Genomic DNA, 57,671 nt, shown 5'->3' with positions numbered 1-57,671 from the left:
GGGTAACTGGGAGGAAGGTGGGGACGACGTCAAATCATCATGCCTCTTACGAGTGGGGCAACACACGTGCTACAATGGATGGTACAAAGAGAAGCAATACGGCGACGTGGAGCAAATCTCAAAAAACCATTCTCAGTTCGGATTGTAGTCTGCAACTCGACTACATGAAGTCGGAATCGCTAGTAATCGTAGATCAGCTACGCTACGGTGAATACGTTCTCGGGTCTTGTACACACCGCCCGTCACACCATGGGAGCTGGTAATGCCCGAAGTCGGTTTTGTTAACTACGGAAACAACTGCCTAAGGCAGGACTGGTGACTGGGGTGAAGTCGTAACAAGGTATCCCTACGAGAACGTGGGGATGGATTACCTCCTTTCTACGGAGTACATACGACAACAACTTTGGTTGTCAACATTACCTATTTCAAGACTATTTTTAAATATTATTAGTCATGTACATTGTTAATAGTCCAATGGTTATATATCTAGTTTTGAGAGGATTTCTCTCATATGTTCTTTGAAAACTGAATAGTAAAGATATTAATATAACAACGACATCAAAAATAAATTAGTCAATTTGTTTTGAACCGAGTTAATTATCTAATTAGATAATAATTTATTAAAATGTCTTTGAATACATCAATAAACGATAGGTAAATATTGTTATTAAACTTTTAAATAAGTAAGAGTTTGTGGTGGATGCCTTGGGTCTGGAAGTCGATGAAGGACGTGATTACCTGCGATAAGCCTCGTGGAGCTGGATATAAGCTACGAAGCGGGGATTTCCGAATGGGGAAACCTAACTAGTGTAATGACTAGTTGCTATGGAATGAATACATAGTTCCATTTGCGAGACACGTTGTGAACTGAAACATCTTAGTAGCAACAGGAAGAGAAAATAAAAATGATTTCATCAGTAGCGGCGAGCGAACGTGAATGAGCCCAAACCAATATTTTATATTGGGGTTGTAGGACTGTTATAAATGAGTTAGAAATTTTTGCTATAGTAGAATAGCTTGGAAAAGCTAGGCATAGAGGGTGAAACCCCCGTATACGAAATGGCAAAAACTCAAACAGTATCCTGAGTAGGTCGGGGCACGTGAAACCCTGTCTGAATCTGCCGGGACCATCCGGTAAGGCTAAATACTAACCAGACACCGATAGTGAACTAGTACCGTGAGGGAAAGGTGAAAAGAACCCCGGGAGGGGAGTGAAATAGAATCTGAAACCACTTACTTACAAGTAGTCAGAGGCCGTTAATGGCTGATGGCGTACATCTTGCAGTATGGACCGGCGAGTTATGTTAACATGCAAGGTTAAGCAGAGAAAAAGCGGAGCCGAAGAGAAATCGAGTCTGAATAGGGCGCTTAGTATGTTGACATATACCCGAAACCATGTGATCTATTCATGAGCAGGCTGAAGCTTGGTTAACCCCAAGTGGAGGGCCGAACCGTAGTACGCTGAAAAGTGCCCGGATGACTTGTGAATAGCGGAGAAATTCCAATCGAACTTGGAGATAGCTGGTTCTCCTCGAAATAGCTTTAGGGCTAGCGTGTGATGTTAAGCTTTGATGGTAGAGCACTGAATATGGAATGGCCGCGCCTAGCGGTACTGACTATAATCAAACTCCGAATATCATTGTGTATTATCATGCAGTCGGAACCGGGGTGCTAACGTCCCGGCTCGCGAGGGCAACAACCCAGATCGTCGGCTAAGGTCCCAAAATTGTGTTAAGTCAGAAAGGTTGTGAGTTTTCATAAACAACTAGGAGGTTGGCTTAGAAGCAGCCATCCTTTAAAGAGTGCGTAATAGCTCACTAGTCAAGAGAACTTGCGCCAATAATGTAACGGGAGTCAAACACAATACCGAAGCCACGGGTACATTTAGTACGTTAGAGGAGCGTTCTTATCACATTGAAGTCAGACCGTGAGGACTGGTGGAGCGTTAAGAAGTGAGAATGCCGGTATGAGTAACGATTTGAGGTGAGAATCCTCAACGCCTATTGGGAAAGGTTTCCTGGGGAAGGTTCGTCCACCCAGGGTTAGTCAGGACCTAAGGAGAGGCTGAAAAGCGTATCCGATGGACAACAGGTTAATATTCCTGTACCACCTGAAATTAGTGATGGAGTAACGGAGAAGGATAGCACTACCTATTATTGGATTTAGGGGTAAGTAGCGACTGGTGAGTTTAGTTAAATGCGGACTCTATAACTGGAATCTACGATGCATAAGCATTTGCTGAATTGTGTGATTTCATGCTTCCTAGAAAAGCTTCTAAACGTTTTAACATTTCAGGTGCCTGTACCGAGAACGGACACACGTTCCCAAGATGAGTATTCTAAGGCGAGCGAGAAAACCAATGTTAAGGAACTCTGCAAATTAACCCCGTAAGTTCGCAAGAAGGGGTGCCAACTTAAGTTGGCCACAGTAAATTGTGAGGGGCAACTGTTTATCAAAAACACAGCTCTCTGCTAAATCGCAAGATGATGTATAGGGGGTGAAGCCTGCCCAGTGCCCGAAGGTTAAGCGGATGTGTTAGTTTTACACGAAGCATTGAAGTGAAGCCCGGGTGAACGGCGGCCGTAACTATAACGGTCCTAAGGTAGCGAAATTCCTTGTCGGCTAAATACTGACCTGCACGAAAGGCGCAATGATCTCTCAACTGTCTCAACATTGGACTCGGTGAAATTATGGTCCCAGTGAAAACGCTGGGTACCCGCATCAAGACGAAAAGACCCCATGGAGCTTTACTACAACTTCGTATTGGAACTTGGCCTAACATGTGTAGGATAGGTGGGAGACTGTGAGACTAAGGCGCTAGCCTTAGAGGAGTCGACCTTGAAATACCACCCTTGGTATGTTGAGTTTCTAACCTGCCACCGTTATCCGGTGGGGAGACAGTGCGTGGTGGGTAGTTTGACTGGGGCGGTCGCCTCCTAAAAAGTAACGGAGGCGTTCAAAGGTACACTCAATACGGTCAGAAACCGTATGTAGAGCGCAAAGGTAGAAGTGTGCTTGACTGCGAGACCTACAAGTCGAGCAGGTGCGAAAGCAGGACTTAGTGATCCGGCTGTACGTCATGGAACGGCAGTCGCTCAACGGATAAAAGTTACCCTGGGGATAACAGGCTTATCTTGCCCAAGAGATCACATCGACGGCAAGGTTTGGCACCTCGATGTCGGCTCATCGCATCCTGGAGCTGGAGTCGGTTCCAAGGGTTTGGCTGTTCGCCAATTAAAGCGGTACGCGAGCTGGGTTCAGAACGTCGTGAGACAGTTCGGTCCCTATCTGATGTGGGCGTTGGAATATTGATGAGAGCTGCTCTTAGTACGAGAGGACCGGAGTGGACGTACCGCTGGTGTTCCAGTTGTCTCGCCAGAGGCATAGCTGGGTAGCTAAGTACGGAAGGGATAACCGCTGAAAGCATCTAAGTGGGAAGCCTCCTCAAAGATAAGTATTCCCTTGAAATTCCTTGTAGACTACGAGGTTGATAGGATGGAAGTGTAAGTGTAGTAATACATTCAGCTGACCATTACTAATAAATTAATAGGTTTAAAGGTTTAAAATGTATTCAACGACATTTTAGTAGATTATTATTACTATTCAGTTTTCAGAGAATATAAAAATTTTCACCGCTAGGTGATTTTTTATTTCATTTTTCAGTTTTTGCTGTATTTTTTCATATTTGAAATTTAGCAAAAATAACATAATAAGGTTTTTTTATAAAATGAAATTATGTCATTGAACTACATAAAAAAGAAATGCAATAACAATACTGAATTAGTTTTTCATACACTGAGAGGTGAAGATCATGAAGTGTTGTTAAAATTGTATTTAAAATCAAATATAAGAAACAAAGAATTAAAATCTTTTATAAAAAACGCAAAATTCAGAAAACAAATAACTTTATGTATTAAGAATTTTAAAGATTTAGATGCTATGAAACATTATAAATTAAATGTTTTAACTAAATTTAAAGATAATTACTTAATCTTTTTACCATATCAAGATTTAAACTTGCTAGCACTTTGATACTGTCGTTATTTACCTTTAAAAACACAACAAAAAATACAAGATATATACTATGAATTAAAACCAATTAAAAAATTGATTCAAATTTTACTTAATAAATTTCAATTGATAACTAAAATCAATTTTCCTCAACTTTTTCAACTCCAAGATTGTTTTAAGAATAAATTACAACATTATTTTAACTGTAGTCAATACAATGATTATTTATGTTATACACATGATTTTGAACATTGCAATTTAGTTTGACAGCATATTTTAGATCAAAATGCGACTCATTTAAGTTCTAATTTAGAAAAAGTGAATAAAGAAAATATTTTGTCATCAAACACTTACTATATCTTGCCTTTGTTTTATAAAAGTTCAGATTTTAAAACAAATATAGAAAATTTTTACTTGGACTTTTCTAAAAATTCAACTAGTACAAAAATACATCTCCTATTATTTAATTCTAATCATCAGATTGTTAGTGTTTACGACTATGCTAACACTGAATGGATATGAGCTATAAATAATTATTTTACAACCAAGAAAATAAATAAACCCAAGCTTATAATTTATGCTAAAAATCCGATATTTTCAATGTTGTTTGATATTTTGAACAAACAAGATATGTATCAGATTGATTATTTTGATTTTAATTGAAATAATAATTTATATAAATACCCATCATTAAAAATCAACAATTATGTTAATTTTTATAGAAATATTAATTCACTAAATGGTCAAGACAATCACTGTGTTTGTTTATCAAAAATACTAAACACAAAACAATGTATTAAGTTTATTTATAGCCATAAACTTTGAACTAAAAAACACAAAGAAATGGAATATTTAACATCAATTTTTCCTATAATAAATTCAAAATATAATCAAAACAATAAAGAAAATATTTATAATTATGCGAACTTATACGACAACAGAATTTTTAACTGACTTAAGGAAACAACATTTATATTTAAAGCCAATTATCAAGCAACAGTAGTTGAACATGTATACCCTGAATTAGATGCATTATTGAATTTAGAAGAAAATATTGAATTAATAGAATCTCTAATCAACAGCACAAATATTTCAAAAAACTTTAACTTAAACCTAGTTTTTCAACCTCAAATAGATATAAATTTCTTTTTTAAATTTTTTCAAATGACTTTAAATTTATTGAATGAAAAACTAATTGAATTAGAAATTAATTATTCATTCAAAATGAGTGATTTATTCGATTTCTTCATGATTTATTTCAAATATGCTAATGTCAAAACTCTTCATTTATATCCAAATTTAATCAAAGAATTAAAGTTCTGTAAACAGTTGAATAACTATGACAAAATTAATCGTTTACTATTAATTATTTTCAATAAAATCTAATTTTTTAAGTTTCAAACATAGTGCCATAAGTCTTAACTTATGCTATTTTCTTATAGTAATTTACTGGAAATTTATATAATAAATTTATGCTAAAAATAGGTGTTGATATAACTGAAATTAAGCGTTTTTATAATAAAACTGATGTTTTTGTTAAACGCATTTTATCAAACGATGAACTAACGGCTTTTTATACCATTGATCCCAATGATATAGACACAAAAGCACGTTTTCTAGCACGTGCATGATGTATAAAAGAAGCTGTTTTTAAAGCTGACAACGCCTACATTGATTTTAGAAAAATCAATTTAATTAAAAAAGGCCCGCTGTGAAGTTTCAAGAACTTTGTTATCTCGATTAGTTATACTTCACAATTGATAGTGGCTTTTGTACAAGAGGATATTTATTATGAGTAAAAAATGTGCCATTAATACTACTTTGAAACAAATCTTAACATCACCAATTTGATTGTTAAGATCTCTATCAATCATTTTTAAAGCTAGACGTTACCGTAAACAAGCAGATACTTTACCGCTTGAAGTTAGATACAATTACGTTTTAAAGTTAGCTAAGAAACTTTTAAAACTATATAACATTGATGTTGAAGTGAGAAACTATGACAATTTACCACGTAGTGGTGCTACACTGCTAGTTCCAAATCATAAATCTAATTTTGACGCTTTAGCTTTAATGGTTGCTTTAGAACAAAAATCAGAAGAATACAATATTAAAGAATTCATGGCTACATTTTTAGCTAAAAAAGAATTACAATCAAAATTCCTAACTAAAAGAGTTTTAAACTTAATTGACACCTTTTATATCGATCGCACCTCACTGCGTGAAAGTTTAAAAACACTAGATGAATTTAGTGCGCACATCAAAGCACAAAAAACACTAGGTGTCATTTTTCCAGAAGGTACTAGAGTTAAAGAAAAAGCATTAGGTGAATTTAAATCTGGTGCATTCCGTGTTGCGCAAAAAGAATATATGACCATTGTTCCTGTTTCAATCTTTAATTCATTAAATGCAGATTCAAGAACTAAAAAAGGTAGACAAACAATTGTCATTAATTTCTTAAAGCCTCTTAAACCTTCAAACTTTATTTCGCAAGACTCAAAAGCTGTGGCAAGCAGAACAAAACAGTTAATTGAAGAGGATTTACAAACTTATGAAGATTAGAAGTAATCCGAATTACGCTGAATTCACTTTCCAATTTGATGAATTTGAAGGTCCGTTAGATTTACTTTTAAATTTAGTTCGTGAAAAGAAAATGAACATCGAATCAATTAACCTTGTTGAATTAGCAAATCAATATTTAGAAATCATTGATTCACTAAAACAAGATGATATTGATGTAGCTGGAGAATATTTAGTAATGGCAGCCACTTTAATTAAAATTAAAGCTAATGCAGCCATTCGTGAAGATGGTCAAGAACCAGATCCAGAAGTTCAAATCGAAGAGGATGAACTACGCCGTAGTTTATTGGCTTATGAACAATTTAAGCAAATTTCTAAAGCTCTTGAAACATTTCAAACAGAACGTCAAGACATCTACATCAAAGAACCTTCTGACATCGAAGAATTTATAGTAGATGTTAATGACAGTCGTTTGGATGGTCATAGTACCCCGGCTAAGTTGATTAATGTTTTAAAGAAAATGTTTGAAAGAGTTCATGCTCAAAAATTGAAAAGTGTTAAATTGCAACAAATTAATCTAGCACCAAAAGATCAATTCCCATTAATCAAAAGTCTTTTAAAACAGCACCCTGAAGTACCGTTTGAAATGATTTTCAATCAACCTTCAATGCAACACTTTGTTATTACATTGTTAGCTTTATTAATTTTAGCCAACCAACAGTTCTTAAAAATCATTCAAACAGAAGAATATGGTGAAATCAAAATAGTTCGAGGAGAGTTATACAATGAAGAATAAAATACTTGAAGTTTTACTATACTACCAAGGTGATGAAGGTTTAAACTTAGAACAAGTTAAAGAGATTTTTGGTTTAAACAATCAAGCTGAAGCTAAAAAAGTTATGGAAGACTTTTTAAGAGAATATAACAAACTTGAACAAGGTTTAAAGGTTGTTAACTTTAATGACATTTATAAACTAGCAACTCGTGAAACTTACAAAGAATGAATTACAAAAATGGTTACAGTTGCTAAAAAACAACGTTTATCTCAAGCGACTTTAGAAGTTGTAGGGATTGTCGCTTATAAACAACCAGTTACAAGAAGTCAAATTACTAAATATCGTGGAAACATTGTTTCTGATCACATTGTGTCAACTTTAATCACAAAAGGGATTATTGAAGAAGTGGGTGTTTCTCCAACACCTGGTAGCCCTATTTTATATGGAGTTACTGCTAAATTCTATGATCACTTTAAATTAACAAGTATGCAAGAGCTACCAAGTTTACGTGATTTTAGCCATTTAGATCAATCTGATGGAGACACTGAAGACTTTGACTTATATTCAAGCCAAAGACAGGAATAAAATTGTTTAGCAATTTTATTTTTTGTATTTATAAGGAAATTTATGATTCAAATTAAAGCAACACATAATGATGCTAATCGAAACATTTATAAAGTTTTACAAAATTACTTACCTAACTTACCTAAAAGTAAATTAGAACAATTATTTCGTAAAAACGAAATTAAAATCAACAACATACGTAAAATAGCAAAAACACATATTATTAATCAAAATGATGAAATTGTAGTTTATGGTATTGACAGTTTTGAACTTGTAACAAATCAACAAACTGAACTAAAAAAAGTATCACAACAATTCACTGTTATTTATGAGGATGATAACATTTTGCTTGTTAATAAACCAAATGGTGTTGAAGTTCACGGTGAAGAAAATAGCTTAGATAATCAAGTTTTATCATACTTAAAATTTAAATCACAAGACAGCTTTAAACCTTCACACGTTGGGCGTTTAGATAAAGAAACTAGTGGATTAATAGTTTATGGTAAAAATTATGCAACTTTAAACTATTTAAATCAAAACTGAGACAAAGTAATTAAACGCTATTTATTTCAAAATGATTTAGACCTAAGCGCTTATAGCGTTAAAAACCCTTTAGTTGTTAAAGGTTATATTTCAAAAGATGAAGCTAAAAAACGTATGAAATTTAGTCCCAAACAATCTGAAAATTCTAAATTAGCCATCACTCAATTTTATTCAGATAAAAACAAAAAAGTAGCGCAATTAGTTACTGGACGCAAACACCAAATAAGAGTTTCATTACGCTTTTTAAATAAACCAATTCATGGTGATAAAAAATATCAAGGCGCTAAAGCAAATCGTTTAATGCTACACTGCTATCAAATCAAATTTACCGAATTTACAGGAGGGTTAAAATACTTAAACAATTTAGAGTTTTATTCATTACCTAAATTTAAGTAATTCATTATGAAAACAATTGAAAAAGAAAAGTTAATTCAAATCGCTGATTCACTAATGTTAGAGCCTACTCCTGTAGTGTTAGAAAACATTTTAAATTCATGAATTTCAATTCAAAAACAACTACAAGCTTTAGATAAATTAGACTTAGAAAATGTCCAACCTATGGAAAGAATGGATGCTACGCCTGTTTTAGAACTGCTAAGAGAAGATGAACTAGATATGTCATATGCTATTTCAAAACAACAAATTTTAAATAACGCTTATAACAAAGATCAAGATTATGTGATTTTAACTAAGGTGGTTAAATAATGCAAAATTATAAACACAAAGGAAATTTCGAATTAGCCTTAAGAGAAATGCAAAATGATACAAATAATGCAGTATCGCACGTTTTTTCAGATGGTTTAATTTCACAAAATCCTTCAAATACAATTCTAAAAGATGTTGTTTTTACAATCAAAGATGTTTTTGCAACAAAAGACGCAAAAACACAAGCATCAAGCAAAATTCTACTTAACTTTCAGCCAGGTTATAATGCTACAGTAGTTTCTAAATTACTTGATGCATCTGCTAAAGCAGTATCAAAAGTTCATAACGATGAATTAGCCTTAGGTGGAACAGGAACTTACAGTGGATTTGGACTAATAACAAACCCACTAGATCCAAAACGCCTAGTCGGTGGATCATCATCAGGTTCAGCGGCAACTATGACTAAAAATGTAGGATTAGCATTAGGTTCAGATACGGGTGATAGCGTTAGACTTCCAGCATCATACAATGGATTAGTAGGCTTCAAGCCTTCTTATGGGGCTATTAGTCGTTATGGTATGTTTGCATATGCTTCTTCTTTAGATACAGTTGCTTATTTCACACATGATGTTTCTGACACAATTGAAGTTGCTAGAGCAACATATGGTTTAGATGATAAAGACATGACAACAAAAGAAGTAGAATTGCCAGTAAATCAATCTCTAAAACCTGCAAAAGTTTTAGCACTGGATTTATCAGAGTTTTGTCAAGATTTTGTCAACAGTGCCTACAGCAATGCTTTAAACAAATTAAAAGAAAATAATATAGCAGTCGAAGTTATTAAACCTAATTTAGATATTTTAAGAGCAATTAATATTGTGTATCGTGTAGTAAGCTTCTCAGAAGCTAGCTCAAACCTAGCTAATTTAAATGGTGTTGCATTCGGAAATCGTGTTGAAAAAGACACTTGACAAGATATTATGCACTCAACACGCTCAACACATTTTGGACAAATGGTACAAGAAAGACTAGCGTTAGGAAGTTATTTCTTATATACAGAAAATCAACAAGAAGTATTTATTAAAGCTCAAAAAGCTAGAACTGTTATTGCTAATTATTTAAACTCACTACATGAACAGGCTGATGTTGTTATTTATCCTGCCTTCGCTTCAATTGCTCCATTGCTTGATGAAGATACTTCACAATATGATGTAATGAATTACATTTTAACAGGTGCTAATTTAGCAGGTAATCCATCAATTACAATTCCATTAGGTACATACAACGATTTACCGTTTAACTTAGCTATAGATGCTAAAAGATACAATGATGCCAAATTATTAAGTTACGCTTTATATATTCAAGGTTTAATTAAGGAGTAAAATGCACAATTTTGAAACAATTATTGGTATAGAAATTCATATTGAATTAAAAACTAAAACAAAAATGTTTTCACCAGCTCCAATTGACTTTTTTGCTGAACCTAATACTCACGCGCATCAAATTGACTTGGCATACCCAGGTACTTTACCACAAGTCAATAAACAAGCTGTTAAATATGGAATTGCATTAGCCAAAGCCTTAAACATGCAAATTGATGATGAGTTACATTTTGATCGCAAAAATTACTTCTATCCAGATTTACCAAAAGGATATCAAATCACTCAATTTTATAGACCAATTGGACAAAATGGAACAATTCAGATTAAAACATCACAAGGTTTAAAAGAAATTAAAATCGAAAGAATTCATTTAGAAGAAGACACAGCAAGACAACACCATGAACAAGATGGTACAAAGCTAGATTATAATCGTGCCGGAATTCCCTTAATTGAAATAGTAACTTATCCTGTCATTCAAAACGCTGAACAAGCTGCCGCTTATGTGGATATGATTAAAAAAACCGTTTTAGCATTGAATATTTCAGAAGGTAAGTTAGAACAAGGTTCATTAAGAGCAGATATCAATATTTCTTTAAGACCTTACGGTGTTGATAAATTTGGAACAAAAGTTGAAATTAAGAACTTGAATTCAACTTCAAATATCAAAAAAGCAATTGAGTTTGAAATTCAGCAACAACGTAAAAAACTACTTTTAAATGAACCAATATTACAACAAACCAAAAGGTATGATGATACAACTAACTCTAACGTTGTAATGAGAACCAAAACAGGAGCAGTTGATTATAAATACTTTCCTGATCCAAATATTCCAGTAATTAAACTGTCAAAACAATTCATTGACTCAGTTACAATAAACGAATTACCATTACAACGTGAAAAACGTTATTTAGATGCAAATATTCAAAACATTTATGTTCAAAGCTTGATTGATGATGTTGAACTAGCTAACTATTTTGATTCAATTAAATATCCGGATTTAGATAAACTATCAAAAGTCTTTTTTGCTGAAATAGTCTCACTAGCTAATTCAAAAACTCTACACCCAACACAATTAAATATTAAGCCTTTATATATTCAAGAGGCTTTAAACTTATTAGATCAAGGTGTTTTATCAGGAAAATCACTTAAAAATTAATTCCGCTTTTAGTTGATTTTGATGGTAATATGGAAGATTTATTAACACAACATAATCTAAAACAGATTTCAGATCCAAAATTAATTACAGATATTATTAAACAAATTATTGATTCAAACCCTACAATAGTAGCAGAATATCCTAACCGTCCAGAAAGAGTTACTAAGTTTATCTTAGGTAATTTGATGGCACAAACAAATGGACAAGTTAATCCACAAGTGTCAAACCAAATTATGGAACAAACATTAAATGAACTTTTTAAATAAAAATAAACCAACTGATTATAAAAAACTAATATCTCTGAAAAATAAACGTAAAAAATTTAAAAATTTTCATTCAAATCTTATTTTTCCAGATCGTTTTTTAATAGTTGAAAAAATTTATCAATTCATAGTAAAAGATTTAATTATTAGTTTCTTTGCATTCATCTTACTTTATTTCAAAGAAGCTAAAAGCCCTAGAAAAAGACGTAAAAAAGTTATTGACACTGTTTATGCTAGGTTTGTAAGTAAGGAATACAACTTTATCTGACTATCAACCGCTTTTTATTTGCTAGTTTCATTTGTACCTGTTATTTATATCGTTTATCTAATTAACCTATTTTTAAGCAATATGGATTGGTATAACAATGCGATAGGTTCAGAGTATCAAAATTACTTTTTTAACTTAATATTAGGTCGTTTTTTAGCAGGGGCAAATAACTACTTAGGAGAAATATCAATCAGTTTATCCAAAACAGATGAATTAAGCTGACATACTTTACTTCCTTGACTGCTTTTATTCCTTTCAGCCCTATATATTTCTAGTTCTGGTTATGAGAAATTAGTTTCAGCTAACAATTATATTTATGATCATTACAAAATAGGAACATATTGAGGGAATAAATTTAAAGGGCTTTTATTAGTGCTTTTTGTTGCGTTTTGATTGTGATTTATATCAACATTAGACATTTTGATTGAAAAACAATTTGTAACAATAGTTGATAATAACATTCAAACTAGTTTTGCCAACAATTTGATTTATATTATTTTTACAATTATTTTCTTTTACACCTTAATGCTAGGCTTATTCAAATTTGCACCTTCATTTAAAAATAATTTTAGTTATCTAAATAAAGGAGCAATATTAGCTGCTGTACCAATAATTTTATTAGTTCTTTTATTTCAAACGATTAATAGTTATTTCAGTTATAGTAAATTTGGTAGTGTGGTAGGATTTTTCTTATCAATCGCTTTCTTTATTAACTGATTCGCTTACTTTATGTTTTTAGGTATAACGTTTAACGATGCTTATTACAAAAACTACATTAGTGCTAGAACTATTAATAAAAAGTCATTATTTTTATAATTCAATAAATCAAGGAGTATTTTATGCATTTAGTTAAAAACTTTTTACTTAAACCAGGCTTTTATGATGGTTGAGTAGATGTAGAAGTTAAGGGATGAATCAGTTCTAATAGAGGGAATAAAAAAATTCGTTTCATCGAATTAAACGATGGGTCGACTGTTAAAAATCTACAAGTTGTTTTCAAAGGAACTGAGTTTGATTTTGACTTATTAGATCAACTAAAACCAGGCTCAGCACTAGTAGTTAAAGGAAAATTAAACGCTACACCTAATTCACCACAGCCAATTGAATTAGTTGCAGAACAAATTTTGGAATACAAAAAATAGCAGAAGATTACCCAATTCAAGGGCAAGAAATTAACTTAGAAACTTTAAGAGAAATACCACATTTAAGACACCGTACTAACTTACTTCGTTCAGTTATGTTAATCCGTTCAACTTTAGCTCAAGAAGTTCATAAATACTTTATTGCTCGTGATTTTCATTGAATGGCTAGCCCTATTTTTACAAGCAACGATGGAGAAGGTGCTGGAGAAACATTTTTAGTTTCTGATAAAAATACTAATAATGCCTTTTTTGGTAAAAACAAAAAAGCCACATTAGGTGTAACAGGTCAATTACATGGTGAAAGTTATGCAATTGGGATGAATAAAATTTACACATTTGGACCAACATTTAGAGCTGAAAATTCAAATACTAAAAAACACCTTGCGGAGTTTTGAATGATTGAACCAGAAGTGGCATTTTACGATTTAAAACAAATTATTGAATTAGCTGATGATTTATTAAAAGTTGTTATTAGAAACACAATTGCAAAACACCCGTTTGAATTTAAATATTTAACAGAAAACTACAAACCAGATTTATTACAAAATCTCGAGATCTTTTTGGAGAATAAAGTCAAAACACTCGATTACTCAGAAGCAATTTCGAAACTAGCTGAAGTTAAAGAAATTTTTGAAAACAAAGATATTAAGTTTGGTCTAGATTTAGGTACAGAGCACGAAAGATATTTAACAGAAGTAATTTACAAATCACCAGTAGCAGTAATTAATTTCCCTAAAGACTTTAAAGCATTTTACATGTATCAAAATGATGATAACAAAACTGTAGCAGCTTTTGATTTACTAGTTCCTGGAATCGGTGAATTAATAGGTGGTTCACAACGTGAAAGTAATTATGATAAACTTCTAAAAAGAATTCATGAATTAAATATTGATGCTGATGATTTACAATGATATTTAGACCTGAGAAGATTTGGACACATGCAATCTTCAGGATTTGGTATTGGATTTGAAAGATTGGTAATGTACGTTACAGGAATTGATAACATTCGTGATGCAATTCCTTATCCACGTACTCCTGGAAACATCAAAATGTAACTTTTCAACTTTGCAAAAAAGTTAATCGAATAATAAAAAATAATTTAAAATTAAATAGTTAATATATTAAGTAAAAATATTTATTTTTACACTGCAGGAGAAAAATTTATTATGGCAAAATTTAAACGTGTTTTTATGATCGTTACAGACGGTTTAGGAATTGGACCAGATAAAGATCAAAAAAGATTCGGTGATGATGGTGCTAACACTATTAGATCAGCTTCAATGGTTGAAGAATTCAAAATTGATACTTGAAAAAAATTAGGTATTGGTAACATTACAGACTTAAACGGAAACTATAAAGTTGCTCAACCGATGGCTTATATGGCTAAAGTTCAAGAAGTTTCAAATGCTAAAGATACTTTAGCTGGACACTGAGAAATGATGGGTATTAAAACTATGGTGCCATTTCCGACATTTGCTGAAAACGGTTTCCCACAAGAATTAATCGATGAATTATCTAAAGCGTTTGATGGGAGACCAATTGTTGGTAATAAAGCTGCTTCAGGTACAGAAATCATTAATGAATTAGCACACAGAGAAAAAGCTGAAGGTGCTATTATTGTTTATACATCAAACGATTCAGTGCTTCAAATTTGTGGACATGAAGAATGAACAGGATTAGACAACTTATACAAATATGCTAAAGCTGCAAGACAAATTTGTTCATCACGTCCTGAATGAAACGTAGGTAGAATTATTGCACGTCCATACATTGGTGAAGAAGGAAACTACACAAGAACATTCAACCGTCACGACTATGCTAATAAACCACATGAAATGACATTAAACAGATTACAAGAAAAAGGTGTTGAAGTTATTTCAGTAGGTAAAATTAACGATATTTTTGTAGGTCAAGGAATTACAAGACACTTACCAAGTGGATCAGATGCCGCTGGATTAGACATTACAATCGATTTAGCTAAAACATTAGAAGGTGAAAATAAATTTGTTTTCACAAACTTAGTTCAATTTGACTCACACTTTGGACACAGAAGAAATGTACACGGATTTGGTCAAAACATTGCTGATTTAGATGCCAAATTAGGGGTGTTAGTAAACGCATTACGTGAAGATGATTTATTAATTATGACATCAGACCACGGAAATGACCCATTATTCCCAGGATTTAACCACACAAGAGAATACTTACCAGCAACAATTTACTCAAAATCATTCAAATCACCTAAAGTTTTACCAGTTATTAATGGTTTAGGAACATTAGGAAACATTATCGCTAAAAACTTCGGTGCTGAAATGTCATTTGAAGCAGGTGAAGATATTTTTGAAAAATTACAATAATTCAATCATTAAATTTGCATAATAAAATCACGTCATTGACGTGATTTTTATTTTCTATTTTACAAAATAAACATTAACATGCTGGTTCAATACAACTTGCTTTTCTGAAGGGTTTTCAGAAGTAGAGTTAGCAATATTAAATGTAATTGTGTAATGCAATTTAGCATTTAATTTATTTTTTGTTGTATTAGCTCACTCAAAACTATCCATTTGCTTAAATTCAATATTCATATAATTTAAATATAAACCAGAAGCAACTCCGGTTGTAGTGTTGTAAATTTGTTGAATAGTTTGAAATTCATTACCAATATTTATTCTGAAACGATTATTGTTATTTGCTTGATATGACTTAATTCCTGTGTTGTCTTGACTTTCTCTTAGTACTAGAAAGTTTTTATTTCCAACTATTTGCATATATTGTGCATCAGTTAATGCAAAATTCTGCGAATTAGCTTTAAAACTATCAATTAATGAAGGTTGAGATGTTTTGAAATCTCCTGAAATAGTAACTGTAAACAATTGTTCTAAAGCTTGCTGATCTAGCGCTTTAAATCCAGTGATTTCTTTAGTTACAAATTCACTAGTAATTGTTTGTCCGTCGATTTGAACTTCTAAATATAAACTTAAATATAAAGTACCAGTTAAATCATTTGCAGCCATATTAGATTTAACTGATATAGCCTCATTTTGATACATTCTGTAATTTTCATTTAAACCAAAAAACTCAGTAGTTAAATCTACTTCATTGCTTCTAGCGAAATATGAAGAAGCATAAGATGAAGCTAGATTATCCACTTCTTTTTTAACTAATTGGTTATTTACCAAGTAATTTAAATATTCAACATCTGTGTATGAAGCTTCAACATTTACTTTACCAGTATAAACAATTACAGATTCATTATTTTGCTGATTGTTTTCAAACACTTTAGCAGTTTCTTTTAAAGTTAAATCAACCTTATATTGATTATTTTCTTTTACTAATTGTATTCTAGAAACTTCTACATCACTGTTTTGGAAATCTGTAATAGTTTTCACTATTTCATCTTGCCCATTTAGTAATTTAATTGAAGTTATATAACCTAAGATTGTTTCACTGTTTTGGTTTAACAAGTTTTCTAAGTTTGTTTTATTTTGTTTTAGTTTATCTAAATTAAATTCGATTTGAACTTTGTGATATGAAACTATTTTAGAAAGACCTGAAATAGTAACGTTTTCAGATAAATTAACTGAACCATAATTACCATTAATTCTAAAAGTCATATCACCAGTTTTGTCACTGTATGAAATAACTTCTATTCCTGATACATTGTATTTTTCTGTATTTTTAGTAAATGTTTTTAACAATTCAGCTACTTGTGAAGGCAACATTGATTTGTTAATATTTAAGTTATCTAACAAAAAACCATATTTAGTAATAGTTAATCCATTTAATTCTTTACCTTCAAGAGTTTGTTCATCATTATTTTGCCTTGGTTGATCTGGTTGAATTGGAGTTTCAGGGTTGGTGTCTGGTTGTTTAGGATCTACATCAGGTGTAGGATTTGGTTTGGGTTGATCTGGCTCAACTGGTTCAACGCTTGGCTGAGGTTTTTTATCAGTATTGTTATCGTCTTTTTGCTTATTATCCTTATCTTTGTTTTTTTCTTCAGGTTCAACAACTGGTTGTTTACATGAAGCAGAAATTAGTGAAATTGATAATAAACTAGCAGGGAAAATAACAGAAAATAGTTTTTTTAATTTCATTTTATCCTTAATATCAATAATAAAAGTGTTTATTTGGCAAATCCAGAAATAGTTACGATTTCTTCTAATCTACCGAAGCTTGGATTTTTATAGTACCCTGTTGGTGCAAAAGAAATTGAGTTTGTTTCTGTATCAACATTAAGTTTTGTTTTTGTTGATATATCATAATTAATTTCTGAGCCAGCTGGATTACTTCAAAGTTTTTTAGAAAAGATTTTTTCTTCAGCTTGTTGTAATGTCATTTGGCTATTTAAACCAAAAATATCAATTAAATATTTATATCTATTAATTTGTAAGCCATTTACTTCTCCACCGCTTTTTTCTGGAGCAACTTCATTTATAATTGGCTCTGAACTATATTTTGGAGCTTCAGGTTGTGGTGTTACTGTTCCAGGTTCTTCGGTAACTGCTGGATTTTGATCATCATTTTCATTATTTCTTTTCTTCTGTTTTTTGGTCTGTTTTGTTTCCACATGAAGCAGAAAAAGCAATAACAGATAAACTAGTTGGCACTAAAGCTAAATTGAATAAATTTTTAAATTTCATAATCATCCTTTTTGTTTATATTTTGAATTTGTTGTTGATTTAATTTAATGTATTGTCCATAATCTAAATTAAAGTTTTTTAAATCTAAATTCCCAAATTTAAAACGATGTAGTTGCATAACTTTCATACCAAAATTTCTAAACATGTTCTTAACTTGGTGGTATTTACCTTCAACAATAGTTAAATTAGCTTCATCAAGGCTTATAAGTTCTAATTTAGCAGGTTTATAACTAATACCATTGCTGTCAGTAAAACCGTTTTTAAATATTTCAATTAATTCACTTTTTATCTCTTTATCTAATTTTACAAAATAAGTTTTATTAATGTGCTTTTTAGGTGCTAAAAAATTATGTGTTAGTTCGCCATTGTTAGTTAAAAGTAACAACCCAGTAGTGTCTTTATCCAAACGGCCAATTGTGTGAAAAGTTTTTGGATTTATTTCTTTTACTAAATCAAAAACAGTCTGATTAACACTATCATAATTAGCACATACATAACCTTGTGGTTTATTCAACAAATAAACTTCAGGTTGATTAAAAAATTCTAACCTTTGATTATTGTAATAAACAATATCATTGATTGTTATTAAAACAGGACTTTTAATAATGTTTTCATTAACCCTAATTTGTTTTTTAGCAATTAATTTTTTAACTTCTGACCTAGATATACAAAGCTTTTCGGCTAAAAATTTCTCAATTCTAATTTTTTTCATTATTTAGTTAGCGATGTATAAAAGTTTCTTTTATATACATCAACCCCCGGTTGATTAAATGGGTCGTTTAGCAAATTATTAGCTAAATAAATAACTAAAAATTGTCAAAAGAAAATAATTTGTCCTAAAGTTTGTTCATCATATTGTTTAAAAATAATTTGATTACTGTCATATAAATCATAATTAATCAAATTGCTATTGTTGTTTTCTCAACTATTAGTTTTACTTTTTGAATTTAAAAAGTTTAAACTATCAAATTCATTTACACTAATCAAAGCATTTTGGTTAGAAACTAAAGATGAATTTAACAAAATTGTAGTTATATATTTATTGTTATATAAGTTGGCTAAATTTTGCTTATCAACTACTGATATTTCAGTTCATAAACCACTACCATTTTTGTTTAGCGCCTGGTTTGATAAGGTTTGACATCAACCAGTTAGATAATCAATTTCCGGGTCATTATAATAAATTTTTTCAATTAAGAAATCTTGGTTAAGTAGGCTCATTTTATAGTCTAAAATATCAAAAAAACCTTGAAATTGTGGGTCTTTTGATTGCAGAGCTTTATACATTTCAACTAAACCAATTTGCAATTGTTTACAATTAACCCCGGCAGCTAAAAGTGGGAATAAAATCATTTCATTAATTTGTAAGTATCTAGTTGGTAATTCACTTTTAATCATAAACATAGTGTAATCATTGCTTGAAGCTAGTTTGTGTAAAGTTCCATCTTTTTCAAAAGTGGTTATAAAGATAAGTTTTTTAATCAGAACATGATCTAACTTTTCTTTAGCTATTCTATCTTGTAATTGTTTTCTGATTTCACGAAAAGCTATTCCTCCAGGCACTGATAAACCTGATTTTGAAATGTAATTAATGGCAAAAATATTATCTGGTAAATCTTGAAGTGTATAAACAATATCTTCCGGAGTTAAATTATTAGATACAAATTCAAGTTTAATTTGATTTTGTCTATCAGAATAAGGATTAAAAACAAATTGATAAATCATTTTTATTAACATTATTGAATCATCATCAGCAATAACATAAAGAGTTTTAATGCCTTTATCAATTAGGTCTCTAATGTACATATTCATAGTTCCTGAAATATATGAATAGTCTAGTAAATAAGACTGAAAAAGCCTACTTTCTAGCGTTTTAGATTCAGAATTCAGCATTGATTGAATAATTTCACTTTTAATACTTTTATTATTCTTGAATTTGCTCAATAGTTTTTTAGCAACGTTTTCTTTTTTTAAATTTAAGTTAATTGAATTGATTTTGGTTTTGATTTTCAACATAAATACCTGCGCCTGAAAAAGCATGAGATTTTAATTCAGTACTTTTTGTAATTTTATCAAATTCATAGATATATAAGGATAGAAAAACAAGGAACTAAGTCCTTGTTGTACCATGTTTATTACTCTTCAACTACTTCAGCAACTTCTTCATCACTTTGTGGTTTAGCATTTGCATTTGCTTGAGCTGAAGCATTAGCAAAGTTTTTAATTACTTCTTCAACTTGATCTAATTTTGTTTTTAGTTCATCAATTTTCTTATCAGCAATTAATTGTTCTAATTCAGCAACTAATTTTTCTGATTCTTCTTTAGCTTTAGCATCTAATTTATCACCTTGTTCAGCATTTGATTTCTTAATTTGAGCAATTAAACTTTCAGCTCTAATAATTGTTTCAGCTTCTTCTTTACGTTTTTTATCAGCTTCTTTGTTTAATTCAGCTTCTTTAATCATTCTTTGAATTTCATCTTCTGATAATTTAGATGAATTTGTAATTGTAATAGATTGTTCTTTGTTTGTTTTGACATCTTTAGCAGTAACAGTTGTAATACCGTTAACATCAATTGAGAAACTAACTTCAATTTGAGGAACTCCTCTTGGAGCAGGTTCAATACCTGTTAAATTAAATCTTCCTAATTGTTTGTTGTCAGCAGCCATTTCTCTTTCACCTTGAACAACACTAATTGTAACTTCTGTTTGATTATCAGCAGCTGTTGAGAAAATTTGAGATTTTGTTACAGGAATTGTTGTATTTCTAGCAATTAAAGGTGTAGAAACTCCACCTAAAGTTTCAATTCCTAATGTTAAAGGTGTAACATCTAGTAATAAAATGTCATCAATATCACCTGCTAAAACAGCACCTTGAATAGCTGCTCCAATTGAAACAACTTCATCTGGGTTAATTGAACGGTTAGGTTCTTTTCCTAAAGTTCTTTTTACCATTTCTTGAACAGCTGGCATTCTTGTTGATCCACCAACTAATAAAACTTCATGTAAATCAGTTTTTGAAATTCCTGCTTGCTTTAAAGCATCTTCAATTGGTTTTCTGGTTCTATCTAATAAATCAGCTGTCATTGATTCAAATTCACTACGTTTTAATTCTAATTCAACGTTAACTGGTCCTTCAGCTGTTACGGCTAAGAAAGGTAAATTAATTGTTGTTGTTGATTGGTTTGATAAGTCAATTTTAGCCTTTTCAGCTGATTCTTTAAGTCTTGACATAGCCATCTTGTCATTTTTAACATCATAATTGTATTCTTTTTGAATTTTTTCAATTAATCAGTCCACAATAGCATGATCTCAGTCATCTCCACCTAAGTGATTATCTCCACTTGTTGCTAAAACTTCGAATGTTCCATTTTCTAATTCAAGTACTGAAACGTCAAATGTTCCACCACCTAAGTCATAAACTAAAACTTTCATTGCTTTATCAGTTTTTTCTAAACCAAAAGCTAATGCAGCAGCTGTTGGTTCGTTAATGATACGTAAAACGTCTAATCCAGCAATTTTTCCAGCAATTTTAGTAGCTTCACGTTCAGCATTATCAAAGTAAGCAGGCACTGTAATAACAGCTTTTGTTACTTTTTGTCCTAATTTTGCTTCAGCATAATCTTTCATGTATTGTAAAATCATTGCTGAAATTTCTTCAGGTTTATATTCTTTATTGTTTGCTTTAACAGTTTTATCTGTTCCCATTAATCTTTTAATAGAAACAACTGTGTTAGGATTTGTTTCAACTTGTCTTTTAGCAGCATCCCCTACAATAATTTCATCATTTTTAAAAGCAACTACAGATGGTGTAGTTCTTTTTCCATTTGGATTTTCAAGCACCACAGGTGATTTATTTTCCATAACTGTAACAACAGAGTTTGTTGTACCTAAGTCAATTCCTAATACTATTTCTTTTGCCATATTAACTCCTTTAATAGTTTTTTATCCTGATATATAATTAATTATAACACAATTTAGCAAATTAACAATAAATTTGCTAAATATTTTGTTTAATCGTTTTTTACTAAAATAACTGATGCAGGTTTGATTAATCTATTATCTACTTTTACACCTGATCTAACTACTTTTAGAATTGTATTATTTGAATAATTTGTATTTTGCTCAAATCCAATAACTTCTTGGAATTCAGGGTTGTATTCTGTGCCAACTTCAGGTTGGATTAATGTTGCTCCATTTTGTTCTAAAACATCTAAAAATTGCTTTTGAACTAATGAAAATCCTAAACAATAATTTTTAACTTTAACATCATCTGAATTTTGACCAGCATTTACTGCTAGTACAAAATTGTTATAAGGGTCAATAAAATCATGTAAAAAGTTTTGCAGTGCAAACTTTTTGATTTGTTCTTTTTCTTGTTTTAGTTTTAAATTATTTTCGTCAAGTGCTTTTTGAATTTCTAATTTAGCTTTTTCAGCTAAATCGAATGCTTTTTGTTTTAATTCAATTTCCATTAATTGAACTTTTGCTTCAGAAGCAGCTAATTTAAGTTTCAATTCTTGGATTTGTTTGTTTAAATCAACATCAACAGTATTTGATTCTTTAACTCTTTGCTGTTGTTCAGCTTGTGAATCGTTTTTATTTTGATTTAAGCAATTAATGTTATTTAAAGTGATTATTGCTTTTTTCCCTGCGAATTCAGGAATTAAATAATTCTTCGGAATTCACATATTTACAATAAAAGGATACTTAATTTTACGATTAATAATAAGTTTGTCAAATCCTGGTAAATATTGATCTTTTCCTAAACAAATTTCGAATTTTTTTGAGTATTCAGGAACTACAAGTTCATCAATAATTAATTCAAAATCAGCAGTAATAATTTCGTTTAATTTAATTTTTTCCATTATTCTCCTTTTATTTACTTGTTGTTTTTAGACAAAATGTGATCTAAAGCTTTTAAAGCCACGTGCATTGCTGAATAGTTAGAAGTTGGACTTCCAACAATTGAAATTTCTGTTACTTTATCATTGCTTTGAATTTTTTTAGACATATATGAAGCTGTTTCGTTAACTAAAATCTTGACATCATCACTATCTTCAACTTGTGGTTGAAGCATTTCTCAGATTGAATGATTTTCCATAATGTCTAATAAATTATTTAATTCAGCACGTTTTATTTCAGAACTTAAAATCAAGTTTGATTTTCCATAAATTTTATTGCGGTATTTTTGAATTGCATCAAAGTCTTCGAAAACGTTAACTAAAAATGACTTAATCAATTCTTGATAATTGTTAATTTTTTGTTCTAAAATAGGCTTTATTTCTTGAATTTTAGAAACAACATTAATTAATTTAACATCAATTAAATATTCTCTGAATATTTTAACTGCAACTTTAATATCATTCATGTCAAATAAATTTTGAGCAGGATGAATAATTTTTGAAAACACTTCACCATTTGACATAACTAAAATTACTGTTGCACTTGACTGATCTAAAACGACCAAATCGACACTTTTTAATAAAAGATGCGATGTTTGATAATTAGTTGTAACAATTGTCAGTCCTGTCATTTCACTAATTAATTGTGCAGCTGTATCAATTGTTTGTTGATCTTCTAAGTTGCGCTTGTTAAATACTTCATCAAGCTTTAAAGTGTATTCATTAGTTACATTATTTGCCAGAAATTTAGCAAAATAATTTAATCCTTTTTGAGTTGGTATTCTACCATTGGTCTTAACTTCGTTATCCTTGGTTAAATAATTCTCTTTTTCTAAATCATTCATCAAATATCTTAATTTAGCACTAGAATAATTTAAACCATCAGTTGAACCAAAGTTTTTTAATATATATGCACTGCTGACTGCTTTCTTATTATTTTTCATATAAGCTAAAACAGTAAACTTTAATGCATCTTCCATTTTAGGACTTAATAGATTGCTTTTGTCTAATTTCATATAACAATTTTAACAGATTTTAGCAAAACAGCAATAAGTTTGCTAAAAATAATTTAAATCTTTTATTTTTAATGTGATAAAAAAGATTTGAATGTGGAACAAAAATAATAAAACATATTTATTTTAAATATATTTTAAAATTTGTAGTAAATAGTTATAACATATAAATATATATAATGAAAACTACATTTAAAGATGTATGAAATGAGAAATTTAAAGGGAAGGATGATAAATATCACTTAAACTTGATTTAAGGATCTTTATTAATAATGAAAAAAATTAGTAAGTGATTAATTGCCCCTGTAGCCTTTGGGCAATTACTATGCCTTTAGTGTCAGCTGCATGTAAATCAGAAAAAAATGACAGTAAAGATACACCAGGAAATAACAATGGTGGAAATAATAATTCAACACCAGCTGTTCAACCTACACCTGTAGTGACAGACAAAATAAAAGCTGAAGAAAATAAATATTCAAAATTCACTAGTGCATCACAGCCGGTTTCAGCACTTATTGAAAAAATTAAACAACCAATGGCTAAAACTGAAGATGCACAGCTAGCATCATCAACACACACCAATATTTTAAATTCAGTTATAAAAGCTTCGCCAGTTTATAACGAAATAATTGGTTTAATTCAATTACCAAAAGCAGAAGTTGTTAAGTTATCTGATTCTGACTTAGATGCAAAAGTGCAAATGATTAAAGCAAAAGGTCAAGAATTAGAAAACCAACTTAAAGAAGCTTACAAAGCTCAAATTAAAGCGTTAAAAGACTCGTTAGACAAAAAATGAAAAGAAAATGCTGAAAATAAAAAATTAATTGAAATCGTTGAAGAATCTGGTTCTCTTAAAGCTTTAAGCATGTACAACAAATCTTTAAAACATGATGAACAAATTAAAGTTATTGACACACTAGCTCTAAATGCATTAAAAGAAATTGCTAACACAGTTGTATATTATGTTGACTTAGCTGATAAACTAGCAAGAGAATATGCAACAAGTCCAAGAAAAGCAATTGAAGCGCCATTAGTTGAAGCAATTAAAAACTATGAAAAACTACAAAAAGATCTAGAACTAAAACTTCCAGAATATGCTTCGCCAGCTGTTAAAGTTTCATATTCAGGAGTGGGTGCTGCTATGGAGCAAGTTGCTGAATACAAAGCGTTTAAAGCAAAACAAAGCGATATTAATAATGCTAAAGAAACTATTGATTCATTTTCACCAGATAAAGTTACTCAATTGACAAATGAACTTAAAGAATTAAAACAAAAAGCTGAAGAAAAAGTAGCGGCTAGATTAGTTGAATTATTTAAAGCTCAAAAAGAAGCATTGAATGCTCCTTTCTCAGACCAACTGCCAGCTACACTAAAAGTTATTGCAACATCACAAAACGCCGACAAAGCGCTATCATATCTTGACAAATTAGAAAAACTAACAAAAACAGATGAAGAACTATCTGCTTTAGATATTAAGGCTAAAAAAGAACTAGCATTAGAAGCAACAAGTTATTACCAAAAAGCTCAATTGGCTTTATCTAATAAACTTTTCAATCCGAAGGTTGAAAAAGAATTAAATGATGCCACAGAAGCTTTTAAAGCATTAATTAAAAAAGTAGAAGATTTAATTTCGATATTAGACGCACAAACAGAAAAACCAGCTTCATTAGAAATGGTAAAAGTAAAAGTTAAATCTGCAAAAGAACTTGAAACAAATGATGATAGAACAAAAGAATGAATGACAGCTGTATCCAACGACTTAGAAGAACTTGCGGCAAAATTATCAAAAGAAGCTTCACAATTAAGAATTCAACAGTTATTTGCTTCAGTTGATAAAGCTCTGGAAAAAATAGAAAGCGAGAAAGTATTACCTGAATCAAGAATTAATGAATTGAAAGCAAAAAGAACAGAATTAGAAAACGAGTCAACAACAGACATCCAAGCATTCTTATCTAAACCAGCTTCAGAAATTTTTGTAAAATCAATTGAAATTAGAAAAACATTTCTAAATTTAATTAAACCAGAATTAAATGCTTTGTTAGACTCATTTGTAAATAAGTCAGTTGAAATTGCTAAAAAATTAAAAGAAAAACAACCCGACAATCAGATAGCAAAACAAGTAATCGATTTATTTGGTGAAAACGGTTCACAAAAAGAAAACATCAAAAGAGCACAAAACTTCAATAATTTTATAATAGGTCAAGATTGAGAAAAATTTGTTTTAGTAGTAGATCAAATTAAAAAACAATTTACATACACATACATCATGACACAACAACTAGGCGAAGAAAAAGCAGCAGAATCAACAGCAAAATAACAATAAGAAAATTCACTCATATGAGTGAATTTTTATTTCGCTAAAAAACAACAACAAAAAAGCTACTTATTTAAAGTAGCTCAATTATTTTATTAAATTAATCCGTTTGCTTCTAATGCATCTTTGATAGCTTGAAAGGCTTTATCTTCGTCTTCACCAGAAACTTTAACAGTAAATTCTGAACCGTGTTTAATTCCTAAAGCCATAATGTTCATAATTGATTTTAGGTTTGCTTCACGCCCATTATAAATTAATTTAGAGTCTGATTTGAATTTTGTAGCTATAGACACGATTAAAGTAGCAGGACGAGCATGTAATCCAATTGGATCACTAATTTTTGATGAAAATTCTTTCATTTAGCCTCCTAATTTAGCGCTTATTAAAATTATACATTATTAGATTACAAAATATGCAATTTTATAATCTTATTATATCAATGGTTTGGTTAAATCGAATACAAATTTCTCTATAACATTAGGATCTTTGTCCATTTGTGCAATATTTTCCACAGGATCACACTGTTGATCGTAGTGAGCAAAAATTTTCTTTAAATTACTAATTGCTTTACCTGTAATTACATCAATTGTTTCATATTGTGAATACATGCTACGACTGTCCATGTTGCTAGTACCAATTCATCCTATCTTATTATCAATAATTCCTGCTTTGGTATGTAAAAAGTGATGTTTATAAATTTTGATTTTCAAACCATATTTTTTATATTGTCTCAGCTGGAATAAACCAATTTTATGCACTGTTTTTTTATCAGGTAAACCAGGAAAATAAATAGTAACATCTACCCCACTTTTTAAAGCAATTATAAGCTGTTTTTTCATAGCTTCAGTAACAGCAAAATAAGGTGTACAAATCTTAATGGATTGCTTAGCACTTCCAAAAAGTTTTATTCATAACGCTTCTGCGTCTGAGTATAAAAAAGAAGGTGATTCAGTAATTAAATAAGCTTGAGAATTATGTTTAATTTGAGTTGAGTCTTCATAATATAATGAAGACTCAATAATGATATCTTTGTTAGTTATTACTTTTCAGAATTTGATGAAATGCAATATGTATTCGTTAATATACGGACCGGTAATTTGATAGTTTAAATCAATTCAGTGTCCGTATTTTTTAGAAAGTGAAGCATATTCATCTGATATATTATTTCCACCTGAATAAACTTTATTATTATCAATAATAATGAATTTTTGGTGATTACGAGTAAAACTGGCACTATTGATAAATGGGTAATAAATCTTACCAATAACACTTATTTCAATGTTAGGATGTTTATTAAGTGATCTCAATTTTCACTTTTGAGATAGCATGGCACCAAAATCATCAACAAGTCATTTGATTTTAACACCTTGTTGCGCCTTTTGGTACAAAATTTCATAAAACTCATTTGATATTTCTGACTTTTTAATTATGTAGGTTACTATATAAATTGATTTTTCAGCTTCTCTTAGTGATTTTAACAGCTTGTCGTAAAATCTATACCCTTCATGAAAAAACTTAAAACTAGCAGGTAAGACAATAGCATCATTTATTTTCTCTAAACTTTTTATCGGACTTTGATTTAGCTTTTTATGATCTAGGTTTAGAGCGCTTAAGTATGTGGTTAAGTTATATTTAGGATCTTTCGATATCTTGATTTCGTTTTTATTAACAAAAACTCTTCCATAAATGAAAAATAAAATGTGACCAAAAAACGGTAATAATAAAATGAAATATGTTCAACTAAACTTGGAATCGTGCTGTCTTTTTTGTTTGTATACCAAAAGGACAAAGACACAATTTAATAAATAAAATGAAAAAACAAATAAATAAATATATTTGTCGCTAACATTCAGTATTAAAATCGCAATTCCAGCAATGATTGAACCAAAAATCAATAATTGTACAATAAATAAAAATATTGTTTTTAAATTAAAACGATTGCTATTCATAATTCATTAATTTTAAGAAAATAAGCATCAAAATAGATGCTTATTTTTTATTTGAAGCGTAGTTTTGTCCACCTCTTATTTTTCCATTCATTCCGTGGATAACGTATCTTCCTTCATTGTTTTTAGCAATTTCTTTAGCGTAATCAATTGCTTCTTTTTGTGTAGCAAAAGTTTTAATTGCTTTTACTCCACCTTGTCTAATAACTTTTCAACCATCATCGTGTTGTGAAACGTGTCAAACAGCATCAAGTTGTTTTACTTCTTTATCTAAAATTTTATCTGCCATAATTAATCCTCATCTAATTGATCAATTCTTTCTTGGTGTCTTCCACCTTCGAATTGAGTTTTAATATATTCATCTAACATTTCTTTAGCTTGTTCAAATGAAACTTGTCTTCCACCAAACACTAAAACATTAGCGTTGTTGTGTTGTTTGGCTAAATGTGCATCCTCAACAGATGTAACACGAGCTGCTCTAATGTGTTTGTGTCTGTTTAAAGCATATGAAATACCTAAACCAGTTCCACAAACAGCAATACCAAATGAAGGATGGTTTTGGTCTACATATTCAGCTAATTGTTTACCTTGTTCTGCATATGAAACTGAAACTGCATCTGTATTTGGTCCTAGGTCAACAATTTCATAACCTAAAGATTTAGCATATTGAGCTAGTTCGTCTTTTAATTTGTAACCAGCGTGATCGCTAGCTAAAGCAATAACTTTTTCCATAATTTCTCCTTTGTGGAAATGTTTAATTAATAAAATTATACAAACTTTTAAGCTATTTGTTCTTTTTTAGTGCATTTTTATTAAATGTTTATTTAATAAATGATATGGAAAAACAAATAGACTCACGCGACTGTTCTTTGCATGTTTTGAGTTATTTTTATAAATACTTAAAATTCAAGGAAATAGACTTAAATGATTTAAAATTATCAACTAAATACTATCAAGAAGGAATCAACATAAATGACTATCAAAAACTCTGCAATGATTTGGGTTTAGATATAGAAATTTACAATTGCGACATTATTACACTTCAAAAACTCGATAAAGATCAATTTCCAGTAGCTGGAATAATAAATAATGGACAAAATATGCACATGATTGTAATTGAAAAATACAGTTACAAAGGCATAAAAGTATATGATCCGACTTTAGGAACAAAATGATACAAACCAGAGGAATTTAATAACATTTTTAAAAATGTTGTTATTGAATTTAACAAATCTAACATTGTTTCAATTCCTGAAAATGTAAAAACAAATAAGATCAATTGAAGTTTTAGCAAATATTCATTATTTTATTTACTGATGCTTTTATTTGAAGCAACTTTATTGTTTTTAATTCCATACTTTAACAAAATTATGCTTGATAAAGTAATACCAAATAAACTTTATAACCATTTAATTTACTTATTTATCATTTTTATTGCCATTAATTTATTTAGTTTACTTATTAAGTTATTGTTCAAAAAAGTTCTTGAAAAAATAATAATGTATAAAACACAAAAATATCTCCATACCTTTGTCACAAGCTTAAAAATCAACAATCAAAAACAAATAGCAAATTTATCGTCGCTTGAATGTAAAAATAGGTTGTATGCAATTACTAATATTGCGCATTTTGAAGTAACTTTTATAGCAGATGTATTTAGCAGTATTTTAACATTTATTTTAGCTTTAATTTTGCTTTGAAATATAAACTTAATTTTAATGCTAACAGTAGGGATTTACAGTCTTATAAACCTATTAATAGGGGCATTTAGTAAAAGTTGATACAACAATTATTATCCAATTATTTTAAATAATCAACTAAGTAATGATCAACATTTTAATAATTACTATAGTTATATTCAAAATATTCACTGTAAATCATTAGAACAAAAACTTTTTGTTGAATTTTGAACCTCACTAAAGTCATTGAACAATAAATCGATCAAATTTAAATATGTATCGATAAATTTAGAATCTGTTAGCTATTTTTTAGACACATTTTTTCCTATGATAGTACTAGTTTTAGGTTGTATTCAAATATGAAATCAAAAACTAAATACAATTGATTTAATTTTCTTTCTAACAGGCGTTTCTTTATTTACTAGACCGGTTAAAATGATTATTCCATTAATTAATTCATATACAGAATTGAAAAAATCACTTTTAATGCTGAATTACTTTAACTTTGACAAAAACAAAGTTAAAAACACTGCATTAATTAATAGCCCTATTAAACATGTTAAATTAACCAGCGTTTTATATTCATATACTTCAAATCTGAATCAAAGAGCACTATCAATTAATAATTTTATAATTGATAGCAACATTAGACTTATAGGTGCTAATGGAAGTGGAAAAACTACATTGTGCGGTATTTTATCAGGTTCAAAACATTATGATGATGGCGCATACTATGTCAATGAACAAAAAATAAACCCTTTTTATGATTTGAAATATCAGCAACAGACAATTTATTTAGGCAGTAAAATGGATTTAAATATTGCACTAAATCAATATTTAGAAATAGAAACTATCAATCAATTTGCAAACCTGTTAAGCTCACCTAATTTATTAAAAGTGGCTAAAAGGTTAAATTTATATTTAAATGATGATTTAAATATAAACAACTTATCATCAGGTCAAAAACAATTTATTCAAATCTTAAAAGTTCTTATTCATGATTATTCGTTTGTAATTTTAGATGAAGCTTTTGAACAGTTAGACACAGAAACCTTTGAGTTGCTAAAACAAGAATTGTTAACTAAACTTCAAAAGTCATTAGTGGTTGAAATAAGTCATAATGGCAGATATTTATACCCAGATAGCAAGGTTGTGAATGTACAGGATATTAATAAGATCGTATAAATTTGAAATGTTTTTGTGTGTTCTTTTGTTGATGATCTTAGGTTTTTTGGTTTATTTATTTTTCAATTTACAACTAGATGAATATAAGCAAGTTTTAATACGTTTTGAAGCAGACGACTTAGTACTTTATAATGTCAAAGCGGATGATTTAGAAATTGAACCATTAAACATTAATTACACCTTGAACAAAATAACTTATAGCATTACAGTTGATAATTTTTCAGTTAATTCAACCAATAATATTGTTATTGTTCATAAAAACTTAGCTAATTTGATGAATGAGAATAATTTACTAGAAATAAAAGCTTCAATTTTGACTAAAAAGCTTAATATTCTGGACTATATACTCAATATTTCATAATTTAGCATATGGCTTAAAAATATCAGTATATAATTTAAATATGACTAATGACATTGAATTAAATATTGATAACAAAATTAAGCGCGCCACACCTTTTGAGGCTGAAATGATGCAGATTTTAGATAATTTTAAACAATATTTTAAAATCAAACAGCACATTATAGTTGATGTTAGTATAGTTTCTAAACAAAAAATTAGAAAACTAAATGCTATACACCGCCAAAAAGATTATGTCACTGATATTTTATCTTTTGGTTTTGAAGCTGCTGATATTTATCAAAATTTACCAGTTTATCACCTTGGTGAATTAGTTATTTGCTGAGACAAAGTCGAAGTACAAGCTAAGGAATTCGGCCATTCAATTAGACGAGAATTTTGTTATTTATTTACTCATGGGTTGGTTCATTTAAAAGGTTATGATCATGAAGTTGAACAAGAACGGATTGTAATGAATCAAATTGTTGATGATATTTTCAAGCCTTTGAATATAACAAGAGAGGATTAATTATTATGTTATTTGATAGATTAAAAGATTTATTAAAACACGCTTACGTGCCATATTCTAAATTCCCTGTTGCAGCTATTGCAATTGATGAAAACGGAAAAGAACATTATGGAGTTAACGTGGAAAATGCTGCATATCCATCAGGTTTATGTGCAGAAAGAAGCGCCCTATTTGGTTCAGTAGCTTATGGTGGTAAAGTTGGAACATTTAAAGAAATCCACATCATCAGCGGTAAAAATGAAATTATTAGCCCTTGCGCAGGTTGCAGACAAGTTATGACAGAATTTTTCCCATTAGATGCTAAAGTTTACCAGTACAGCAACGATGGAAAACAATTAAGAGTTAACACAGTTAATGAACTTTGCCCATTCAGCATTAGAGCAGAAGAAATTACAATTAGATAATATGAAAATTTGCTTTGCAAGTATAGTAGGTAGACCAAATGTAGGTAAAAGCAGTTTGTTAAATGCGATAGTTGGATTTAATGTTGCTATCGTTACAGATACAGCACAAACTACAAGAGATCAAATCACTGGTATTTATACAGAAGGTGATGAAAAAGATGGACTACAAATTATTTTCACAGACACACCTGGAATTCATAAACCTTTAAATAAATTAGGTGAAGTTCTGAATAAAAATGCTTTTGAATCTTTAAAAAATATTGATGTTGTTTTATTCTTAAGCCCTGCTGATGAAGTTATTGGTAAAGGCGATGAAATGATAATCGATAAGATTAAAGATTTCCCAAACAAAATAGCAGTTATTTCTAAAATTGACAAGATAAAATCTAAACCTGAATTATTACTTCAAAAAATTGACTCTTTAAAAGAGTTAGGATTTGACAATATAATTTCAACAGATGTAAAAGATGACAAGTCAGTCTATGCTTTAATTGATGAAATTGCAAAATTTAGTCAAGAAGGTCAGCCACAATATGACTTAGACTACGTAACTGACAAAACTGTTAGATTTTTAGCTAAAGAAATCATTAGAGAATCAGCAATTAATGCTCTATATGATGAATTACCTCACTCAATTGCGGTTGAAGTAAATGAGTTTAATGAATTAGAGCAAGAAGATGGTTCACTAAGATATGCTATAGATGCAATAATTTACGTTAAAAAAGCATCACAAAAAGGAATGGTAATTGGAAAAAGTGCTGAAAAAATTAAACAAATTGGTAAAACAGCACGTTATAAAATTACTAAAGAACTTAACGCGCCGACAACTTTGACTTTGAAAGTCAAAGTTGCTAAAAAATGAATTAATGATCCAGATGCTTTAAACAAATTTGGCTACAACTAAAATAACAAAAAATATCTGACTAACTGTCAGATATTTTTTGTTTACTTGTGATAAGTAATGTTGTTTTTAATTGTAAAACCACGATAAATTTGTTCCACTAACATAACTCTAAATAATTGATGCGGAAAAGTCATTTTTGAAAAATTGATTTGATTTTGAAAATATGTTTCATCAACACCATTTGAACCACCAATAATGAAAGTAATATTATCTTTTTCGGTATATAACTTAGAAAACTCAACAGAGTCAAGTTGTTTACCTCTTAGAGAAAGATAATAAACTTCAGAATTTTTAGGTATCTTTTCCAAAATAAGCTCAGTTTCTTTTTTAATTTTTAGATCAATATTTTCAATTTTCTGTTCTTTAATTTCAATAATATTTAACTTTGCAAAGTAATTAATTTTCTTAGCATAATCATTAAACAAAACTGTATATTCTTTTGACAAAGAACCAACGGCAATAATGTTTAATTTCATTATTTCTTTCTTGTTTCAACTTGACCGACAAGAAGCTTAAAATCTACAGGGTTCAATCCTGAAATTAAGTAGGCGTCAGATAATTTTTTAGGCATTGCCTTTTTTAATATTTGCACTGAAACTCTAGATAACCCTAAATCATCATAGTTAATATTTACAGGAATGTCATAATCGTTAAAATAAATTTCTTTGTTTAATTTATATCTTAAAATCTGTGCTTCAAATAATTCTTCAATATCTTTAATTGTTTTAACTTCAACTAAATCTTTTAACTTGAAATCGACTTTATAACCTGAACCTGTTGCTCTTTTAGGATTTGTATCATTGCCACGAAAGTGAGAATTACATTTTTTTCCATAAAGATTAAATGTTCCACCAGTAGAATTGAATTCAAAATCATTCTTGTTAAGAAATGTTAAATATAAACTATTAGGAGCTATATCAATAAAACACACCATATCTCATTTTTTTGATGATTTTATTCCTTCATGTTGGAATTTATTATTAACGTCTAAAGTAGCTAATTTTACTTCTATTTTTATTCCGTTGACTTCTATATCTCAGTCACCATGTGCATTATTAACATACACAACACTTTTGTTTAATGCAGAAAAAACATCTTTTAAAAAGTGTTCTCCAACTCTACCTCTCTGATCTATGGATAAATGTTTTATTAAATAAAACTTATCATTCGTATTTCAATTAGATTTAATATTTTCATCAATAATTAGTTTTCTTAAATGATCTAATATATTAATTATCATAATTATTTTCCATTTCTTTTTCTAACGCGTCCAAAATAATTTGTGTCCTTAAATTATTTGCACCATTAGTAGATTTAAAACTCACTTCAGATCAAACAATTCTTTTCAAAGCTTCTTCAACTTTTTTTCTTTCTTTTAATATTATTACTCCATACCCTCTCTTGTTTGGTAGTTCAATAAAAGAATTCTTGCTTTCAATCTTATTAAATGTAGTTGAAGGCAAATATAAGTCGCAACTGTCTAAAAGTTTCACGTTTCTTTTGTTGCTAGGTTTTTCCCCATCAGAAAGAGCAACCACTTTGATATAATCAGATTTTTTATTTTTTGTTGAAATGATTTTCACTTTTTTACTATTTAGTCTGGTTCATATCTGAAATATAGCATTAACACTTATTTTCTTTTTGTTTGGGTAATGAAAATTATTTTCGACCGCAAACTCTTTTACTAATTGTATTTTTTTTGAGACTCTTAACATTGGTGAGCCTTTCCCATTTGAGTTAAAAAGCGGAGGAAGAACAAAGCAAATAAAGTCAGCGAACTCAGCAGCAAAATTCATGAATTTTAAAGCGAGTTGTCCTCTTAAACCAAAGGGCGGATTACCAATGACTATATATTTTTTTTCATTATTAGGCTTAAAGTCAAAAAAATCCATTTTTTGAATAAGTTCATGTTTTGGTTCAATGTCAATTGAAATTGAATCTATATTTTTTGGAAAATTAAAGGTAAAAGATCCTTCTCCGGCACTAGGCTCAAGAATAGTATATTCAGATAGATCTATTTCATAATTTGTTTTTATAAAATTTAAACTTTGTTCAACTAATTTTTTAGCCAGTTTTTTATGAGTAAAAAACATATCATATAATTTATATTTTTTATTTTCATCAACATTAATCTCATATTGAAAACCATTTAATTTATTCAAATCTCTAAAATAGTTTACAGGAACTTTCTTTAAGTCAATTCATCTTTTTATAGTTCCGGTGTGAACATTTAGCTCCTTAGCTAATAAATTGACGCTTCATTTTTCTGAATTCAAGAACTCATCTTCAAACATTTTAAACATTGAACTGTTGTCATATTCAATTTGTTTTTTCATAAAACCTCTATTTTATAGATTATTTCTTTCTTGTTTCAATGTGGAACATTAACATTTGAATATCTGCAGGGTTAATTCCGCTAATTCTTGATGCTTGACCAATTGTCAATGGTTTAATTGATTGTAATTTTTGTAAGGCTTCAGTTGCTAAATTTTTAACTTCTGAATAATTAATGTCTGCTGGAATTTTAAAGTTATCTAATTTGTTCATTTTTTCAGCTTCATGTTTTTGCTTTTTGATATATCCATCTAATCTAACAGCAATAGTCACTTCGTTTTTGTATTCAAAATCACCTAAAACGTCTTTTGGATCAACATCCGGTCTAGCTAAAACTTTCAACATTGAAACACCGTTTTCAATGTTTAGTTTTTCAGCCAGTTCTGATTTAGATGATAAATAAGTAGTTGAAAGTTCTTGAATTTTATCTTCTATAGCTTGATATTTATCTAGAACATCTTGATATTGTTGTTGTGTAATTAAACCTACTTCTTGAGCGTATTTAGCTAATCTAATATCAGGGTTATCATTTCTTAGTAATAAACGATATTCAGCTCTAGAAGTTAACATACGATAAGGTTCTTTAGTTCCTTTTGTAACCAAATCATCAATTAAAACACCTATATATGCATCATTTCTGCGTAAAATTAAAGGTTCTTTATTTTCTAATTTACGACCTGCATTAATTCCGGCGATTAATCCTTGAGCTGCTGCTTCTTCATAACCACTTGTACCGTTAATTTGTCCACCTGTAAAAATACCTTTGATTACTTTTGATTCTAAAGATGGACTAATTTGAAGCGGGTTTAAAGCATCGTATTCAATTGCATAACCTCATTTTTGCACTCTACAATTTTCAAGTCCTGGAATAGTTCTAATCATTAATTCTTGAACATCAACAGGCATTGAGGTTGAAAGACCGTTAACATAAATTATTGATCCATCAGCTGTTTCTGGTTCAAAGAAAATTTGGTGTCTAGGTTTATCTGAAAAACGCATAACTTTATCTTCAACACTTGGACAATATCTAGGACCTATTCCTTCAATTAAACCTGAATACATGGCTGATTTGTGGATGTTTTCATTAATTATCTTGTGTGTTTTTTCATTTGTGTAGGTTAAATAACAAGAAATTTGTTTATCAAGTTTAATGTTTGAACGATTTGAAAATGTTAAAAACGTATCTTCAAGATTTTCTTTTTCAACTTTTGAAAAATCTATTGAATCAGCATAAACACGAGGTGGAGTACCTGTTTTTAGACGTTGTAATTCAAAACCTAACTTATTAAGCGATTCGCTTAATTTAGGCGTTGTTTTTTGGTTATCTGGTCCAGAAATAGTAATTGAATCACCACGTAGTATTCTGGAGTTCATGTAAGTTCCAGTTGTTATTACTAAGACATTGGCTTCTAAAATAGAACCATCTTCAAGTTTAATAGCCTTAAATTGATTGTTAGAATCAACAATTATTTCTTCAGCAACACCTTGAACTAATTCCAAATTAGGTTGTTGTAACATTGCTTCTTTAATTATTTTTGAATATTTATCCTTATCAATTTGAGCTCTCATCGCTCTAACAGCAGGGCCTTTTGATTCGTTTAGCATTTTAATTTGAATCATAGCTAAATCTGAAAAATATCCTTGTACACCACCTAATGCATCGATTTCACGGGTAATAATTCCTTTAGCAGGTCCACCAATTGAAGGGTTGCAAGGCATCATAGCAATTCTATCTAAATCAAAGGTGATTAAGGCAGTTTTGTGATTCATTTTGGCTAATGCAAAAGCAGCTTCAACACCTGCATGACCAGCCCCTATTACAATTGCTTCATATTTCTTTGTTTCTTTAAATTCCATAGTTTATATATTTTAATATATTTTGTTTAAAAAGTATAAAAAAGCCCTTATTTCTTGCTGAAATAAAGGCTTTTTGTTTTGTTGTTAATTATTTTGATAATTTTGCGAAGTGAAGTACTGTTCTAACTAATTGAGATACGTAAGACATTTCGTTGTCGTATCATGAGAATAGTTTGTACATTGTTCCTTCTGCTGTTTGTTGTACTGATGTTAATTTAGCATCGAAAATTGAACCATAGTGTGAACCAATAATATCTGATGAAACTAATGGTGCTTCTTCATATCCGAATGACTCTGAAGCAGCTTCTTTCATAGCAGCGTTTAATTCTTCAACTGATGGATTTTTAGCTAAAACAACTGATAAGTCAACTAATGAACCTGTAATGGTTGGCACACGAATAGCTGAACCATCTAATTTTCCAGCAGCTTCTGGAACAACTAAACCGATAGCTTTAGCTGCTCCTGTTGAAGTTGGAACCATGTTTTGTCCTGCAGCTCTAGCTCTACGTAAATCTTTATGTGGAGCATCTTGTAATCTTTGATCTGCTGTATATGAGTGGATTGTTGTCATAAATCCGTATTGTAGTCCAAATTTGTCAACTAAAACTTTAACAACTGGAGCTAAACAGTTTGTTGTACATGATGCAGCTGAAATTAATTGGTCATCAGCATTTAAAATGTCATGGTTAACATTGTAAACAACTGTTTTAACATCTTTGTCAGATGGAGCAGAAACAACAACTTTTTAGCACCTGCTTTTAAGTGTTTTTCAGCACCTTCACGTTTTGTAAAGAAACCTGTTGATTCAACAACAACATCGATACCTAATTCACCTCATGGTAATAATTCAGGATCTCTTTCTGATAAAACTTTGATTTCTTTACCGTTTACAACGATAGCACCTTCTTTAACTGAAACTTCAACTGGTAATTGGTGGTAAGCTGTATCGTATTTTAATAAGTGAGCTAATGTAGCTGGGTCTGTTAAATCATTAACAGCAACAACTTCCATTTCAGTTGATTTAGTTTCTAATAGTCTACGTAAGAATAATCTACCGATTCTTCCGAACCCGTTAATAGCAACTTTTTTCATACTATTTTATTCCTTTCAAGTATTTTAAAATATTAATATTTTGCTTTATAAATTATATATTTATTTGATTAATTCTTATCAAAGATATTAAGAAATAAAAAGAAAAACTTATTGCATTGCAATAAGTTCGAATTATATGATTTTCACTCTTTTTTTAGTTTCATATTGATAATCTGTTGCATACAATTCACCGTCAGAAAACTTTAAAATAAGCGCATTTTTAACCTTGTTTAATGAAGCATAGTAGATTTTCACTCTTTTACTATCAATTACTACATAAGCGCCAGGATTTGAACTGAATGCTCTAATTTTATTAAAGGCTGTTGTTTTATCGGTTTCAAAAGAAATATAAGCATCTTCTTTACTTAATTTAGGGCTTAATGTTACTAAACTTTGATCTTGGATTGTTTCTGTAAAATTGTTAGTTTCAATGTCTTTAAGTCATGAAACGATATTGGCAGAAGCTAATTCTGAAAGTTTGACAAATAATGAGTCAGAAGTGTCAAGATCATCAATAGCGATTGAAGCTGTTTTTAAAATTGCTCCAGCATCCATTTGTTTTGTCATATAAATCAATGATAAGCCAGTTTGTTTATCACCATTAAGCAAGCTGTATTGAATTGGAGCAGCACCACGGTATTTAGGAAGCAATGAACCATGAATGTTTATTGCACATTTTTTTGGTAAATTTAGCACTTTTTCAGGAATATATTGGCCAAAAGCACAAGTTAATAAGATATCAAAATCTAGAGCTTGCAATTCTTGATAAATATCACCAATTTTTTCCGGTTGAAATAAAGGAATGTTGTATTTTTGAGCTAAAAGTTTGGTCGGTGTAGGTTTTAATGTATAACCACGATTAGCTGGTCTGTCAGGTTGTGAAACTATGGCAACAACTTCAAAGTTGTTAATTACTGCTTCAAAAGGTTTAACCGCAAAGTCAGGAGTGCCTGCTAGAACTATCTTCATATATTTTCTCCTTTTTTAATTGCAAAACCTGCAGGTATGCTTTCTTTGTTATTGATGGCATCACAAATTACGCCATACAAATTCTCTGTTAAATGCGGTGAGTAATCTCTTCTTTCTCTTAAATCAACTAAGTGGTGAATTTCAGTCTCAATTAAACCATTGTAAAAACCAAAATAAGTAGGAATACTCTTTATATTTCTGGCTTTAATGACTTTATATAAAAATTGTAAGTATCATGGTTTTAATTTTTTAAATCCAATTTCATCTAAAACCAAAATAGGTATTTCAATTAATTCTTTTTCTCAGGTGTTTTTATCTTTTTCAATATTGTTAATATCGCTTTTAAATGAATTTAACAATACATCACATAAATCATTAACATTAACATAAGCTGCTTTTACATCACTGATGGCAAAAGTGTTTACTAGCATGCTTAAAATAAGGCTTCTTGAAGAAGATGCATTCCCATAGATAATATCACCTTTCATTCATATGTTTTTAGTTCTGATATCTTCAATAACTCTTTCCATTCAATCACATATTAAGTAATTATTGATCATAAATTCTGGTGATAAAGTCAAATCTATAAAAGTTTTATTTGTCTCTGGTGGAAAATATTCTTGAAAATACACATTTTTATCTTTTCTAAACTCATTCCCAACTCGATTACGAGATAAAGTTTTAATAACTTTTAATTTATTGTCATTTCTTACTACAGCATAGTCGAAAAGGTTTGTTTCTTTAGTTTCAAAATGATGGCTGTATTCAATTAAATTAATTGCATTGTCTCAAATTTCTTGATCAGTTATATTTAGTTTTGTAATAATTTCAGGAATATGATTCATTTTTTTTATTTCTGAAATTACTGTTTCTTTTGAAGAATTTATGACAAATGGTTTAATTTTGTCTAGTGTTTCATTTTTCATCTTATTCCTTTTGAAATTTTGATTAAAAATAAAGAAAATTTAGCATGGTTAGCTAAATTATATCTTTTTAAAATTCGCTTGCTTGTTGTTTCAATAATTTTTTAGTTTCAGTATAAACCTGGAAGTTAGGGTTTCTAAAAGAATGACTATCTAAATAGCTTTCAATATGCACTATGTCTGATAAGCCATTATCAATTAATGTGTTTAAATAACCTATTGTCTTACTTTCAAATATCTTAGAAGGTGTTTTGTGATTGTACATGTTTCTAACAAAATACATTACATAATTAATCTCTTTATTTTTAGTTTTAAATTTGTTTACTAGCGGTGTGATATATTTAGTGAATGATTCTGAGAACTTAGCGCCATCAAATAAATATTCAAAAAAGTTTTCTATGTCTAAATTATTAAGTGCTTCTCAGTCATTTGTGTAAGTGAAGTTATTAAGATTTAGTGTAGTTCTTAAATCGATAGGCGAATTAAAATCTTGTTTTGTTTCTCTAAAACTGTTAATTTCAATTGCGTTTTGAACATTGAATTGAGAAACTTTTTTAGATCTAACTTCTGGCAAGTCAAAAATTTCATAAAAATCAGAAGTTAATTCATAAGTTTGGTAGTTATCTGTTATTGAATCTTGTGAAATTTTTGATAGAACTAATCTGGCATAATTATCTTTACCGATTTTATCAACTAACATATCTTTTATTAATGAGTTTGAATTAAACTTTGAAGCATCAAGTGGTTTATTCAATTTAAAAACAGTGATTTGTTTTTCATTAATTGAAAAAGTTTCCATTAAACCCAGACCCTCAAGTCTTTTACGGCTATTTTCTAATTGTTCTGGTTGAATTTGTAATAAATTACATAAATATCAATATTCATATAAAGATAAAGAACTTTTTTGATGATTTAAACTATCAAATAAAAATTGATACAAGGCAAGTGCTTCTGTTCCTACCAATGGAGCATAAAATTGACGTAAATTTCTTAAATCGTCATTAGTAATTTCTTCTTTTCTTTCAGTAACAAAACGATGATAACTTAAAGTGGAATTTTGGTCAAACATGATAATGCTCCTTTGAAATTTAACAGGCATTTTTGCCTTAGTAATTAAATTTTATAGTGTTTTATTTTTGCTTTTTATAATTTTTGCAAAACTTAGTTAAAAACAAGCTTAATTCAGAACTTATTAACAGTGTATTTTATAATAAAAAACAACTTTTAAGCCTATATTTTAGGATTAGAAGTTGTTGCAGTGTTTAAATGTTGATTAATTAACATATTTATAAATTAATTGCAAAATAAAGTCAATTTTGCCATTAAAAATGCAATTTTTTGCAGTTATTTTAAATAGCTGATAACAGTTTTCAGTTCCAGTTCTGTCAGCAAGTTTAAAGCGTTATTTAAGTTGATTTTTAGTTCATATTTTTTTAGATTAACATCAAAGTTTTCAACATTAGGATTTAAAGTAGCCATTTTGTAACAGAATTCAGCATCTGCTTGATTTTCAGTTAATTTTTTAATTACTGATTTGGTTAAATTAGCTGGTCAACTTGCTTGATCTTGGTATAAATTTTTGATATTTCCATATAAATTCAAAATATTTATAGCAGTTTTTTCGCCTATCCCTTTTACACCTGGCAAATTATCACTACTATCACCTGCTAAAGCTTTAAAATCAGGAACTTGGTTTGGATAAAAGTTGTAGTTGTTAAAATAATTTTGATCAGTTAAAAGTGCATATTCGTTATTTGTTTTGTCTTTTATAACCACTGAAGTGTTTTGATCAATTAACTGGTGTAAGTCTTTGTCTCTTGAAAAAATGATTTTAGTTTCATTGTTAGCTGCTAATTTGCAATAAGCAGCAACTAAATCATCAGCTTCATAACCGGGCTGTTCTTGGTGAACAATATTTAGCTTAGATAAAATCTGTTTAATTAAATCAAATTGAATAAACAATTCATTTGGCGCTTTTGAACGTCCTTCTTTGTAGTTGTCATATAGTTCATGTCTGAATGATTTTTCTTTTGAATCAAAAGCAATAAATAGATGAGTTGGTTGATAGTATTTAATTAACTTAATCATTTGTATTAAAAATAAGTTAATTGCATTAGTTGGAACTCCTGCAGAATTTTGCATAAAAAAGTTTGGGTTATAAGAAGCATGGAAAGATTGAAACATTAAGTAGTTTCCGTCAATAATCAAGTGTTTATTCATTTTCTACCTCTTTTCAATCTATGAATTGATAAAATCCTTTTGCATCTTTTTAACTAATACATTCAGTTTTCTTGGATTTTTGTAATTTAATATATTTTTAGCAGCTTCTGAAAATCCTGTTGCAGTAGCTGTTTTTTTACCATCTGAGATAATAATTTGTGGAAATCCTTTGGCATGTTTTTTAACATTGTTTAATAAAACGACCATTCACATAGGATTATTGGTTTCTAAGTCGGGTAAAGTTAACCCATTTGGATCAACTGAATATGAAACATTGTAAGAACTACCCAGTAGTTCTGATTCATAGTTTGCTTCTAAAATATTGTCTTTTGGTTGAATTTCTAATTCAAAATTACTAAAATCATTTTGTTTAATAAATTCAGCTAGTAAATAATCCTTATCGCCTTCAACTTTTTGTATTTGGTTTTGAAATAATCAGCATACTGCTTAGCAATTGGCAGTGATTTTAATAATGTTGAAATATTACCAAAACGTCTTAAAGCATTGGCTTTAATTAAGGTTTCAACTAATGATTCAGAGATTTTAGCATTAATAATTAGCCTTAAATAACAACTAATAAAATCAGTATATGCGCCATTTAAATTACGTTCATTGACAATTTTTAAACAAGCAGCTGTTCCAACACTTTTAATCATTAAAAGACTTAAAAACAATGAATCATCAATGCTGATTACTACATCTGAAGAACCATTAATATCAGGTGAAAATACTTTTATTTTTTGTTTAATAGCATCTTCAACATATTGTCTAATATTGTGCTGATCTGACGCTGAATTAGTGATTAAAACTTTATAGAATTGCAGTGGAAAATGAGCTTTATAATAAGCCATTTTATATGAAATTAATGCATAAGCAACAGCGTGAGATTTATTAAATCCGTATTTACCAAAATACAAGATATTGTCATAAATAACTTGTAATGTTTCTTGATTCAGTCCGTTTTTTAATCCACCATCAAAGAATATTGATTCATAAGCTTTTAAATCTTGTTCATTCTTTTTAGAAATAGCTCTTCTTAACAAATCAGCCTGTGAGAAAGGCATTAAGGCAACTTTTTGAGCTATTTGCATAATTTGTTCTTGATAAACAATAACACCAAAAGTAGGTGCAACAATTTCATCATAAAGCGGATGAACTTTAGTCATAGCTTTTTTATGTTGTTTTACGTCAGCATATTCTGAAATATATTTATATGGTCCTGGTCTGAAAAGAGAAATTATTGCATAAATATCATCAAATGAGTCAATGTTGACTTTTTGAATTGACTCCTTCATACCTTTTGATTCAATTTGAAATATTCCGTTAGTTAAAAGATTGTTTAACAATTGTTGAGTTTTAACATCTAAAAACTTAGCATAATTAACTGCTAGCGAGTTTTCAAAATGATTTTCAAGTGGTATTAAATTTTCAATTTGTTTAATAATTGTTAAATTTTTAAGACCTAAAAAATCAATTTTTAAAAGACCATATTGTTCAATATCATTCAATGTAAATTGAACTTGTTGAAAATTGTTGTTTTGATAAACTGGTACAACGTCAATGATTGGTTGATTAGCAATAATTATTCCTGCCGGATGGACGCCAATTTGTCTTGGTAATCCTTGGATCTGACTTGCATATTCATGTAAATTAGGATGCATGTCAACTAGTTTCTTATACACTTTGGATTTTTCGTATGCCTCTTGTAGGGTTTGATCTACATCGATGGCATTACAAATCTTATCTACTTCACTAACTGGAATATTTAAATAACGAGCTATATCCCTAATACTGTTTTTAGCTCCTAAAGTTTGAAAAGTTGTAATTAAAGCAACATTTTCTGCGCCATATTTGTTTTTAATATATTCTAAAATTTCTTCACGTCTATCATCTTGAATATCGATATCGATATCAGGTAATGAAACTCTGTCAATATTTAAAAAACGTTCAAAAAGTAAGCCGAACTGAATTGGATCAACTTCAGTAATTCCCAATAAATAAGCAATAATTGACCCAGAAGCACTACCTCTACCAGGGCCGACTTCGATGTTTTGACTTTTAGCAAAAGAAATTACGTCTTGAATGATTAAAAAATAATTAATATAACCTAATTTTTCAATAACGTTAGTTTCATAATTAATCCTGTTTTCAATTGCTGATTTTCCAAATTTTAAAGCTAAATCATTTAGTTTTTTTTCATCAAATAAACTAAATAAAACTTCTTTAGAATCACCAAGTTCCGATTTAGCCAATTTTAATGAACTATCAGGCGCTTGAACATTGCACGATTGAGCAATTTTTTGAATATTTTCAGCAACTTCAGGATCTAAATCCGTGAAATCTTCATCAAATAAATAATCATCATATAATTTGAAGTTTTGCTGTTTATTACCCATTTTTTGAAGTATTTGTAAAATTTCGTTTTGTTCAAAATTTAAAACTTTTTTAGTTGGTGCATATGTAGTTTGATGATTTAATTTTTGCTTATTATTTAAATAAAAATTAGGTCAATATTGTTCTAGAGAAATATCTTTAGCCCTATGCCCTAGGTCTAAATGATCTATAACGATTAAATCTGGATCGTTTAAATCATAATAAGAAACTTGTTGATTCTGACTTTTTTTGAATATCAGTTGATTTAATTTAACATAACCTGAATTATTTTTAGCATAAACCATAACCACGAAATCTTCTTTTAAAGAAATTTCAGCTCCTATAATTGGTTTAATGCCATATTTCTTTTGCATTTTAAAATAAAAAGGCAAAGCAAATAGGTTTTCAAAGTCAGTCAAAGCTAAATATTCTAATTTATTTTCAACTGCTAATTTAATTAATTCTTCAACTCTGATTGTTGAATTAAAAAATGAATATTCGGTGTTAGTGTGTAAATAAATTTTGTTCATAATTTAATTATAAATTTTAAAACCCAATTGCTTTTGAAAATCACAAAAATATTTTTCAAAAGCAATTTTGAATTTAGCAAATTTAGTTATGAATTTTGAAATAAATTTGCTAAATTTTTATAACTTTTTTAATGCAATTTAACGTGCAGTTGCTATAATTGTTAAATATGAAAAATAAGGCAATGTTTATCCAAATTCTTCCGATTAAAAACGTAATGATAAACTTCAATGATATTGAATATCCAGCATTGCGTTCTGATGTTGAAGAATACAGTGAAAATTTATATGATCGTGTCTCCCTTTAAGATTTTTTAATTTAATTATTTAATTTTAGAAAGGGGAATTTTATGGCTAAATTATCAGAATTAAAAGCCGAACAACCAGTTATTGAATTAGTTGATGTTGTTAAAGAATTTCAAGACAAAACAGTTCTACACAGCATTAACTTAAAAATCAAACGTGGTGAATTTGTTACATTGTTAGGACCTTCAGGTTCTGGAAAAACAACAATTTTAAGATTATTAGGTGGTTTTGAATGAGCCACACGTGGAGAAATTAAATTTGATGGATATGACATCAAAGACTTAGAACCACATAGACGTAATGTGTCTACTATTTTTCAAGACTATGCACTATTTCCACATTTAAACGTTCATGGAAACATTGAATACGGACTAAAACTAAAAAGAGTGCCAAGAGAAGAAATTAATTCTAAATATGTTGAAAAATTAGAATTAATGAAGCAAAAATGAACAGCTAAAGCTAAAGCAAAAATGCACGCTTTAGATTTATTACAAGAAAAATATGAAACTGAACTAGAATCGTTAAAACCAGGTACTTTCCAATACCGTCGTCGCCAAAATTGACTAGATGATTCAGACTTTAAATATTCATATTGAGAAAACTATGTAAATCAAAAAGTTGAAGCTTTCAGAAATGCTCACTTCATGCGTAAAATGACAAAAGATGAGCGTGAAGCTAAAATTAACAAAATTATTGAATTAGTTGGTTTAAAAGGAAATGAAACTAAAAACATTTCCGAATTATCTGGTGGAATGAAACAGCGTGTTGCATTAGCTAGATCTTTAGTTATTGAACCAGAAATTTTATTACTAGATGAACCGCTATCAGCGCTTGATGCCAAAATTAGAAAAAGAATGCAAGTTTTACTAAGAAGCATTCAACAAGAATTAGGTTTAACATTTGTTTTTGTTACTCACGATCAAGATGAAGCGTTAGAACTATCAGATAGAATTGCGGTTATGCGTGATGGATTAATTGAGCAATATGATACTCCAAAACACATCTATGACTATCCTGTAAATATTTGAGTAGCTAAATTTATCGGAGATTCAAATATTTTTGATGCAACATTTGCTAAATCAGGAAGAGTAAAATTATTTAACAAAGAATTTAAAACAGTTCATGATCCAGAAGAATTCGGTTCTGAAACTGTTTTAGATGCTTTAATTAGACCTGAAGATATTGACATTACTGTTAATCCAACAAATGTTGAAGACAAATTAGTCGGAACAATTGAAGATATTTCATATCGTGGAAGTTATTACTATTTAACTGTTAAATTATTAACTGGCGAAATTATTTATGTAGAAACTGCTAAGAAATTTGAACTTGATGAAAAAGTTTATTTAAGTTGAACAATTGATTCAATTCACTTAATGAAAAAAGACTCTAAGTGAGATTATTCAAATAATGATTTTCAAAATTAAAAAGTTCAACTTTGATCACAAATTCTACATGGTATTGCCATACTTATTAATTTCATTATTATTAATCGTTCTACCAGTGATTTTTATCATTGTTAGTGCATTTTCAGTATCAGACGATTTTGATTCATTAGCTTTAATTAAATCTGATAATACTTGAAGAATTATGGGACGTAGTTTATGAATAGGGCTGGTGTCAGCATTTATTTGCTTAGTCATTGGTTTACCATATGCTTATTTCGTTTCAAAAATTCAATCCAAAGTATTTAAAATTTACGCTTTAAGCTTAATTTTATCTCCAATGGCAATTTTTACAATTGCACGTATTTATTCAGTTAAAGCCTTATTTTTAGCCATTTTTGCAGCTGCAAATATTGAAGCTAAAACCTTAAACACTGAAGCTTTTATCATTTTAGGACTAACTTATTTAAACTTACCTTTAATGATTATGTCTTTATATCCAGTGTTTAAAGATATGCCTAAAAATATCACAGAAGCAAGTAACGACTTAGGATATAACAATATTCAAACTATATTCAAAGTAGTTATTCCGTATGGAACTAAAGCTATTTTAAGCGGACTAGCTATGATTTTCTTAGCAAGTGCCACAACTTTCATTATTTCATCAAAACTACTACCAGACGGTTCACAAAAACAACTAATCGGTGATATTATTAACTCAAAAATCAACCCAGGAAACAAGTTTGATTTAAGTAGTGGATCAGCCTTAGTTTTAGTTGTTTCATTCTTATTCATAGGAATTTATGCTTTAATGCTAATTGTGCCAAGAGTTATATTTAAACTTAAAAAAGGAGCACACTATGAGTAAAATGTCTCAAATATTACGTAAAAGTTACATTTATATCATTTTAGGATTAGTTTATATTCCTTTATTCTTTGGTGCAATTTTCACATTTAACTCACCTACACCTAAAGGACAATTCAATGTTACTTGAACTGAAGGAACAACCGCCAACTGAAGCGGCCTACTTGACGAAGGTCGTTTTACAGCCCTATTAAACACAATTTTATTAGCTATTATTGTTAGTTTTTTAGTGGCTACTATTAGTTTAATTACTGTTTATTCTTTATATCGTCAAAAGAGTAAATTAATTAGAACTGCAGTTTCTGGAACTTCAAATATTCCTTTAATTAATCCAGACAACATTACAGCAATCGGTTTAGTACTTGTTTTTGGTGCTTTTTTTGGAGTAATTCAAGTTCAAGACGAAGGATTTATTCGTGTTGTGGTAGCTCATACCATTATGGCTTTACCATATGGTATTTCAATGATGCTACCAAGAAGTGAAAAGTTCAATAATAACTTATTTGAAGCTTCACAAGACTTAGGTTATTCAAAATTACAATCATGATTTAAAACTTATTTTATCTACATGATTCCATCAATTATTATGTCAGTAGTGGTTTCATCAGTTTTATCATTTGATGATTTCATTATTACACGTACAGTTTCTAATGCTCCTACATTGGGAACAAAATTATATGAAGGTGCATTTGAGCCTTGAGGACTTGTTTTAGGGACAATCGTTTTATTAGTAACAATCGTTGCAAATATTATTTATACAATTGTGAAAAAACATAAAAAAGGGAATTAGTTGAAACAAAAAATCAAATCAGCCCTTGCCCTAGGGGTTTTAACGGCTGCAATTTCTACAGCAGGAGTTGCAGTTGCACTAAAAGTCCAAAATTCATATAAACCAGCTTTTTATAATTTCAAATCATATATGTCGGAAGACAATCAAGCAAAGTTAAACAAAACTTTTTCATATACTCAATTTAGTGAAATTAGTGAATTTAACAATGCTTTAATCAACTACAAAGCAGCTGCAGGAATTGGAACAGATTTCTTAGCAGCTCAATTAATTAAACGCGGTAATTTAGCTAAAATAAATTATGCTAAATTATTCAACATGCCAGAGTTAGAAAATGATCCTGAATTAGTTAAAAAAACATTACAAACAGTTTTATCAAAACAAGTTTGGGATCACTTAAGTAGCTATGACAAAGTCCTAGAAGTAGATTATTTAGGAAAAACAATTAATGCTCATTTATGAGAATACTTTTTCCCTTATTACATCCAAGACATGGTTGTTGCATACAATGTTAAAAAAACACCAATTGATGATGCTAAAAAAGATGAAAATGATGCCATTGACTTAAGCAAATATCAAGACCAACCAGGTTATGAAGGTGAAACAAATTCAATCATTAATGCTTTAAAAATAGTTAAAGATAATATCAAAAATAAATCATGAATTATCACTGATGCAATTCGTGATAATATGCTTTATGGTTCATCTTACTGATTAAAAGCAGACGGTCAAAGAACAAGCGCAGATTTCACAGGTGAAGTGACTGATGAAACTTACAAATCTTTAATTGATTCGTTCACAAATCTAATTCAAGACGGTACAGGATATTCAGCTAAAGATAGCAAGCACATCACTTTTAATGGTGATGGTTTAGAAGTTTTAGAAACATTAGTAAATCCTACCAGAAATGACGTAGCTGCAGCTATTATGTACAATGGTGATGCAATTGATGCATATTATGCAGAAGATAATTTTCCTAACAACGACAGAGTTGCAGATGGTGATATTCGTGTAATAAAAACAAAACAAAACATTTTATTAGTAGATGGATTTATTTTATCTTCAGCTAACTCAAATGCTGATAATGATGCTTATATTGAAGCTGCAAGAGAAAGTTTTCTAGATAATCTGCCAGCACTTGCTGATAATTTAAAAATTTTAAAATCAGATCAAAAGTTTGCTAGTCGCTTTAATGATTCATCGATTGAAAATCAACAACGTTTATTGACTGAATATTCAATAGCACAATTATGACGTAAGCAACGCGAAATTAATTTTGTAAGTTTATACTCAGAAGATATAACTTCAGAACTACAAGAAGTTTTAAAAACAAAAGATAGTGATTTAGAAACTGAAACAAGTAAACTGGTAGTCAAATACGGAGACTTAATTGACTTGTCACTAGTTGAAAATTCTGATGCATTTAATAGTTTTTACAATTCAACAGAAGAAACAGATTACAGCGATAAAATCAACATAGCACCAAAATTATTACAAGATTATTTTGTTGCTAGCCATGCAGATTTACTCTATAAAGTTTCTGAAAAATTAATCAATACTAAGCAACTTTCATTTGATGAAAATTCTGATGATCAAAATACAATCATTAGCAATAGACAAGAATTTTTAGACAACCTAAAAACACTTTTAAGTCTACAAGACTTACCACAAGAACAAATAATGCTTGTTGCATTGCTTTTATCTGATATCGATAGCTCAGAAATTATTGAATCTAGTTTTATCAACTATATAACAGGTTTAGAAGTTGAATTTAATGAGCAAAATAAAGATGATTTAAATCAAGCTATTGCTTTATATTTAGGGCGTAAAATTGCATTTTTAGACCTATCTGATAAAGAAGCAATTGCTAATTATGGTCATTTAACCAATTTTGACTTTGTTAACTATGTACCTAGTCAAAATGCCGACTATCAATTAGTTTTAAGAAATTATTTTGCTGATGTAGCTGATGGACAAGATAAAAATGTAATTGACATTTATCAAATTAATTCTGACAGTGGAATTGTTCACAAAGCCTTACAACCAATTGATGATGAATTAAATTCAAAAGCATCAACATACTACTTCACAAAAACAAAAAGTTAAATTATAAACCTGAACACAAGTTCAGGTTTTTTAATTGCTGAAGTGTAATTGTGATATGATTAAGTAATATGAATTCAGTTAGTTTAAAAAGAAAAGAATCTGAAGCCTTAGGCTTAGTTTCTAATATCTTAAATTACAACATTACCAATGTTAATGTTATTGATCCAGTTGTGATGGATGTTTCGCTTTCAAATGATTTATCACATTTAAAAGTTTATGTTTCTTTATATCAAAATGAAGCAAAGGGCATTGAGGCTTTAAATAATGCAGCAGGATATGTTAGATCCGTTTTTGCTAAATCAGTTAATTGAAGAAAAGTGCCTCAAATTCATTTTTATTTAGATGAAGTTTCAAAAAACGGGCTTAAGATAGATAAAATACTACATGACATCAATTCTGAAACAAAATAGTACTATTTTCACTAATATGAAAAAATAAGTGGCAAAAATCACTTATTTTTTTATTTAATTTATTTTTTGCACAAATTTTACATAAGTTTAATAACTAAATTTTGTTCATGTTTATCTTTGATACTATGAAAGTAGATATAGAAATAAAATTAATAATTATTACTTAATACACTCACATATTTTTGTAAGGATAAAATGAAAAAAATAAACAAAATTTGATTAACACTAGGTTTAGGACTAACTTCAATTGCACCAATAGTAGTATCTGCATCATGTAATTCAGAAACTAAAACAAAAGAAGCAACAACAGAAACAAAACCCACAACACCGGCCACACCAGCTACACCTGAAAAACCAGCAACTTCTACTCCTTCAAACGGAACAAATTCTAGCCAACCAACAACTCCATCAACAAATAACCCGGCATCTGTACCAACAGCAACCAACCAAGAAGCATACAGAGCTCCATTTGAATTTATCGTAGCAGACGGTGTTAACAACAATACACCTGTAAAATATGATGGAAGAAAACAATGAACAAATATTAGAGCAACCATTGAAGAAAAAGCAAAATCAATTGAAAGAAATAAAGCTTTAATTCAAAAATATTCAGCTGGAAACAGAGATGGAAATGTAACTCCAGCAGGATTTGGTATTGTTTCAGGTTCAAACGCAAACACAAATATTGTAATTACTGTTAAAAATGGTATTGAAATCGGAAATATTATTTCAACAGTTCAAGGAAATAAAAATAATAAAAACAATAAATACTTCGAAGGGTCATACGATGATGCTGAAAGAAGTTTAACAATTAAATTTAAAACAACTCAAACAGGTGATGAAGTTCTAACTCAAAAATTTGTATTTGACGCACCAGCTTCATAATCTAATCTTTAATAAATTAAAAAATGGAAAAAACGTGAAAAAAATAACCTTTTTCACGTTTTTTGATTTCTAAAATGTTATTATAAAAATGTAAATTATATTTCGCTTTGCGAAATACACAAGATTTTTTGATTAGAGAATCCATATAAAATTGAACTTTTTCATTACTCAAAATAATTAAATCAGAAAGAAAGTTATGAAAAATTTTAAAAAATTATTCTTATTCTCAGGTCTTTCATTAACACTTGCACCAGTTGCCGCAGTTGCAGTGTCATGTAAAGATACGACAGAAACTAAAGAAAATACAACAACTAATGACACAGTTGTAAATAACGAAACACAAGGACAACAAGGTGGTCAAAATAATGTAGCAGGAGCTACTGAGACAGGAGCTAATGAAGCCGAAGTTGCATTATACAAAGCTCCATTAATGTTTGCTAATGAAACAAAAACATTTAACGGAAACCAATATGTATACAACGGTGCAAAATTATTAGAAAAAGCCAAAGCTAAAATGGCTGAAAAAGCTTCATCAATTCAATCATCAGGTGCTTTATTACAAAAATACTCAGCTGGTGGAACAAAAAATGCTAATCCAGCAGCTTTTGGAATTAAAAGTGGTGGAAATTCACAAGATAACATCATTTTAACCTTTAAAGAAGGGGTAGATCCAAACAACATTTTATCTACTTTACCTGCAGAAAAAAATAACAAAAACAAGTTATTTGAAGGTTCATTAGATGAAGCTACAAGAACTTTAACAATTAAATTTAAAACAACTCTTACAGGTGATGAAGTATTAGAACAATCATTTGTGTTTGATGAAGTTGTTGCTCCAACAGAAGGCAACACAGCTAACCAAGGTGGAACTTCAATGGAAAACCAAAATGGTACAGCTAACCAAGGTGGAACTTCAATGGAAAACCAAAATGGTACAGCTAACCAAGGTGAAACAACTAACAACCAAGCAAATGCTGATTCAACATCAAGCGCACAAGCATCAGAAACAGCAACAGCAGATAACGCAACAACTGGAGCAGCTGATGCTCAAGCTTCAGAAATGACAACAAGTGATTCATCAACATCAACTGAAACTTCTTCAAGCACAGGAGAGATGCAAGCAGATTCATCATCTTCATCAGAAGGTTCACAAGAACCAGCAGTTGCAGCTGATTCAACACCATCACCAACAGAACCAACTGAACCATCAACTGCTTCTTAATAAGCAAAAAAACAGCAAAAACAATCGCTCTGGCGGTTGTTTTTCATTTTTTGAAAAAGTCGATAAAGCTATTATTCTATTAGTTAAAAAAGTTTATAATATTTAAACCAACTAGCAAGTCATCCAGAGCTTCAAAATTATAAAAGGAGTTTTATGAGAAAGTTATTTACAAGTGAATCCGTGGGTAGAGGACACCCTGATAAATTATGTGATCAAATTTCAGATGCTATTTTAGATGCATATTTACAACTTGATCCACAAGCTAAAGTGGCTATTGAAACAATGGCAAGTGGACACAAAGTTTTAATAGCTGGTGAAGTAAAATCTGATGCTAAAGTTTATGTTTTAGAAATTGCTACACAAATTTTAAAAGAATTAAACTACTTCTCTCCAGAAACAAGTTTAGAAGTAGATATTCGTGCACAAAGTCCTGATATTAACATGGGTGTAGAAAAACAGGATGAAATCGGAGCCGGAGATCAGGGGTTAATGTTTGGTTTTGCAACTAATGAAACTAAACAATTTATGCCACTAGCAATCACACTAGCTCATGAACTAGTTAAAGAAGCTGAATCACAAAGGGTATCAAGCCAATTCAAATATGCTAAAGCTGATATGAAAGCCCAAGTTACATTGGATTACACAGACCCTAATAAAACAGTAGTGGATACAATTTTAATGAGTGTTCAACATTCAAGTAAATATAATGAAGTTGAATTCAAACAATACATTAAAGATAATATTATTAAAACTGTTTTAGATAAATATGATTTAGAATTACCTGAAAAGATCTTGATTAATCCAACAGGACAATTTGTTATAGGCGGTCCAATTGGTGATACAGGTCTAACTGGAAGAAAAATTATTGTTGATACTTATGGTGGATATGCAAGACACGGTGGTGGTGCTTTTAGTGGAAAAGACGCAACTAAAGTCGATCGTTCAGCTGCATATGCTGCTAGATGAATTTCTAAAAACGTTGTTGCTGCTAAATTAGCAGATAAAATTGAAATTCAAATCGCTTATGCAATTGGAGTTGCTAAACCTGTGTCAATTATGATTGATACATTTAATACAGCTAAGGTAAGCGAAGATTTAATTAGTCAAGCGATTGCTAACGTTTTTGATTTAACCCCTAAAGGCATTATCGAATCATTAGATTTACTAAGACCAATTTATTCAAAAACAGCTTACTTCGGGCACTTTGGTAGAGATGATTTAGATTTACCTTGAGAAAGATTAAATAAAGTCGATGAGCTTTTACAGGAAGTAGAAAAACTATCAAAATCTAACTAATTTGTTTTTAAATTACCTAAAAAAGTTAAAATTAAGTTAATAGGAGTAATTATGGAACAAAACACAAATAAACCAGTAGTTGATTTAATTGAAATGCGTAAGCAAGAAATTGCTTCAGAGCAAATTAAAGCCAAGTATTTAAGAGACAAACAAGCTAAAGCTTTAGAACAAAAAAACCTACCTTGATATCAAAAAGATTTAACAAGAAATCTTGTTGGTGTCTCTGTTTCTGTTTTAGTCATGATTGCCATTTTCCTTTTAGCAAGAATTAATTGAGCCTAACAATGTCAGACTTTTTAATTATTTATATTTTAATCGGAGTATTATTGTTCATGCTAGTTGGGATTTTAGCTATTTTGCTATATCCAATTATCATGAACTTTTATTTAAACCGAATTAAGAAAACTAAATTCGAAAGAATGGGACAAAGCAGTCAAATCAGACTTATTAACCAATTAAGAGAAAGTGTTGAACACTTTTCTCGTAATAAAGTAGGGGCTTTAATAACAATCGAAAACAATGATAATATTGATAGTTTAAGAACAGATGGTGTATTAGTTAATGCTAATATTTCTTCATCACTGCTAATTTCAATTTTCAATAAAAACTCACCACTTCATGATGGTGCGGTAGTTATAAGAGATAATAAAATTTACTATGCTGCCACATTTTATAAAATCACAAGAAAAAGTGTTGATTCAAAATTTGGTTCACGTCACCGCGCAGCAATTGGAATTTCTGAACAATGTGATGCAACTACTGTTGTAGTTTCAGAAGAAGATGGTGGAATTAAAATCATCAAAGGTGACACAATCGAATCGGTTCAATTAGATCAGTTTCAAGAACAACTAATTAAATACCTGAAGGAGCAATAATATGGAATTTAATGAAGTTTTAAGACAAGAACTAATTGATGAATTAAAAAAAGCCATTCAATCTAAAAGCATTACTCGGATTCGTGAATTAGAAGAAGATCATCCGCCTGCAGATTTTGCTGAAGTTATTGAAGATTTAACTGAAGTTGAACAACTTTATGTTTTAAGAGTGCTTAAAACTGAAGATGCAGCCGAAGTTTTTTCTTATCTAGAAGATGACGTTAAATTAAAAATAGCAAAATTATTCAGTCAAGACTGAATTATGGACATTTTGCAAGAATTACAATCAGATGAACTAGCTGAAGTTTTAGAAGAACTACCAGTTAATATCATGCGTCATATTCTTTCAAAAACACCGAGTGAAAAAAGAGAAAAAATCAACAGTATTTTTTCTTACAACGAAGATCAAATCGGAAGCATCATGACTGTTGATATTTCGATTTTAAAATCTAAATGAACAACTAAACAAGCAATTAATAAAATTCGTACAGACTATAAAAATAACATCGAATTAGGACATAATTTCTATGTTACTGATGAAAACGGTATCTTACTAGGTGATGTGACCTTGGAAGAGTTAATTTTTGCCAATGATGAAAACGCAAAACTAGAAGACATCTACAATGTTGTTGCTTCGGTTTATCCAGTTGATCCTAAAGAGCAAGCAGCTAATGTTTTTGCCGACCATGACAGATCAACATTGCCTGTTGTTTCTTATGAAAAAAGACTAATCGGAATGATTACAGCCGATGATGTTATTGACGTTATTCAAGAACAAGCGACAGAAGATATGTATAAACTAGCCGGTATTTCAACTTCAGCAGCTGAAGAAAGCTATTTAAAAACTACAATTATGTCGCTAGTTAAGTCACGTGTTTTATGGCTTATTATTTTAATGCTTTCAGCAACTTTATCACAATACATTATCCAAAAATTCAGTGATATTAGTGAAGAGTTTATTGCTGGATTAGGAGTAACAGTTTCAACTGCTATTATAGTCGGGCTAATTCCAATAATTAGTGGTTCAGCCGGTAATGCTGGTTCTCAATCATCTACAACGATCACCCGGGCTTCGGCATTGGGTGAAATCACTTATAAAGATATGTGAAAAGTTGTTAGAAGAGAAATATCAATTGGTGCAATTATTGGTGCAATAATGTTTGTCATTAATGTTCTTCGTTTATATGTTTATTTTGCTATTCCTGGTTTTAGAGATACGCTAGTAGATACAGGAACTGGTGAACATATTGTTAAAACAGCAGAATGAGGACCAATTTCTTTTATTATTATTGCTAGTTCATTATCATTATTTGTGGTGGTTATATTTGCTAAATTCTTAGGTACAATGATACCATTAGTGGCAATTAGATTCAAAAAAGATCCTGCTGTTATGTCAGCACCAATTTTAGCGACATTATCAGATGCGCTTTCAACTTTAATATTCTTTGGTTTAAATATTTTAGTATTATATTTAGCTTATCTTGCAGGAGTTTTTGCTAATTAAGGAGTTATATGAAAACAGCTGATATTGAAAGAGTTAAAGAGCTTGCTATTCAATACTTAGAATTAAAAGCAGAAGCACAAGATTATCTAAAATTAATTAAACAAGAAGTTAAAGATACAGAGGTTGAATTCAAAGAACTTCTTCCTGACGGTGGAAAAGTTTCATATACTCAATTTCAACCAAAGAATTCATTTGATTTTAAAGGTTATAGTAATTTCTTGCACAATTCAATCTTAATTGGTAAAACCTATGATGAAAATGAATTAGAAGACATAATGAAGCAATTTTATAAACAAAAAGAACCAAAATGAAAATTAAAAATTAGTAAGTAAGGAGGTTTATGGATAGTACATCAATTATTATGTGAATTATCTTTGGTGTTATTATTTTAGGTTTTACAGCTTGAATTTTATACCAATGATTAAAAGATAAACGTAATCAGAAAAAAGCAAAACAAGTAGCTTTTCAATTATCACAAGAAGCAGCAGTACATGTTTATGACTTAACTATTATGATCAATGAACTAGTTGAGTTAAATAAAGTGACATTATCAGAGTTTGTTCCAAGTATTGGACAATACAAAATGTCTGAAATTAATAATGCAG

General features: G+C 29.7%; 55 protein-coding genes, 2 rRNA genes and 1 pseudogene (2 of these 58 cut by a window edge). 36 read left to right on the top strand and 22 right to left on the bottom strand.

Annotated elements, in window-relative coordinates:
- From FG904_RS01395 to FG904_RS01330, 16 genes are all read left to right on the top strand, one after another.
- Positions 1-378, top strand: a 16S ribosomal RNA gene (locus FG904_RS01395); it begins 1,129 nt to the left of the window's first position.
- 295 nt (positions 379-673) lie between these two features.
- A 23S ribosomal RNA gene (locus FG904_RS01390) occupies positions 674-3,560 on the top strand.
- Together the 16S and 23S rRNA genes form the textbook arrangement of a ribosomal RNA operon.
- 175 nt (positions 3,561-3,735) lie before the next feature.
- Positions 3,736-5,397, top strand: coding sequence for a hypothetical protein (locus tag FG904_RS01385; protein WP_139592150.1), 1,662 nt, complete (start codon positions 3,736-3,738; stop codon positions 5,395-5,397).
- An 86-nt stretch (positions 5,398-5,483) separates the two neighbouring features.
- Positions 5,484-5,810 carry a 4'-phosphopantetheinyl transferase superfamily protein gene (locus tag FG904_RS01380; protein WP_139592149.1) on the top strand — a complete coding sequence of 109 codons (327 nt, stop codon included), beginning with the start codon at positions 5,484-5,486 and terminating at the stop codon, positions 5,808-5,810.
- Positions 5,803-6,573: a lysophospholipid acyltransferase family protein gene (locus tag FG904_RS01375; protein ID WP_246051813.1), complete on the top strand. Its 771-nt coding sequence runs from the start codon at positions 5,803-5,805 to the stop codon at positions 6,571-6,573. The genes FG904_RS01380 and FG904_RS01375 overlap by 8 nt, the downstream gene beginning before the upstream one ends.
- A complete protein-coding gene (locus FG904_RS01370) occupies positions 6,563-7,327 on the top strand; it encodes a segregation/condensation protein A (RefSeq protein ID WP_139592148.1) in 765 nt (254 codons plus the stop codon). Before FG904_RS01375 ends, FG904_RS01370 begins: the two co-directional genes overlap by 11 nt.
- The gene (gene scpB / locus FG904_RS01365) at positions 7,317-7,892 is read left to right on the top strand and encodes an SMC-Scp complex subunit ScpB (protein WP_139592147.1); all 576 of its coding nucleotides are present in this window, start codon (positions 7,317-7,319) and stop codon (positions 7,890-7,892) included. The genes FG904_RS01370 and scpB overlap by 11 nt, the downstream gene beginning before the upstream one ends.
- A 42-nt stretch (positions 7,893-7,934) precedes the next feature.
- Complete coding sequence (locus FG904_RS01360; RefSeq protein ID WP_139592146.1) at positions 7,935-8,810, top strand: RluA family pseudouridine synthase; 876 nt, start codon at positions 7,935-7,937, stop codon at positions 8,808-8,810.
- 6 nt (positions 8,811-8,816) lie between these two features.
- Positions 8,817-9,119, top strand: coding sequence for an Asp-tRNA(Asn)/Glu-tRNA(Gln) amidotransferase subunit GatC (locus tag FG904_RS01355; RefSeq protein WP_139592145.1), 303 nt, complete (start codon positions 8,817-8,819; stop codon positions 9,117-9,119).
- Complete coding sequence (locus tag FG904_RS01350) at positions 9,119-10,441, top strand: amidase family protein (RefSeq protein ID WP_139592144.1); 1,323 nt, start codon at positions 9,119-9,121, stop codon at positions 10,439-10,441. The genes FG904_RS01355 and FG904_RS01350 overlap by 1 nt, the downstream gene beginning before the upstream one ends.
- A 1-nt stretch (position 10,442) precedes the next feature.
- The gene (gene gatB, locus FG904_RS01345) at positions 10,443-11,597 is read left to right on the top strand and encodes an Asp-tRNA(Asn)/Glu-tRNA(Gln) amidotransferase subunit GatB (protein ID WP_338044343.1); all 1,155 of its coding nucleotides are present in this window, start codon (positions 10,443-10,445) and stop codon (positions 11,595-11,597) included.
- A gap of 29 nt (positions 11,598-11,626) precedes the next feature.
- Positions 11,627-11,863, top strand: coding sequence for a GatB/YqeY domain-containing protein (locus FG904_RS03450; protein WP_338044342.1), 237 nt, complete (start codon positions 11,627-11,629; stop codon positions 11,861-11,863).
- Complete coding sequence (locus FG904_RS01340) at positions 11,847-12,944, top strand: YhjD/YihY/BrkB family envelope integrity protein (protein ID WP_139592143.1); 1,098 nt, start codon at positions 11,847-11,849, stop codon at positions 12,942-12,944. The genes FG904_RS03450 and FG904_RS01340 overlap by 17 nt, the downstream gene beginning before the upstream one ends.
- Before the next feature lie 23 nt (positions 12,945-12,967).
- Complete coding sequence (locus FG904_RS03445; RefSeq protein WP_338044341.1) at positions 12,968-13,270, top strand: OB-fold nucleic acid binding domain-containing protein; 303 nt, start codon at positions 12,968-12,970, stop codon at positions 13,268-13,270.
- Positions 13,234-14,325 (top strand): asparagine--tRNA ligase, encoded by a 1,092-nt coding sequence (gene asnS, locus FG904_RS01335; RefSeq protein ID WP_338044346.1) that lies wholly within the window; start codon positions 13,234-13,236, stop codon positions 14,323-14,325. Before FG904_RS03445 ends, asnS begins: the two co-directional genes overlap by 37 nt.
- 111 nt (positions 14,326-14,436) lie before the next feature.
- On the top strand, positions 14,437-15,627 hold the full coding sequence (locus tag FG904_RS01330; protein WP_139592142.1) for a phosphopentomutase: 1,191 nt from the start codon (positions 14,437-14,439) through the stop codon (positions 15,625-15,627).
- Positions 15,628-15,681: 54 nt separating this feature from the next.
- On the opposite strand, the gene FG904_RS01325 is transcribed toward FG904_RS01330, so the two are convergent.
- The 7 genes from FG904_RS01325 to FG904_RS01295 form a co-directional block, all read right to left on the bottom strand.
- A complete protein-coding gene (locus FG904_RS01325) occupies positions 15,682-17,370 on the bottom strand; it encodes a lipoprotein 17-related variable surface protein (RefSeq protein WP_139592141.1) in 1,689 nt (562 codons plus the stop codon).
- Between the two features lie 29 nt (positions 17,371-17,399).
- On the bottom strand, positions 17,400-17,843 hold the full coding sequence (locus FG904_RS01320) for a hypothetical protein (RefSeq protein ID WP_139592140.1): 444 nt from the start codon (positions 17,841-17,843) through the stop codon (positions 17,400-17,402).
- Between the two features lie 62 nt (positions 17,844-17,905).
- Entirely contained in the window at positions 17,906-18,628 is a 723-nt protein-coding gene (locus tag FG904_RS01315) for a pseudouridine synthase (protein WP_139592479.1), read from the bottom strand.
- Positions 18,628-19,932: a glucose-6-phosphate isomerase gene (locus FG904_RS01310; RefSeq protein ID WP_139592139.1), complete on the bottom strand. Its 1,305-nt coding sequence runs from the start codon at positions 19,930-19,932 to the stop codon at positions 18,628-18,630. Before FG904_RS01310 ends, FG904_RS01315 begins: the two co-directional genes overlap by 1 nt.
- Before the next feature lie 119 nt (positions 19,933-20,051).
- Positions 20,052-21,839, bottom strand: a complete 1,788-nt coding sequence (dnaK, locus tag FG904_RS01305) for a molecular chaperone DnaK (RefSeq protein ID WP_139592138.1) — start codon at positions 21,837-21,839, stop codon at positions 20,052-20,054.
- A gap of 89 nt (positions 21,840-21,928) precedes the next feature.
- A complete protein-coding gene (gene grpE, locus FG904_RS01300) occupies positions 21,929-22,783 on the bottom strand; it encodes a nucleotide exchange factor GrpE (protein ID WP_139592137.1) in 855 nt (284 codons plus the stop codon).
- 14 nt (positions 22,784-22,797) lie between these two features.
- Positions 22,798-23,835, bottom strand: a complete 1,038-nt coding sequence (locus tag FG904_RS01295) for a heat-inducible transcriptional repressor HrcA (protein ID WP_139592136.1) — start codon at positions 23,833-23,835, stop codon at positions 22,798-22,800.
- Positions 23,836-24,157: 322 nt separating this feature from the next.
- Between FG904_RS01295 and FG904_RS01290 the strand changes: the two genes are divergently transcribed.
- A complete protein-coding gene (locus FG904_RS01290) occupies positions 24,158-26,149 on the top strand; it encodes a coiled-coil domain-containing protein (protein WP_139592135.1) in 1,992 nt (663 codons plus the stop codon).
- Positions 26,150-26,241: 92 nt separating this feature from the next.
- Here the strand turns inward: FG904_RS01290 and FG904_RS01285 are convergent, their stop codons facing one another.
- The 4 genes from FG904_RS01285 to FG904_RS01270 all read right to left on the bottom strand — a co-directional run bounded on the left by FG904_RS01285 (position 26,242) and on the right by FG904_RS01270 (position 28,824).
- Positions 26,242-26,505: an HPr family phosphocarrier protein gene (locus tag FG904_RS01285; RefSeq protein ID WP_139592134.1), complete on the bottom strand. Its 264-nt coding sequence runs from the start codon at positions 26,503-26,505 to the stop codon at positions 26,242-26,244.
- Between the two features lie 72 nt (positions 26,506-26,577).
- Positions 26,578-28,095, bottom strand: coding sequence for a phospholipase D-like domain-containing protein (locus FG904_RS01280; protein ID WP_139592133.1), 1,518 nt, complete (start codon positions 28,093-28,095; stop codon positions 26,578-26,580).
- A 40-nt stretch (positions 28,096-28,135) separates the two neighbouring features.
- Positions 28,136-28,381, bottom strand: coding sequence for a DUF2188 domain-containing protein (locus FG904_RS01275; protein ID WP_139592132.1), 246 nt, complete (start codon positions 28,379-28,381; stop codon positions 28,136-28,138).
- A 2-nt stretch (positions 28,382-28,383) separates the two neighbouring features.
- Positions 28,384-28,824, bottom strand: coding sequence for an RpiB/LacA/LacB family sugar-phosphate isomerase (locus FG904_RS01270; protein WP_139592131.1), 441 nt, complete (start codon positions 28,822-28,824; stop codon positions 28,384-28,386).
- Between the two features lie 104 nt (positions 28,825-28,928).
- On the opposite strand from FG904_RS01270, the gene FG904_RS01265 reads away from it, so the two are divergent.
- The 5 genes from FG904_RS01265 to era are packed head-to-tail and all read left to right on the top strand — an operon-like array spanning position 28,929 to position 33,130.
- A complete protein-coding gene (locus FG904_RS01265) occupies positions 28,929-30,956 on the top strand; it encodes an Mbov_0121 family peptidase domain-containing ABC transporter (RefSeq protein WP_139592130.1) in 2,028 nt (675 codons plus the stop codon).
- A gap of 31 nt (positions 30,957-30,987) precedes the next feature.
- On the top strand, positions 30,988-31,317 hold the full coding sequence (locus FG904_RS01260; protein ID WP_218936997.1) for an MAG1140 family protein: 330 nt from the start codon (positions 30,988-30,990) through the stop codon (positions 31,315-31,317).
- 40 nt (positions 31,318-31,357) lie between these two features.
- Positions 31,358-31,822, top strand: coding sequence for an rRNA maturation RNase YbeY (gene ybeY, locus FG904_RS01255; protein WP_139592128.1), 465 nt, complete (start codon positions 31,358-31,360; stop codon positions 31,820-31,822).
- Positions 31,823-31,827: 5 nt separating this feature from the next.
- Positions 31,828-32,226, top strand: coding sequence for a cytidine deaminase (cdd, locus tag FG904_RS01250; RefSeq protein WP_139592127.1), 399 nt, complete (start codon positions 31,828-31,830; stop codon positions 32,224-32,226).
- A 1-nt stretch (position 32,227) separates the two neighbouring features.
- Positions 32,228-33,130 carry a GTPase Era gene (gene era / locus FG904_RS01245; RefSeq protein ID WP_139592126.1) on the top strand — a complete coding sequence of 301 codons (903 nt, stop codon included), beginning with the start codon at positions 32,228-32,230 and terminating at the stop codon, positions 33,128-33,130.
- A gap of 41 nt (positions 33,131-33,171) precedes the next feature.
- Here the strand turns inward: era and FG904_RS01240 are convergent, their stop codons facing one another.
- From FG904_RS01240 to dnaE, 11 genes and pseudogenes are all read right to left on the bottom strand, one after another.
- Positions 33,172-33,606 carry a 23S rRNA (pseudouridine(1915)-N(3))-methyltransferase RlmH gene (locus tag FG904_RS01240; protein ID WP_139592125.1) on the bottom strand — a complete coding sequence of 145 codons (435 nt, stop codon included), beginning with the start codon at positions 33,604-33,606 and terminating at the stop codon, positions 33,172-33,174.
- The gene (locus tag FG904_RS01235; protein WP_139592124.1) at positions 33,606-34,370 is read right to left on the bottom strand and encodes a hypothetical protein; all 765 of its coding nucleotides are present in this window, start codon (positions 34,368-34,370) and stop codon (positions 33,606-33,608) included. The genes FG904_RS01240 and FG904_RS01235 overlap by 1 nt, the downstream gene beginning before the upstream one ends.
- Positions 34,360-35,406 carry a restriction endonuclease subunit M gene (locus FG904_RS01230; RefSeq protein ID WP_139592123.1) on the bottom strand — a complete coding sequence of 349 codons (1,047 nt, stop codon included), beginning with the start codon at positions 35,404-35,406 and terminating at the stop codon, positions 34,360-34,362. The genes FG904_RS01235 and FG904_RS01230 overlap by 11 nt, the downstream gene beginning before the upstream one ends.
- Before the next feature lie 79 nt (positions 35,407-35,485).
- Entirely contained in the window at positions 35,486-37,321 is a 1,836-nt protein-coding gene (mnmG, locus tag FG904_RS01225) for a tRNA uridine-5-carboxymethylaminomethyl(34) synthesis enzyme MnmG (protein ID WP_139592122.1), read from the bottom strand.
- 88 nt (positions 37,322-37,409) lie between these two features.
- Positions 37,410-38,413 (bottom strand): annotated as a pseudogene (gap, locus tag FG904_RS01220) (type I glyceraldehyde-3-phosphate dehydrogenase).
- A gap of 132 nt (positions 38,414-38,545) precedes the next feature.
- Positions 38,546-39,382, bottom strand: coding sequence for a methionyl-tRNA formyltransferase (gene fmt, locus FG904_RS01215; RefSeq protein ID WP_139592121.1), 837 nt, complete (start codon positions 39,380-39,382; stop codon positions 38,546-38,548).
- Positions 39,373-40,308: a hypothetical protein gene (locus FG904_RS01210; protein ID WP_139592120.1), complete on the bottom strand. Its 936-nt coding sequence runs from the start codon at positions 40,306-40,308 to the stop codon at positions 39,373-39,375. The genes fmt and FG904_RS01210 overlap by 10 nt, the downstream gene beginning before the upstream one ends.
- A 67-nt stretch (positions 40,309-40,375) precedes the next feature.
- Positions 40,376-41,374 carry a replication initiation and membrane attachment family protein gene (locus tag FG904_RS01205; protein WP_139592119.1) on the bottom strand — a complete coding sequence of 333 codons (999 nt, stop codon included), beginning with the start codon at positions 41,372-41,374 and terminating at the stop codon, positions 40,376-40,378.
- Positions 41,375-41,649: 275 nt separating this feature from the next.
- Positions 41,650-42,525, bottom strand: coding sequence for a 5'-3' exonuclease (locus FG904_RS01200; protein WP_139592118.1), 876 nt, complete (start codon positions 42,523-42,525; stop codon positions 41,650-41,652).
- Between the two features lie 18 nt (positions 42,526-42,543).
- Entirely contained in the window at positions 42,544-42,732 is a 189-nt protein-coding gene (locus FG904_RS01195; RefSeq protein ID WP_139592117.1) for a hypothetical protein, read from the bottom strand.
- A 176-nt stretch (positions 42,733-42,908) separates the two neighbouring features.
- Positions 42,909-45,428: a DNA polymerase III subunit alpha gene (gene dnaE, locus FG904_RS01190; RefSeq protein WP_139592116.1), complete on the bottom strand. Its 2,520-nt coding sequence runs from the start codon at positions 45,426-45,428 to the stop codon at positions 42,909-42,911.
- Positions 45,429-45,595: 167 nt separating this feature from the next.
- Between dnaE and FG904_RS03265 the strand changes: the two genes are divergently transcribed.
- The 14 genes from FG904_RS03265 to FG904_RS01125 form a co-directional block, all read left to right on the top strand.
- Entirely contained in the window at positions 45,596-45,733 is a 138-nt protein-coding gene (locus FG904_RS03265) for a hypothetical protein (protein ID WP_158290326.1), read from the top strand.
- 42 nt (positions 45,734-45,775) lie between these two features.
- A complete protein-coding gene (locus tag FG904_RS01185) occupies positions 45,776-47,158 on the top strand; it encodes an ABC transporter ATP-binding protein (protein ID WP_139592115.1) in 1,383 nt (460 codons plus the stop codon).
- Entirely contained in the window at positions 47,142-47,984 is an 843-nt protein-coding gene (locus FG904_RS01180) for an ABC transporter permease (RefSeq protein ID WP_139592114.1), read from the top strand. The genes FG904_RS01185 and FG904_RS01180 overlap by 17 nt, the downstream gene beginning before the upstream one ends.
- On the top strand, positions 47,977-48,771 hold the full coding sequence (locus FG904_RS01175; protein WP_139592113.1) for an ABC transporter permease: 795 nt from the start codon (positions 47,977-47,979) through the stop codon (positions 48,769-48,771). Before FG904_RS01180 ends, FG904_RS01175 begins: the two co-directional genes overlap by 8 nt.
- On the top strand, positions 48,772-50,874 hold the full coding sequence (locus FG904_RS01170) for a type 2 periplasmic-binding domain-containing protein (protein ID WP_139592112.1): 2,103 nt from the start codon (positions 48,772-48,774) through the stop codon (positions 50,872-50,874). It begins immediately after the preceding gene.
- A gap of 68 nt (positions 50,875-50,942) precedes the next feature.
- Positions 50,943-51,284 (top strand): 30S ribosome-binding factor RbfA, encoded by a 342-nt coding sequence (gene rbfA / locus FG904_RS01165; protein ID WP_139592111.1) that lies wholly within the window; start codon positions 50,943-50,945, stop codon positions 51,282-51,284.
- Positions 51,285-51,479: 195 nt separating this feature from the next.
- Positions 51,480-52,169 (top strand): hypothetical protein, encoded by a 690-nt coding sequence (locus tag FG904_RS01160; protein WP_139592110.1) that lies wholly within the window; start codon positions 51,480-51,482, stop codon positions 52,167-52,169.
- Between the two features lie 196 nt (positions 52,170-52,365).
- A complete protein-coding gene (locus FG904_RS01155; RefSeq protein WP_139592109.1) occupies positions 52,366-53,391 on the top strand; it encodes a Vmc-like lipoprotein signal peptide domain-containing protein in 1,026 nt (341 codons plus the stop codon).
- Positions 53,392-53,544: 153 nt separating this feature from the next.
- The gene (metK, locus tag FG904_RS01150; RefSeq protein WP_139592108.1) at positions 53,545-54,687 is read left to right on the top strand and encodes a methionine adenosyltransferase; all 1,143 of its coding nucleotides are present in this window, start codon (positions 53,545-53,547) and stop codon (positions 54,685-54,687) included.
- Positions 54,688-54,738: 51 nt separating this feature from the next.
- Entirely contained in the window at positions 54,739-54,969 is a 231-nt protein-coding gene (locus FG904_RS01145; protein WP_139592107.1) for a hypothetical protein, read from the top strand.
- A 2-nt stretch (positions 54,970-54,971) separates the two neighbouring features.
- Positions 54,972-55,562, top strand: coding sequence for a diadenylate cyclase (locus FG904_RS01140; RefSeq protein ID WP_139592106.1), 591 nt, complete (start codon positions 54,972-54,974; stop codon positions 55,560-55,562).
- Between the two features lies 1 nt (position 55,563).
- A complete protein-coding gene (gene mgtE, locus FG904_RS01135) occupies positions 55,564-57,066 on the top strand; it encodes a magnesium transporter (protein ID WP_139592105.1) in 1,503 nt (500 codons plus the stop codon).
- An 8-nt stretch (positions 57,067-57,074) separates the two neighbouring features.
- Complete coding sequence (locus FG904_RS01130) at positions 57,075-57,398, top strand: hypothetical protein (RefSeq protein ID WP_139592104.1); 324 nt, start codon at positions 57,075-57,077, stop codon at positions 57,396-57,398.
- A gap of 8 nt (positions 57,399-57,406) precedes the next feature.
- Positions 57,407-57,671 carry the 5' portion of an MHJ_0274 family protein gene (locus FG904_RS01125; protein ID WP_139592103.1) on the top strand. 299 nt of this gene lie beyond the right edge of the window, so 265 of the gene's 564 nt are visible here — the first part of the coding sequence; its start codon is at positions 57,407-57,409; its stop codon lies beyond the right edge, outside the window.

This window comes from Mycoplasma nasistruthionis (assembly GCF_006228185.1).
Lineage (GTDB): Bacteria > Bacillota_I > Bacilli_A > Mycoplasmatales > Metamycoplasmataceae > Mycoplasmopsis > Mycoplasmopsis nasistruthionis.
The sequence above is the reverse complement of the archived record's forward strand: the minus strand, read 5'-3'. Positions and strand labels throughout refer to the sequence as shown.